Annotated in this window: 49 protein-coding genes and 1 pseudogene (1 of these 50 running past the window's edge); 37 read left to right on the top strand and 13 right to left on the bottom strand. The window is 63.6% G+C overall.

The window, feature by feature from the left end:
- Positions 1-2,913, top strand: the 3' portion of a protein-coding gene (locus tag NGM28_RS23570; protein ID WP_252091708.1) for an NAD-glutamate dehydrogenase. Its footprint begins 1,953 nt before the window's first position; 2,913 of the gene's 4,866 nt are visible here — the last part of the coding sequence; its start codon lies beyond the left edge, outside the window; the stop codon is at positions 2,911-2,913.
- 71 nt (positions 2,914-2,984) lie between these two features.
- Here NGM28_RS23570 and gltA read toward each other — a convergent pair whose 3' ends face one another.
- A complete protein-coding gene (gene gltA / locus NGM28_RS23565) occupies positions 2,985-4,274 on the bottom strand; it encodes a citrate synthase (RefSeq protein ID WP_240065197.1) in 1,290 nt (429 codons plus the stop codon).
- Between the two features lie 352 nt (positions 4,275-4,626).
- Here gltA and sdhC point away from each other — a divergent pair, with 352 nt between their 5' ends.
- The 11 genes from sdhC (at position 4,627) to NGM28_RS23510 (ending at position 18,677) form a co-directional block, all read left to right on the top strand.
- Positions 4,627-5,013: a succinate dehydrogenase, cytochrome b556 subunit gene (sdhC, locus tag NGM28_RS23560; RefSeq protein ID WP_011534755.1), complete on the top strand. Its 387-nt coding sequence runs from the start codon at positions 4,627-4,629 to the stop codon at positions 5,011-5,013.
- The gene (gene sdhD, locus NGM28_RS23555) at positions 5,007-5,375 is read left to right on the top strand and encodes a succinate dehydrogenase, hydrophobic membrane anchor protein (protein WP_011534754.1); all 369 of its coding nucleotides are present in this window, start codon (positions 5,007-5,009) and stop codon (positions 5,373-5,375) included. Before sdhC ends, sdhD begins: the two co-directional genes overlap by 7 nt.
- Positions 5,376-5,378: 3 nt before the next feature.
- Positions 5,379-7,151: a succinate dehydrogenase flavoprotein subunit gene (gene sdhA / locus NGM28_RS23550; RefSeq protein WP_011534753.1), complete on the top strand. Its 1,773-nt coding sequence runs from the start codon at positions 5,379-5,381 to the stop codon at positions 7,149-7,151.
- Between the two features lie 11 nt (positions 7,152-7,162).
- The gene (locus NGM28_RS23545) at positions 7,163-7,867 is read left to right on the top strand and encodes a succinate dehydrogenase iron-sulfur subunit (RefSeq protein WP_011534752.1); all 705 of its coding nucleotides are present in this window, start codon (positions 7,163-7,165) and stop codon (positions 7,865-7,867) included.
- Between the two features lie 243 nt (positions 7,868-8,110).
- Positions 8,111-10,942 carry a 2-oxoglutarate dehydrogenase E1 component gene (locus tag NGM28_RS23540; protein WP_011534751.1) on the top strand — a complete coding sequence of 944 codons (2,832 nt, stop codon included), beginning with the start codon at positions 8,111-8,113 and terminating at the stop codon, positions 10,940-10,942.
- Positions 10,943-10,984: 42 nt separating this feature from the next.
- Positions 10,985-12,202: a 2-oxoglutarate dehydrogenase complex dihydrolipoyllysine-residue succinyltransferase gene (odhB, locus tag NGM28_RS23535; RefSeq protein WP_252091706.1), complete on the top strand. Its 1,218-nt coding sequence runs from the start codon at positions 10,985-10,987 to the stop codon at positions 12,200-12,202.
- Positions 12,203-12,298: 96 nt separating this feature from the next.
- Positions 12,299-13,735: a dihydrolipoyl dehydrogenase gene (gene lpdA / locus NGM28_RS23530; RefSeq protein ID WP_240065199.1), complete on the top strand. Its 1,437-nt coding sequence runs from the start codon at positions 12,299-12,301 to the stop codon at positions 13,733-13,735.
- A gap of 172 nt (positions 13,736-13,907) precedes the next feature.
- Complete coding sequence (gene sucC / locus NGM28_RS23525; protein WP_011534748.1) at positions 13,908-15,074, top strand: ADP-forming succinate--CoA ligase subunit beta; 1,167 nt, start codon at positions 13,908-13,910, stop codon at positions 15,072-15,074.
- The gene (gene sucD, locus NGM28_RS23520) at positions 15,074-15,958 is read left to right on the top strand and encodes a succinate--CoA ligase subunit alpha (protein WP_004376004.1); all 885 of its coding nucleotides are present in this window, start codon (positions 15,074-15,076) and stop codon (positions 15,956-15,958) included. The genes sucC and sucD overlap by 1 nt, the downstream gene beginning before the upstream one ends.
- A gap of 460 nt (positions 15,959-16,418) precedes the next feature.
- The gene (brnQ, locus tag NGM28_RS23515) at positions 16,419-17,732 is read left to right on the top strand and encodes a branched-chain amino acid transport system II carrier protein (RefSeq protein ID WP_240065200.1); all 1,314 of its coding nucleotides are present in this window, start codon (positions 16,419-16,421) and stop codon (positions 17,730-17,732) included.
- 195 nt (positions 17,733-17,927) lie between these two features.
- Positions 17,928-18,677: a DUF599 domain-containing protein gene (locus tag NGM28_RS23510; RefSeq protein WP_252091704.1), complete on the top strand. Its 750-nt coding sequence runs from the start codon at positions 17,928-17,930 to the stop codon at positions 18,675-18,677.
- A 68-nt stretch (positions 18,678-18,745) separates the two neighbouring features.
- Here NGM28_RS23510 and NGM28_RS23505 read toward each other — a convergent pair whose 3' ends face one another.
- Entirely contained in the window at positions 18,746-19,012 is a 267-nt protein-coding gene (locus NGM28_RS23505) for a hypothetical protein (protein ID WP_011534745.1), read from the bottom strand.
- A gap of 136 nt (positions 19,013-19,148) precedes the next feature.
- Between NGM28_RS23505 and NGM28_RS23500 the strand changes: the two genes are divergently transcribed.
- The 4 genes from NGM28_RS23500 (at position 19,149) to NGM28_RS23485 (ending at position 23,009) form a co-directional block, all read left to right on the top strand.
- Positions 19,149-19,625 carry a PaaI family thioesterase gene (locus NGM28_RS23500; RefSeq protein ID WP_252091702.1) on the top strand — a complete coding sequence of 159 codons (477 nt, stop codon included), beginning with the start codon at positions 19,149-19,151 and terminating at the stop codon, positions 19,623-19,625.
- Positions 19,622-20,080 carry a PaaI family thioesterase gene (locus NGM28_RS23495; protein WP_252091700.1) on the top strand — a complete coding sequence of 153 codons (459 nt, stop codon included), beginning with the start codon at positions 19,622-19,624 and terminating at the stop codon, positions 20,078-20,080. The genes NGM28_RS23500 and NGM28_RS23495 overlap by 4 nt, the downstream gene beginning before the upstream one ends.
- Positions 20,081-20,174: 94 nt before the next feature.
- Complete coding sequence (htpG, locus tag NGM28_RS23490) at positions 20,175-22,082, top strand: molecular chaperone HtpG (RefSeq protein WP_252091699.1); 1,908 nt, start codon at positions 20,175-20,177, stop codon at positions 22,080-22,082.
- Between the two features lie 201 nt (positions 22,083-22,283).
- The gene (locus tag NGM28_RS23485) at positions 22,284-23,009 is read left to right on the top strand and encodes a dienelactone hydrolase family protein (RefSeq protein WP_240065204.1); all 726 of its coding nucleotides are present in this window, start codon (positions 22,284-22,286) and stop codon (positions 23,007-23,009) included.
- Positions 23,010-23,084: 75 nt separating this feature from the next.
- On the opposite strand, the gene NGM28_RS23480 is transcribed toward NGM28_RS23485, so the two are convergent.
- On the bottom strand, positions 23,085-23,948 hold the full coding sequence (locus NGM28_RS23480; RefSeq protein WP_252091698.1) for a pirin family protein: 864 nt from the start codon (positions 23,946-23,948) through the stop codon (positions 23,085-23,087).
- A gap of 268 nt (positions 23,949-24,216) precedes the next feature.
- Between NGM28_RS23480 and NGM28_RS29060 the strand changes: the two are divergent.
- Positions 24,217-24,984, top strand: a pseudogene (locus NGM28_RS29060) (MCP four helix bundle domain-containing protein); the annotation flags it as partial.
- Positions 24,979-25,842 carry a methyl-accepting chemotaxis protein gene (locus tag NGM28_RS29055; RefSeq protein WP_502943889.1) on the top strand — a complete coding sequence of 288 codons (864 nt, stop codon included), beginning with the start codon at positions 24,979-24,981 and terminating at the stop codon, positions 25,840-25,842. The pseudogene NGM28_RS29060 and the gene NGM28_RS29055, both read left to right, overlap by 6 nt.
- Positions 25,843-26,032: 190 nt before the next feature.
- On the opposite strand, the gene fabB is transcribed toward NGM28_RS29055, so the two are convergent.
- From fabB to NGM28_RS23450, 5 genes are all read right to left on the bottom strand, one after another.
- Complete coding sequence (gene fabB / locus NGM28_RS23470; RefSeq protein WP_011534737.1) at positions 26,033-27,250, bottom strand: beta-ketoacyl-ACP synthase I; 1,218 nt, start codon at positions 27,248-27,250, stop codon at positions 26,033-26,035.
- 11 nt (positions 27,251-27,261) lie between these two features.
- Complete coding sequence (gene fabA / locus NGM28_RS23465; protein WP_023631260.1) at positions 27,262-27,777, bottom strand: 3-hydroxyacyl-[acyl-carrier-protein] dehydratase FabA; 516 nt, start codon at positions 27,775-27,777, stop codon at positions 27,262-27,264.
- Positions 27,778-27,983: 206 nt separating this feature from the next.
- The gene (locus NGM28_RS23460; protein WP_252091695.1) at positions 27,984-29,912 is read right to left on the bottom strand and encodes a response regulator; all 1,929 of its coding nucleotides are present in this window, start codon (positions 29,910-29,912) and stop codon (positions 27,984-27,986) included.
- Positions 29,909-30,799 (bottom strand): ABC transporter substrate-binding protein, encoded by an 891-nt coding sequence (locus tag NGM28_RS23455; protein ID WP_240067161.1) that lies wholly within the window; start codon positions 30,797-30,799, stop codon positions 29,909-29,911. The genes NGM28_RS23460 and NGM28_RS23455 overlap by 4 nt, the downstream gene beginning before the upstream one ends.
- Entirely contained in the window at positions 30,799-32,946 is a 2,148-nt protein-coding gene (locus NGM28_RS23450; RefSeq protein ID WP_252091693.1) for a TonB-dependent receptor plug domain-containing protein, read from the bottom strand. The genes NGM28_RS23455 and NGM28_RS23450 overlap by 1 nt, the downstream gene beginning before the upstream one ends.
- 160 nt (positions 32,947-33,106) lie before the next feature.
- On the opposite strand from NGM28_RS23450, the gene NGM28_RS23445 reads away from it, so the two are divergent.
- The 14 genes from NGM28_RS23445 (at position 33,107) to NGM28_RS23380 (ending at position 47,270) form a co-directional block, all read left to right on the top strand.
- Complete coding sequence (locus tag NGM28_RS23445; protein ID WP_240067159.1) at positions 33,107-34,132, top strand: NAD(P)H-dependent glycerol-3-phosphate dehydrogenase; 1,026 nt, start codon at positions 33,107-33,109, stop codon at positions 34,130-34,132.
- Between the two features lie 11 nt (positions 34,133-34,143).
- Positions 34,144-34,491: a DUF4389 domain-containing protein gene (locus NGM28_RS23440; protein ID WP_252091691.1), complete on the top strand. Its 348-nt coding sequence runs from the start codon at positions 34,144-34,146 to the stop codon at positions 34,489-34,491.
- Positions 34,488-34,946 carry a phosphohistidine phosphatase SixA gene (sixA, locus tag NGM28_RS23435; RefSeq protein ID WP_240067157.1) on the top strand — a complete coding sequence of 153 codons (459 nt, stop codon included), beginning with the start codon at positions 34,488-34,490 and terminating at the stop codon, positions 34,944-34,946. Before NGM28_RS23440 ends, sixA begins: the two co-directional genes overlap by 4 nt.
- A 98-nt stretch (positions 34,947-35,044) precedes the next feature.
- Positions 35,045-35,428, top strand: coding sequence for a hypothetical protein (locus tag NGM28_RS23430; RefSeq protein WP_240067156.1), 384 nt, complete (start codon positions 35,045-35,047; stop codon positions 35,426-35,428).
- 98 nt (positions 35,429-35,526) lie between these two features.
- A complete protein-coding gene (locus tag NGM28_RS23425) occupies positions 35,527-36,318 on the top strand; it encodes an alpha/beta fold hydrolase (protein ID WP_240067155.1) in 792 nt (263 codons plus the stop codon).
- Positions 36,315-37,169 (top strand): alpha/beta fold hydrolase, encoded by an 855-nt coding sequence (locus NGM28_RS23420; RefSeq protein ID WP_252091689.1) that lies wholly within the window; start codon positions 36,315-36,317, stop codon positions 37,167-37,169. Before NGM28_RS23425 ends, NGM28_RS23420 begins: the two co-directional genes overlap by 4 nt.
- Positions 37,170-37,271: 102 nt before the next feature.
- A complete protein-coding gene (locus NGM28_RS23415; RefSeq protein WP_240067153.1) occupies positions 37,272-38,066 on the top strand; it encodes a DUF4892 domain-containing protein in 795 nt (264 codons plus the stop codon).
- Positions 38,067-38,076: 10 nt separating this feature from the next.
- Positions 38,077-39,129, top strand: coding sequence for an AI-2E family transporter (locus tag NGM28_RS23410; protein WP_240067152.1), 1,053 nt, complete (start codon positions 38,077-38,079; stop codon positions 39,127-39,129).
- 202 nt (positions 39,130-39,331) lie between these two features.
- The gene (gene kdpF / locus NGM28_RS23405) at positions 39,332-39,421 is read left to right on the top strand and encodes a K(+)-transporting ATPase subunit F (protein ID WP_011534724.1); all 90 of its coding nucleotides are present in this window, start codon (positions 39,332-39,334) and stop codon (positions 39,419-39,421) included.
- Between the two features lie 9 nt (positions 39,422-39,430).
- Positions 39,431-41,125, top strand: coding sequence for a potassium-transporting ATPase subunit KdpA (gene kdpA / locus NGM28_RS23400; RefSeq protein ID WP_252091687.1), 1,695 nt, complete (start codon positions 39,431-39,433; stop codon positions 41,123-41,125).
- A 10-nt stretch (positions 41,126-41,135) separates the two neighbouring features.
- Positions 41,136-43,190 carry a potassium-transporting ATPase subunit KdpB gene (gene kdpB / locus NGM28_RS23395; RefSeq protein ID WP_252091685.1) on the top strand — a complete coding sequence of 685 codons (2,055 nt, stop codon included), beginning with the start codon at positions 41,136-41,138 and terminating at the stop codon, positions 43,188-43,190.
- Positions 43,191-43,202: 12 nt separating this feature from the next.
- Positions 43,203-43,766, top strand: a complete 564-nt coding sequence (gene kdpC, locus NGM28_RS23390; RefSeq protein WP_240067149.1) for a potassium-transporting ATPase subunit KdpC — start codon at positions 43,203-43,205, stop codon at positions 43,764-43,766.
- Between the two features lie 154 nt (positions 43,767-43,920).
- On the top strand, positions 43,921-46,575 hold the full coding sequence (locus NGM28_RS23385) for a DUF4118 domain-containing protein (protein ID WP_252091683.1): 2,655 nt from the start codon (positions 43,921-43,923) through the stop codon (positions 46,573-46,575).
- On the top strand, positions 46,572-47,270 hold the full coding sequence (locus tag NGM28_RS23380; protein ID WP_252091681.1) for a response regulator: 699 nt from the start codon (positions 46,572-46,574) through the stop codon (positions 47,268-47,270). Before NGM28_RS23385 ends, NGM28_RS23380 begins: the two co-directional genes overlap by 4 nt.
- Before the next feature lie 111 nt (positions 47,271-47,381).
- On the opposite strand, the gene NGM28_RS23375 is transcribed toward NGM28_RS23380, so the two are convergent.
- Together NGM28_RS23375 and lysA are read right to left on the bottom strand one after the other, a co-directional pair.
- Positions 47,382-48,956, bottom strand: a complete 1,575-nt coding sequence (locus NGM28_RS23375) for a GGDEF domain-containing protein (protein ID WP_252091679.1) — start codon at positions 48,954-48,956, stop codon at positions 47,382-47,384.
- Positions 48,957-49,216: 260 nt separating this feature from the next.
- Positions 49,217-50,446: a diaminopimelate decarboxylase gene (gene lysA / locus NGM28_RS23370; RefSeq protein WP_252091677.1), complete on the bottom strand. Its 1,230-nt coding sequence runs from the start codon at positions 50,444-50,446 to the stop codon at positions 49,217-49,219.
- Positions 50,447-50,673: 227 nt separating this feature from the next.
- Here lysA and NGM28_RS23365 point away from each other — a divergent pair, with 227 nt between their 5' ends.
- Positions 50,674-51,588, top strand: a complete 915-nt coding sequence (locus NGM28_RS23365) for a LysR family transcriptional regulator (RefSeq protein ID WP_252091675.1) — start codon at positions 50,674-50,676, stop codon at positions 51,586-51,588.
- A gap of 79 nt (positions 51,589-51,667) precedes the next feature.
- On the top strand, positions 51,668-52,006 hold the full coding sequence (locus tag NGM28_RS23360) for a hypothetical protein (RefSeq protein WP_252091673.1): 339 nt from the start codon (positions 51,668-51,670) through the stop codon (positions 52,004-52,006).
- A 3-nt stretch (positions 52,007-52,009) separates the two neighbouring features.
- On the opposite strand, the gene cynR is transcribed toward NGM28_RS23360, so the two are convergent.
- Positions 52,010-52,900 (bottom strand): transcriptional regulator CynR, encoded by an 891-nt coding sequence (gene cynR / locus NGM28_RS23355; RefSeq protein WP_252091671.1) that lies wholly within the window; start codon positions 52,898-52,900, stop codon positions 52,010-52,012.
- Positions 52,901-53,010: 110 nt separating this feature from the next.
- On the opposite strand from cynR, the gene NGM28_RS23350 reads away from it, so the two are divergent.
- The 3 genes from NGM28_RS23350 (at position 53,011) to NGM28_RS23340 (ending at position 55,578) form a co-directional block, all read left to right on the top strand.
- Positions 53,011-53,670 (top strand): carbonic anhydrase, encoded by a 660-nt coding sequence (locus NGM28_RS23350; protein WP_240067142.1) that lies wholly within the window; start codon positions 53,011-53,013, stop codon positions 53,668-53,670.
- 29 nt (positions 53,671-53,699) lie between these two features.
- Positions 53,700-54,170 carry a cyanase gene (cynS, locus tag NGM28_RS23345; protein ID WP_252091669.1) on the top strand — a complete coding sequence of 157 codons (471 nt, stop codon included), beginning with the start codon at positions 53,700-53,702 and terminating at the stop codon, positions 54,168-54,170.
- A gap of 184 nt (positions 54,171-54,354) precedes the next feature.
- Positions 54,355-55,578 (top strand): amidohydrolase family protein, encoded by a 1,224-nt coding sequence (locus NGM28_RS23340; protein ID WP_252091667.1) that lies wholly within the window; start codon positions 54,355-54,357, stop codon positions 55,576-55,578.
- 7 nt (positions 55,579-55,585) lie between these two features.
- On the opposite strand, the gene NGM28_RS23335 is transcribed toward NGM28_RS23340, so the two are convergent.
- Positions 55,586-55,918, bottom strand: a complete 333-nt coding sequence (locus NGM28_RS23335) for a low molecular weight protein tyrosine phosphatase family protein (protein ID WP_252091665.1) — start codon at positions 55,916-55,918, stop codon at positions 55,586-55,588.
- Entirely contained in the window at positions 55,915-56,109 is a 195-nt protein-coding gene (locus NGM28_RS23330; RefSeq protein WP_252091664.1) for a hypothetical protein, read from the bottom strand. The genes NGM28_RS23335 and NGM28_RS23330 overlap by 4 nt, the downstream gene beginning before the upstream one ends.
- Positions 56,110-56,570 lie beyond the last annotated feature (461 nt).

Below are 56,570 nucleotides of genomic sequence, written 5' to 3'. Positions count from 1 at the left end.
TTCAACCGCCTGGTGCTGACCGCCGGCCTGCCATGGCGCGACGTGGCACTGCTGCGCGCCTACGCCCGCTACCTCAAGCAGATCCGCCTGGGCTTCGACCTAGGCTACATCGCCAGCACCCTGAACAACCACACCGACATCGCCCGCGAGCTGACCCGGTTGTTCAAGACCCGCTTCTACCTGGCGCGCAAGCTGACCCAGGACGACCTGGACGACAAGCAGCAACGCCTGGAGCAGGCGATCCTCACGGCCCTGGACGAGGTCCAGGTGCTCAACGAGGACCGCATCCTGCGCCGCTACCTGGACCTGATCAAGGCGACGCTGCGCACCAACTTCTACCAGCCGGACGCCAACGGCCAGAACAAGTCCTACTTCAGCTTCAAGTTCAACCCGAAACTGATCCCCGAGCTGCCGAAGCCGGTGCCCAAGTTCGAGATCTTCGTCTATTCGCCACGGGTCGAGGGCGTGCACCTGCGCTTCGGCAACGTCGCCCGCGGCGGCCTGCGCTGGTCGGACCGCGAAGAGGACTTCCGCACCGAAGTGCTCGGCCTGGTCAAGGCCCAGCAGGTGAAGAACTCGGTGATCGTGCCGGTGGGCGCCAAGGGCGGCTTCCTGCCGCGCCGGTTGCCGTTGGGCGGCAGCCGCGACGAGATCGCTGCCGAAGGCGTGGCGTGCTACCGCATCTTCATCTCCGGCCTGCTCGACATCACCGACAACCTCAAGGACGGTGGCGTGGTGCCGCCATTGAACGTTGTCCGTCACGATGACGACGACCCCTACCTGGTGGTGGCGGCGGACAAAGGCACCGCGACCTTCTCCGATATCGCCAACGGCATCGCCATCGACTACGGCTTCTGGCTGGGCGACGCCTTCGCCTCGGGCGGCTCGGCCGGCTACGACCACAAGAAGATGGGCATCACCGCCCGTGGCGCCTGGGTGGGCGTGCAGCGCCACTTCCGTGAGCGCGGCATCAACGTGCAGGAAGACCCGATCACCGTGGTCGGTGTCGGCGACATGGCCGGCGACGTGTTCGGCAACGGCCTGCTGATGTCCGACAAGCTGCAACTGGTGGCGGCGTTCAACCACCTGCACATCTTCATCGACCCGAACCCGGACCCGGCCACCAGCTTCGTCGAGCGCAAGCGTCTGTTCGATTTGCCGCGTTCGGCCTGGAGCGACTACGACACCAGCATCATGTCCGAAGGCGGCGGGATCTTCCCGCGCAGCGCCAAGAGCATCGCCATCAGCCCGCAGATGAAGGAACGCTTCGCCATCGAAGCCGACCGCCTGACCCCGACCGAGCTGCTGCACGCGTTGCTGCAGGCACCGGTCGACCTGCTGTGGAACGGCGGCATCGGTACTTACGTCAAGGCCAGCACTGAAAGTCACGCCGATGTCGGCGACAAGGCCAACGACGCCCTGCGCGTCAACGGTAACGAACTGCGCTGCAAGGTGGTGGGCGAGGGCGGCAACCTGGGCATGACCCAGCTCGGCCGTGTCGAGTTCGGCCTGAACGGCGGCGCCACCAACACCGACTTCATCGACAATGCCGGTGGCGTGGACTGCTCCGACCACGAGGTCAACATCAAGATCCTGCTCAACGAGGTGGTGCAGGGCGGCGACATGACCGAGAAGCAGCGTAACCAGCTGCTGGGCAGCATGACCGACGAAGTCGCCGGCCTAGTGCTGGGCAACAACTACAAGCAGACGCAAGCGCTGTCGCTGGCGGCCCGCCGTGCCCGCGAGCGGATCGCCGAGTACAAGCGCCTGATGGCCGACCTGGAGAGTCGTGGCAAGCTGGACCGCGCCATCGAGTTCCTGCCCACCGAGGAGCAGCTGGCCGAGCGCCTGGCCGCCGGCCAGGGCCTGACCCGCGCCGAGCTGTCGGTGCTGATCTCGTACAGCAAGATCGACCTCAAGGAACAGTTGCTCAAGTCGCTGGTGCCGGACGACGACTACCTCACCCGTGACATGGAGACGGCCTTCCCGCCGTCGCTGGTGAGCAAGTTCGCCGATTCGATGCGCCGTCACCGCCTGAAACGCGAGATCGTCAGCACCCAGATCGCCAACGACCTGGTCAACAACATGGGCATCACCTTCGTGCAGCGCCTGAAGGAGTCCACCGGCATGAGCCCGGCGAACGTTGCCGGCGCCTATGTGATCGTGCGCGACATCTTCCACCTGCCGCACTGGTTCCGCCAGATCGAGGCGCTGGACTACCAGGTCCCGGCCGAGATCCAGCTGACGCTGATGGACGAGCTGATGCGCCTGGGCCGTCGCGCCACCCGTTGGTTCCTGCGCAGCCGCCGTAACGAGCAGGACGCCGGTCGTGACGTCGCCCACTTCGGGCCGGTGCTCGCGCAGTTGGGGCTCAAGCTCGACGAGCTGCTGGAGGGGCCGACCCGCGAGCGCTGGATGGTTCGCTACCAGAGCTTCGTCGAAGCCGGCGTGCCGGAACTGCTGGCGCGCATGGTCGCGGGGACCACCCACCTGTACACCCTGCTGCCGATCATCGAGGCCTCGGACGTCACTGGTCATGACCCGGCGCAAGTGGCCAAGGCGTTCTTCGCCGTGGGCAGTTCGCTGGACCTGACCTGGTACCTGCAGGAAATCAGCAACCTGCCGGTGGACAACAACTGGCAGGCCCTGGCACGCGAGGCGTTCCGCGACGATATCGACCTGCAGCAGCGGGCGATCACCATCTCCGTGTTGCAGATGGCCGATGCGCCGGACGACATGGACGCCCGCGTCGCACTGTGGTGCGAGCAGCACCGGGTGATGGTGGAGCGTTGGCGCGCCATGCTCGACGACCTGCGCAATGCCACCGGTACCGACTATGCGATGTACGCGGTGGCCAACCGCGAGCTGGTCGACCTGGCGATGAGCGGGCAGGCGGTGGTGATTCCGTCCTGAGCCTTGCGTTGAAGTGAAATGAAAAAGCCCCGGCATCACTGCCGGGGCTTTTGCGTTTCAGCGACTGGCGCTTACTTACGGTCCTTCAGCTCGACGATGTCACGCTGCTCGTAACCGGTGTACAGCTGGCGCGGACGGCCGATCTTGTACGGGCCGGAGAGCATCTCTTTCCAGTGCGAGATCCAGCCCACGGTACGTGCCAGGGCGAAGATCACGGTGAACATGCTGGTCGGGATGCCGATGGCTTTGAGGATGATGCCCGAGTAGAAGTCGACGTTCGGATACAGCGAGCGCTCGATGAAGTACGGATCGGTGAGGGCGATCTCTTCCAGGCGCATCGCCAGTTCGAGCTGCGGGTCGTTCTTGATGCCCAGCTCGCCCAGGACTTCGTCGCAGGTTTGCTTCATCACGGTGGCGCGCGGGTCGCGGTTCTTGTACACGCGGTGACCGAAGCCCATGAGCTTGAACGGGTCGTTCTTGTCCTTGGCCTTGGCGATGTACTTGTCGATGTTCGAAACATCGCCAATTTCATCGAGCATGGTCAGTACGGCTTCGTTCGCACCGCCGTGGGCCGGGCCCCACAGTGCGGCGATGCCGGCGGCGATACAGGCGAACGGGTTGGCACCCGAGGAACCGGCCAGACGTACGGTGGAGGTGGAGGCGTTCTGCTCGTGGTCGGCGTGGAGGATGAAGATCCGGTCCATCGCCTTGGCCAGCACCGGGCTGATCGGTTTGATCTCGCACGGGGTGTTGAACATCATGTGCAGGAAGTTTTCCGCATACGACAGGTCGTTGCGCGGGTACATCATGGGCTGGCCCATGGAGTACTTGTAGACCATCGCCGCCAGGGTCGGCATTTTCGCGACCAGGCGCACGGCGGAGATTTCGCGGTGCTGCGCGTTATTGATGTCCAGCGAGTCGTGATAGAACGCCGACAGTGCGCCGACCACGCCGCACATCACCGCCATCGGGTGGGCGTCGCGGCGGAAGCCGTTGAAGAAGGATTTCAGCTGCTCGTGAACCATGGTGTGGTTCTTCACGGTGCTGACGAACTGAGCTTTCTGTTCAGCGTTGGGGAGTTCGCCGTTCAGCAGCAGGTAGCAGGTTTCGAGGTAGTCCGATTGTTCGGCCAACTGCTCGATGGGGTAGCCGCGATGCAGCAGGATGCCCTTGTCACCGTCGATGTAGGTGATCTTCGACTCGCACGAGGCGGTCGCCATGAAACCAGGGTCGAAGGTGAAGTGGCCGGATGCCCCCAACCCGCGGACGTCGATAACATCGGGACCAACGGTGCCGGTTAAAATGGGCAGCTCGACGGGGGCATTGCCCTCGATGACCAACTGCGCTTTTTTGTCAGCCATGTGGCCTCCTATTAATGCTTGAAATCATCAGACAGACCCCCCACGCAGGGCCCGCACCACTATAGAGGGATAAATTCGAATGTCAATTTGCCTAAAGGCTGGTTGAAACGCCCTCTGGAGCCTGGTTTTTCGCGAAATTCCCGCCCATTTACGCCTTTTGTTCATTAAAGGCAATGCGCTATTCGGGCGAGTCCCTCACGTTGTCATGAGCAGCCTAACTGTCTATACTCGGCAGCCGACTCCCAGGGGCTTTCAAGCCTGTCCTGCTGGGTGTCGTCGCTCTCCTGGGTGGTGGGTACCTGACCAGTACACTTACCAACAACTTTGCCCTGTTAGCTAGGGGCTCTTCAGTGTGAAAAAAGCCGTGAAAAGCCAACGACCTGTAAACCTAGACCTAAGGACCATCAAACTCCCGATCACCGCGTACACGTCCATTCTTCACCGTATTTCCGGCGTCATCCTGTTCCTCGGCCTTGCCATCATGCTGTACGCATTGGGCAAGTCGCTGGGCTCCGAGGAAGGCTTTGCCGAGGTGAAGGCGTGTCTGACCAGTCCGCTGGCCAAACTGGTGACCTGGGGCCTGCTGTCCGGCCTGCTGTATCACCTCGTGGCAGGTGTGCGCCACCTGATCATGGACATGGGCATCGGTGAGACGCTGGAAGGCGGCAAGCTGGGCTCGAAAATCGTGATCGTCATCTCCGTGGTGCTGATCGTTCTGGCAGGAGTTTGGGTATGGTAACTAACGTCACGAACCTCTCGCGTTCGGGCCTCTACGACTGGATGGCGCAGCGCGTCTCGGCGGTCGTTCTCGCGGCTTACTTCATTTTCCTGATTGGCTACCTCGCCGCGCACCCGGGCATCGACTACGCCCAGTGGCACGGTCTGTTCTCCAACAACGCGATGCGTATCTTCAGTCTGCTGGCCCTCGTTGCCCTGGGCGCCCACGCCTGGGTTGGCATGTGGACCATTGCCACCGACTACCTGACGCCGATGTCGTTCGGCAAGTCGGCGACTGCGATTCGTTTCCTGTTCCAGGCGGTATGCGGCGTTGCGATGTTCGCTTACTTCGTCTGGGGTGTGCAGATTCTCTGGGGTATCTGATTCATGGCTAACATTCCAACGATTTCCTTCGACGCCATCATCATCGGTGGCGGCGGGGCAGGCATGCGCGCAGCGCTGCAACTGGCTCAAGGCGGCCACAAGACCGCCGTAGTCACCAAGGTGTTCCCGACCCGTTCGCACACCGTTTCCGCCCAGGGCGGCATCACTTGCGCCATCGCTTCGGCCGACCCGAACGACGACTGGCGCTGGCACATGTACGACACCGTCAAGGGTTCCGACTACATCGGTGACCAGGACGCGATCGAATACATGTGTCAGGAAGGCCCGGCTGCGGTCTTCGAGCTGGACCACATGGGCCTGCCGTTCTCGCGTACCGAAACCGGCCGTATCTACCAGCGCCCGTTCGGTGGCCAGTCCAAGGACTTCGGTAAAGGTGGCCAGGCCGCCCGTACCTGCGCAGCCTCCGACCGCACCGGTCACGCGCTGCTGCACACCCTCTACCAGGGCAACCTGAAAGCGGGTACCACCTTCCTCAACGAGTACTACGCCGTTGACCTGGTGAAGAACCAGGATGGCGCCTTCGTCGGTGTGATCGCGATCTGCATCGAAACCGGCGAAACCATGTACATCAAGTCCAAGGCCACCGTTCTGGCCACTGGCGGTGCGGGCCGTATCTACGCTTCCACCACCAACGCCCTGATCAACACCGGCGACGGTGTCGGCATGGCCCTGCGTGCCGGCGTGCCGGTGCAGGATATCGAGATGTGGCAGTTCCACCCGACCGGTATCGCCGGCGCCGGTGTACTGGTTACCGAAGGTTGCCGCGGTGAGGGTGGCTACCTGATCAACGCCCATGGCGAGCGTTTCATGGAGCGTTATGCGCCGAACGCGAAAGACCTGGCTGGCCGCGACGTGGTTGCCCGCTCCATGGTCAAAGAGATCATCGCCGGCAACGGCGTGGGCCCGAACAAGGACCACGTCCTGCTGAAGCTGGACCACCTGGGCGAGGAAGTGCTGCACAGCCGCCTGCCAGGTATCTGCGAGCTGTCGAAGACCTTCGCCCACGTCGACCCAGTGGTCGCGCCGGTGCCGGTCATCCCGACCTGCCACTACATGATGGGCGGCGTTGCCACCAACATTCATGGCCAGGCCATCACCATGGACGCCGAAGGCAACGACCACATCATCCCGGGTCTGTTCGCTGTTGGTGAAGTGGCGTGCGTATCGGTTCACGGTGCCAACCGCCTGGGCGGCAACTCGCTGCTCGACCTGGTGGTCTTCGGCCGTGCCGCCGGCCTGCACCTGGAGAAGGCGCTGAGCGACGGCGTCGAGTACCGCGATGCCAGCGACACCGACGTCGAAGTGGCCCTGAACCGCCTGAACAAGCTCAACGAGCGCACCACCGGCGAAGACGTCGCCAGCCTCAAGCGCGAGCTGCAGAGCTGCATGCAGAACTACTTCGGTGTATTCCGTACCGGCGAATACATGCAGAAGGGTATCGAGCAACTGGCTGGCCTGCGTGACCGCATCGCCAACGTCAAGATCAACGACAAGTCCCAGGCCTTCAACACCGCGCGTATCGAAGCGCTGGAGCTGCAGAACCTGCTGGAAGTCGCCGAAGCGACCGCGATTGCCGCTGAAGCCCGTAAAGAGTCCCGCGGCGCACACGCCCGTGAAGACTTCGAAGACCGTGACGACGAGAACTGGCTGTGCCACACCCTGTACTACCCGGGTGAGAAGCGCGTCGCCAAGCGTGGCGTCAACTTTGCGCCGAAGACAGTTCCTGCCTTCGAACCAAAAGTCCGGACTTACTAAGGGTGGCCGCTATGTTGCAAGTCGAAGTTTATCGTTACAACCCGGACACCGATTCGGCCCCCAAGATGCAGACCTTCCAGGTCGATACTGGCGGCAAGGATCTGATGGTCCTGGACGTGCTGGCGCTGATCAAGGAGCAGGACGAGGGCTTCTCGTACCGTCGCTCCTGCCGTGAAGGCGTGTGCGGTTCCGACGGCATGAACATCAACGGCAAGAACGGCCTGGCGTGCATCACGCCGCTGTCTGCTGTCGTGAAAGGTAACAAGTTGATCCTGCGCCCACTGCCAGGTCTGCCGGTTATCCGTGACCTGGTCGTCGATATGAGCATCTTCTACAAGCAGTACGAGAAGGTGAAGCCGTTCCTGCAGAACGACACGCCGGCCCCGGCCATCGAGCGTCTGCAGTCGCCGGAAGATCGCGACAAGCTGGATGGTCTGTACGAGTGCATCCTGTGCGCCTGCTGCTCGACCTCCTGCCCATCGTTCTGGTGGAACCCGGACAAGTTCCTGGGCCCCGCCGCCCTGCTGCAGGCCTATCGCTTCCTGGCCGACAGCCGTGACACCAAGACCCAGGAGCGCCTGGCGTCCCTGGATGACCCGTTCAGCGTATTCCGCTGCCGCGGGATCATGAACTGCGTGAACGTCTGCCCGAAGGGTCTGAACCCGACCAAGGCAATCGGCCACGTACGTAACATGCTGCTGCAAAGCGGCACCTGATTCAAACGTTGTACCTGCAGTAAACCTCGGTGCGGGCGCTGCGCCCGCACTGAGGTAAACCCGAGCAAGGGCCCACAAAGCCCGCGCTCATTACCTATGAAGATATGAGACCAGCAGGGGCTTCCGGGCTGGTACCCGGAAAATCAGCAGGATCCAGGTGGCGTGGTTCAGTCGCTGTGTTCGGACTTTTCCAGGTTTGCTGTGGCTCTCGCCGATCAGTCCCCTAACCGAGGGTGACCAAGCATGCAAGAAAGCGTGATGCAGCGCATGTGGGATAGCGCCCACCTTTCAGGTGGTAACGCTGCATATGTGGAAGAGCTTTATGAGCTCTACCTGCACGACCCTAACGCTGTGCCAGAAGAGTGGCGCACTTACTTCCAGAAGTTGCCCGCCGACGGCAGCACCGCTACCGATGTATCGCACTCGACGATCCGCGACCATTTCGTACTGCTGGCAAAGAACCAGCGCCGCGCCCAACCGGTTTCCGCCGGGAGCGTGAGCAGTGAACACGAGAAGAAGCAGGTTGAAGTGCTGCGACTGATCCAGGCCTATCGTATGCGCGGCCATCAGGCTGCCAAGCTCGACCCGTTGGGGTTGTGGCAGCGTCCTGCGCCCGTAGACCTGTCGATCAATCACTACGGCTTGACCAATGCCGATCTTGATACGACCTTCCGTGCCGGCGACCTGTTCATCGGCAAAGAGGAAGCGAGCCTACGCGAAATCTTCGAAGCGCTGCAGAAGACATATTGTCGCACCATCGGCGCCGAGTTCACCCACATCGTCGATTCCGAGCAGCGCAGCTGGTTCCAGCAGCGCCTGGAAAGCGTGCGTGGTCGTCCGGAATTCTCCGCCGACGTGCAGACCCATCTGCTCGAGCGCGTCACGGCCGGTGAGGGCCTGGAGAAGTACCTGGGCACCAAGTACCCAGGCACCAAGCGCTTTGGTCTCGAGGGTGGCGAAAGCCTGATCCCGATGCTGGACGAAATGATCCAGCGTTCCGGCTCCTACGGCACCAAGGAAGTCGTGATCGGCATGGCCCACCGTGGCCGCCTGAACGTGCTCGTCAACACCTTCGGCAAGAACCCGCGCGAGCTGTTCGACGAGTTCGAAGGCAAGAAGATGAACGAGCTGGGCTCCGGTGACGTGAAGTATCACCAGGGCTTCTCCTCCAACGTGATGACCCCCGGTGGTGAAGTCCACCTGGCCATGGCGTTCAACCCCTCCCACCTGGAAATCGTCTCGCCGGTGGTGGAAGGTTCGGTTCGCGCCCGTCAGGACCGTCGTAACGACACCGTGGGTGACAAGGTCCTGCCGATCTCGATCCACGGTGACGCTGCGTTCGCCGGCCAGGGCGTGGTCATGGAAACCTTCCAGATGTCGCAGACCCGCGGTTTCAAGACCGGCGGTACCGTGCACATCGTGATCAACAACCAGGTCGGTTTCACCATCAGCAACCCGCTGGACGCGCGTTCCACCGAGTACGCCACCGACGTTGCCAAGATGATCCAGGCGCCGATCCTGCACGTGAACGGCGATGATCCGGAAGCGGTGCTGTTCGTCACCCAACTGGCCGTCGACTACCGCATGCAGTTCAAGCGTGACGTGGTCATCGACCTGGTCTGCTACCGCCGTCGTGGCCACAACGAGGCCGACGAGCCGAACGGCACCCAGCCGCTGATGTATCAGCAGATCAGCAAGCAGCGCACCACTCGTGAGCTGTACGCCGACGCGCTGATCCAGGCCGGCCGCATCGATGCCGAACGCGCCCAGGCCAAGATCGACGAGTACCGCAACGCGCTGGACAACGGCCTGCACGTAGTGAAGAGCCTGGTCAAGGAACCGAACCGCGAGCTGTTCGTCGACTGGCGTCCGTACCTGGGCCATGCCTGGACCGCGCGTCACGACACCCGCTTCGACCTCAAGACCCTTCAGGACCTGTCCGCCAAGCTGCTGGAACTGCCGGAAGGCTTCGTCGTCCAGCGCCAGGTGGCGAAGATCTACGAAGACCGCCAGAAGATGCAGGCCGGTGGCTTGCCGATCAACTGGGGTTACGCGGAGACCATGGCCTACGCCACTCTGCAATTCGAAGGTCACCCGATCCGCATGACCGGCCAGGACATCGGCCGTGGCACCTTCTCGCACCGTCACGCGGTGCTGCACAACCAGAAGGACGCCAGCACCTACATCCCGCTGCAGAACCTGTTCCCGGGCCAGCCACGTTTCGACCTGTACGATTCGTTCCTGTCCGAGGAAGCGGTACTGGCCTTCGAATACGGTTACTCGACCACCACGCCTAACGCGCTGGTGATCTGGGAAGCCCAGTTCGGCGACTTTGCCAACGGTGCGCAAGTGGTGATCGACCAGTTCATCACCAGTGGCGAGCACAAGTGGGGGCGCCTGTGCGGCCTGACCATGCTGCTGCCGCACGGTTATGAAGGGCAGGGCCCGGAGCACTCCTCCGCTCGCCTGGAGCGTTACCTGCAGCTGTGCGCCGAGCACAACATCCAGGTTTGCGTACCGACCACGCCGGCACAGATCTACCACCTGCTGCGTCGCCAGGTGATCCGCCCGCTGCGCAAGCCGCTGGTCGTGCTCACACCCAAGTCGCTGCTGCGCCACAAGCTGGCCATCTCGACTTTGGAAGACCTGGCCGAAGGCTCGTTCCAGACCGTGATCCCGGAAATCGACACCCTGGATCCTGCCAAGGTCGAGCGCCTGGTGCTGGCCAGCGGCAAGGTCTACTACGACCTGCTGGAAAAACGCCGTGCCGAAGGCCGCGAAGACATCGCCATCGTGCGTATCGAGCAGCTGTATCCGTTCCCTGAGGACGACCTGGTCGAAATCCTCGCCCCTTACACCAACCTCAAGCATGCGGTCTGGTGTCAGGAAGAGCCGATGAACCAGGGCGCCTGGTACAGCAGCCAGCACCACATGCGCCGTATCCTGGGCCGCCACAACAAGGCGCTGGTCCTGGAATACGCCGGCCGCGACGCTTCCGCCGCGCCAGCCTGTGGTTACGCATCGAAGCACGCCGAACAGCAGGAAAAACTGCTGCAAGACGCGTTCACTGTCTAACGCCTTCGCGCACCTGAAACCGAATTTAAGGAAACACAGATAATGGCTATCGAGATCAAAGCCCCAACCTTCCCGGAATCGGTTGCCGATGGCACCGTTGCCACCTGGCACAAGCAGCCGGGCGACGCCGTCAAGCGTGACGAGCTGATCGTCGACATCGAGACCGACAAGGTCGTCCTGGAAGTCCTGGCCACTGCCGACGGCGTGCTGGGCGCCATCGTCAAGGGCGAGGGCGACACCGTCCTGTCCGACGAAGTCCTGGGCTCGATCGTTGAAGGTGGCGCTGCCGCCGCAGCGCCTGCGGCCGCTCCGACCGCTGCTGCACCGGCTGCCGCTGTCGCCGACGCTGGCGAAGACGACCCGGTCGCCGCTCCAGCCGCGCGCAAGCTGGCTGAAGAGAACGGCATCGACCTGGCTACCGTTGCCGGCACCGGCAAAGGCGGCCGTATCACCAAGGAAGACGTCGTCGCTGCCGTCGCCAACAAAAAATCGGCACCTGCTCCGGCCGCCAAGCCTGCCGCTGCCGCCGCTGCTCCGGTTGTGGTTGCCGCTGGCGACCGCACCGAGAAGCGCGTACCGATGACCCGTCTGCGCGCCAAGATCGCCGAGCGTCTGGTCGAAGCACAGTCGAACATGGCCATGCTGACCACCTTCAACGAAGTCGACATGACCGAAGTCATGGCCCTGCGTTCGAAGTACAAGGACCTGTTCGAGAAGACCCACAACGGCGTGCGCCTGGGCTTCATGTCGTTCTTCGTCAAGGCAGCTACCGAAGCACTGAAGCGCTTCCCGGCAGTCAACGCCTCGATCGACGGCAACGACATCGTCTACCATGGTTTCGCTGACGTTGGCGTCGCAGTTTCCAGCGACCGTGGCCTGGTGGTTCCTGTCCTGCGCAACGCCGAGTCGATGTCGCTGGCCGAGATCGAGAACGGCATTGCCACCTTCGGCAAGAAAGCCCGTGACGGCAAGCTGGCCATCGAAGAGATGACTGGCGGTACCTTCACCATCACCAACGGTGGTACCTTCGGTTCGATGATGTCGACCCCGATCGTCAACCCGCCGCAGGCCGCGATCCTGGGCATGCACAACATCATCCAGCGCCCGATGGCCATCAATGGCCAAGTGGTGATCCGCCCGATCATGTACCTGGCGCTGTCCTACGACCACCGCCTGATCGACGGCAAGGAAGCGGTAACCTTCCTGGTGACCATCAAGAACCTGCTGGAAGATCCTTCTCGCCTGCTGCTGGACATCTAATCGCGCAGCTGCAAGCTGCAAGCGGCAAGCTTCAAGTTGAAGCCTGCCGGTCTTGCGGCTTGCAGCTCGCCGCTTGAAGCTTAAAAGGAATCGTTTATGACCCAGAAATTCGACGTGGTAGTGATTGGTGCAGGTCCTGGCGGCTACGTGGCCGCGATCAAGGCCGCACAGCTCGGCTTCAGCACCGCCTGCATCGAGAAATACACCGACGCCGAGGGCAAACTGGCCCTGGGCGGTACCTGCCTGAACGTGGGTTGCATTCCTTCCAAGGCTCTGCTGGACAGTTCCTGGAAGTACAAGGAAGCCAAAGAGAGCTTCAACGTTCACGGCATCTCCACTGGCGAAGTGAAGATGGACGTTGCCGCGATGGTTGGCCGCAAGGCTGGCATCGTCAAGAACCTGACCGGTGGCGTCGCCACCCTGTTCAAGGCCAACGGCGTCACTTCGATCCAGGGCCACGGCAAGCTGCTGGCCGGCAAGAAAGTCGAAGTCACCAAGGCTGACGGCACCACTGAAATCATCGAAGCCGAGAACGTGATCCTGGCCTCCGGCTCGCGTCCGATCGACATTCCGCCGGCTCCGGTCGACCAGAACGTCATCGTCGACTCCACCGGCGCCCTGGAATTCCAATCGGTTCCCAAGCGCCTGGGCGTCATCGGCGCTGGTGTGATCGGCCTGGAGCTGGGTTCGGTCTGGGCTCGCCTGGGTGCCGAAGTCACTGTCCTGGAAGCCCTGGACACCTTCCTGATGGCTGCCGACACCGCCGTGTCGAAAGAAGCCCAGAAAACCCTGACCAAGCAAGGCCTGGACATCAAGCTGGGCGCTCGCGTTACCGGCTCGAAAGTCAACGGCAACGAAGTCGAAGTCACCTACACCAACGCCGAAGGCGAGCAGAAGATCACCTTCGACAAGCTGATCGTCGCGGTCGGCCGTCGTCCGGTGACCACCGACCTGCTGGCCGCCGACAGCGGCGTGACCATCGACGAGCGCGGCTACATCTTCGTCGACGATCATTGCGCCACCAGCGTACCGGGCGTGTTCGCCATCGGTGACGTGGTGCGCGGCATGATGCTGGCGCACAAGGCCTCGGAAGAGGGCATCATGGTCGTTGAGCGCATCAAGGGCCACAAAGCCCAGATGAACTACGACCTGATCCCGTCGGTCATCTACACCCACCCGGAAATCGCGTGGGTCGGCAAGACCGAACAGGCGTTGAAAGCCGAAGGCGTTGAGGTTAACGTGGGCACCTTCCCGTTCGCGGCCAGCGGCCGTGCGATGGCAGCCAACGATACCGGCGGTTTCGTCAAGGTCATCGCCGATGCGAAGACCGACCGCGTACTGGGCGTGCACGTGATCGGCCCATCGGCCGCCGAACTGGTGCAGCAAGGCGCGATTGCAATGGAATTCGGCACCAGTGCCGAGGACCTGGGCATGATGGTCTTCAGCCATCCGACCCTGTCCGAAGCGCTGCATGAAGCAGCGCTGGCGGTGAATGGCGGTGCCATTCACGTCGCCAACCGTAAGAAGCGTTAATTATAAGAAACCACGGCGGTCTGCCCGTCGTGGGTCTTGCGTGCAAGACTCACCGCGGAACGTCCGCCGGACCGGATCACACGGGAAAACCCGGGGTCAACGGTCACAGGTGGTGCGGCGCCAGTGATGGCGCAGCGCCGAAGCGCAGTACCTAACGAAGACGGTAAAAAGCATGAATCTTCACGAGTATCAGGGTAAGCAGCTGTTCGCTGAATACGGCCTGCCAGTTTCCAAGGGTTTCGCAGTCGACACCCCTGAGCAAGCGGCAGAAGCCTGCGACAAGATCGGCGGTTCGGAGTGGGTCGTCAAAGCCCAGGTCCACGCCGGTGGTCGCGGTAAAGCGGGCGGCGTAAAGCTGGTTCGCAGCAAGGAAGACGCCAAGGCGTTCGCTGCACAGTGGTTGGGCAAGAATCTGGTCACCTACCAGACCGATGCCAACGGTCAACCCGTCTCCAAGATTCTGGTCGAATCCTGCACTGACATCGCCAAAGAGCTGTACCTGGGCGCTGTAGTCGATCGTTCGAGCCGCCGTATCGTGTTCATGGCTTCCACCGAAGGTGGCGTGGACATCGAGAAAGTCGCTCACGAAACGCCTGAGAAGATCCTCAAGGCCACCATCGATCCGCTGGTCGGCGCTCAGCCGTTCCAGGGTCGTGAACTGGCATTCCAGCTGGGTCTGGAAGGCAAGCAAGTCCAACAGTTCGCCAAGATCTTCGTAGGCCTGGCCAAGCTGTTCAAGGATCACGACCTGGCCCTGCTGGAAGTGAACCCGCTGGTGATCAAGGCCGACGGCGACCTGCACTGCCTCGATGCCAAGATCAACATCGACGCCAACGCCATGTACCGCCAGCCTAAGCTGAAAACCTTCCACGACCCGTCGCAGGACGACGCCCGTGAAGCCCACGCCGCCAAGTTCGAATTGAACTACGTGGCGCTGGAAGGCAACATCGGCTGCATGGTCAACGGTGCCGGCCTGGCCATGGGTACCATGGACATCGTCAACCTGCACGGCGGCAAGCCAGCCAACTTCCTCGACGTAGGCGGCGGCGCTACCAAAGAGCGCGTTACCGAAGCGTTCAAGATCATTCTGTCCGACAGCAATGTCGCGGCCGTCCTGGTCAACATCTTCGGCGGCATCGTTCGCTGCGACATGATTGCCGAAGGCATCATCGGCGCGGTGAAAGAAGTCGGCGTCAAGGTTCCGGTCGTCGTTCGCCTCGAAGGCAACAACGCCGAACTGGGCGCTAAAGTACTGGCAGAAAGCGGTTTGAACATCATTGCGGCAACCAGCCTGACCGACGCTGCTCAACAAGTTGTCAAAGCTGCGGAGGGCAAGTAATGAGCGTCCTGATCAATAAAGACACCAAAGTCATCTGCCAGGGCTTCACCGGCTCGCAGGGTACTTTCCACTCCGAACAAGCCATCGCCTACGGCACCAAGATGGTCGGCGGCGTGACTCCAGGCAAGGGTGGCACCACCCACCTGGGCCTGCCGGTGTTCAACACCGTGAAAGAAGCCGTAGAAGCCACCGGCGCTGACGCGTCGGTCATCTACGTACCGGCTCCTTTCTGCAAGGACTCCATCCTGGAAGCCGCCTTCGGTGGCATCAAGCTGATCGTCTGCATCACCGAGGGTATCCCTACCCTCGACATGCTGGACGCCAAGGTCAAGTGCGACGAGCTGGGCGTGACCCTGATCGGCCCTAACTGCCCAGGTGTCATCACCCCGGGCGAGTGCAAGATCGGCATCATGCCAGGCCACATCCACCTGCCAGGCAAGGTCGGTATCGTTTCGCGTTCCGGCACCCTCACTTACGAAGCTGTGAAGCAGACCACCGACGCCGGCTTCGGCCAGTCGACCTGCGTCGGCATCGGCGGTGACCCGATCCCGGGCTCCAACTTCATCGACATCCTGAAGCTGTTCCAGGAAGACCCGAAGACCGAAGCGATCGTGATGATCGGTGAGATTGGCGGTTCTGCTGAAGAAGAAGCCGCGGCCTACATCAAGGCCAACGTGACCAAGCCTGTCGTGTCTTACATCGCCGGTGTTACTGCACCTGCGGGCAAGCGCATGGGCCACGCTGGCGCCATCATCTCTGGTGGCAAGGGCACTGCGGACGAGAAGTTCGCTGCTCTGCAGGACGCTGGTGTGAAAACCGTGCGTTCCCTGGCTGACATCGGCAAGGCCCTGGCCGAGCTGACTGGCTGGGAAGTCAAGAAGTAAGTAACACGTAATACCCCCCACGCGCACAAAGGCCACCTTCGGGTGGCCTTTGTCGTTTTATGGCTATGCACATTGTCGTGTAGGAGCCGGCCTTGCCGGCGAACACCGGCGAAGCCGGTGCCTCCCTCCGCGTCGCCTGTGTTCGCCGGCAAGGCCGGCTCCTACAGAAAAATCGATCACTTCAATCAGTGTTTTCAACCAGACAATCACTCAAATACGCAATAAATTGTCGCCAGACACATTCAACAAGACGACAAACACATACGCACATCGGACAAGCAGCACTGTGCCAGTGCGTTTGTCGGGCAAAACAGGTAGGCTACGCGTTCACTCTGTGCCCGTACCCCAAAAGGGAACGACACGCTAAACGGGTCTGGCTTACCAAGCCGGGCAGCATTTCCCTTAATCCTGTGGGAAATCCCCTCCGACTCCCGATTTCAGCAGTGTGGTATTTCCTTAAATGAAAGTGTTAAAAGGCCAGGATATCCTGGCGCTTGGCTTTATGACGTTCGCGCTTTTCGTAGGCGCCGGCAACATCATCTTCCCGCCCATCGTCGGCCTGCAATCCGGTCCGCACGTGTGGATGGCTGCACTCGGCTTCCTGGTCACCGCCGTGGGCCTGCCGGTCATCACCGTGGTCGCCCTGGCCAAGGTCGGTGGCGGCATGGACGCCCTGAGCAGCCCGATCGGCAAGTTCTTCGGCGGCTTGCTGGCGGCCGTGTGCTACCTCTCGGTCGGCCCGCTGTTCGCCACCCCGCGTACCGCAACCGTCTCGTTCGAAGTGGGCGTGGCACCGCTGACGGGTGAGAGCCCGGTGGCGCTGCTCATCTACAGCGTGGTGTACTTCGCCGTGGTACTGGCCGTGTCCATGTATCCGGGCAAGTTGCTCGACACCGTGGGCCGTTTCCTCGCGCCATTGAAGATCATCGCCCTCGCGGTACTGGGTATTGCGGCGTTCGCATTGCCGGCCGGCACGATTGGCGAGGCCCAGCCTGCCTACGCCGCCGCTGCGTTCTCCAAAGGTTTCTCCGATGGTTACCTGACCATGGACACGCTGGGGGCACTGGTCTTCGGTATCGTCATCGTCAACGCCATCCGTTCACGTGGCGTCGAGTCGCCGAAGCTGATCACCCGCTATGCCATCATCGCGGGCCTGATTGCCGGTGTAGGCCTGGTGCTGGTGTATGTCAGCCTGTTCCGTCTCGGGGCGGGCAGCCATGACATCGCAGCCGACGCCACCAACGGTGCGATGGTCTTGCATGCCTATGTGCAGCACACCTTCGGTTCCCTGGGCAGCGGCTTCCTGGCCGTACTGATCGCGCTGGCCTGCCTGGTGACCGCTGTTGGCCTGACCTGCGCCTGTGCCGAATACTTCAGCCAGATCCTGCCGCTGTCGTACCGCACCCTGGTGGTGATCCTTGCCGGCTTCTCGCTGCTGATCTCCAACCTGGGCCTGACCAAGCTGATCATGTTCTCGATTCCCGTGCTGACGGCGATCTACCCGCCTTGCATCGTGGTGGTAGGTCTGAGCTTCGTGAAGGACCTGTGGAATTCGCCAGCCCGCATCCTGGCACCGGTCATGCTGGTGTCGCTGGTGTTCGGCGTTGTCGACGCGATCAAGGGCAGCAGTTTTGCCCATGTGCTGCCTGACGCCCTGGCTCACCTGCCATTCAGCAACGAAGGCATGGCCTGGCTGGTGCCTTCGGTGGTCACCCTGGGCGCTGCCGTGGTCTTCGACCGCATGCTGGGCAAGCCGCGCGAAGCGCTGGCCTGATGGATTGAAGCCTGAAGGGTAGGGCGCTGGCCACAAGCCGAAGGGCGCCCACCAACGGTGAATATCGAAACCCCGCTTCCGTAAAGGAGCGGGGTTTTTTGTTGCCTGCGCCTCGCGATTTTTACTCGATGGCGTGTCTTTTACCGCTACCAGGCGTCGAAAACCGGTCTGTTTCTCTTTCTATGGGATGCTTGCATGACCTTCATCCAAAACAACCTGGGCAACCTGCTGGCCGCGTTGTGGTTCGCCATCTGCTGGGGTGGCTACACCCGCTACGCCATCTGGAAGGGCCGCGACACGGCCTGCCTGGCCAGCGTGCTGCACCTGTACCGCGAAGACTGGATGCGACGCATGCTGCTGCGCGACAACCGCATCGCCGATGCCAGCGTGATTGGCAACCTTGAGCGCAATGCCTCGTTCTTCGCCTCCAGCACGTTGATCATCCTGGCCGGCATCCTCACCGTGCTCGGTGCGTCCGATCGCGCCTTGTCGCTGCTGGCCGACCTGCCGTTGGTGCAGCAGGCCTCCCAGGGCATGTCGGAGATCAAACTGCTATGCCTGGCGATGGTCTTCGTCTACGCCTTCTTCACCTTCAGCTGGTGCATGCGCCAATACAACTTCGCTGCGGTGCTGGTAGGGTCGGCACCGATGATCGGCGAGCGTCAGGTCAGCGAGCAGGAGCGCAGGGCATTTGCTTCGCGAGCGGCGGGGGTGCTGTCGCTGGCGGCCAACCAGTTCAACCTTGGTCTGCGTTCCTATTACTTCGGCATGGTCATGTTGTGCTGGTTCATTAGCCCCTGGTTGTTCATGGTCATGAGCGTGGCCGTGGTGTTTATCCTTTATCGCCGCGAGTTTCATTCCCGTGTGCTGGAAGTCATGGTGTTCACGCCAACGGAAAATGTCCCCACCGAGTTGCCCAGGGACACTTCGGGGGCGAGCAACTGAAACGTTTCAATCAAAAGTGACAGGCATAAAAAAACCCGACGCGAGTCGGGTTTTTTTGTTCTGGTCGATTACTGCTTGGCCGGCTCGGCTGGGGCAGTTGGCGCGGCCGGAGCAGCTTCCTCGGCGGCTTTCTGCTGCGCTTCGGCCTGATCTTTGGCGGCTTCGGCGTTTTCCTTGGCGGCTTCGTTCATCTTATCCTGAGCTTCGCCCATTTTTTCCTGGGCTTGCTCGGCGTGTTGCTGTGCGTCCTGGGCTTTGTCTTCGCTCGCTTTATCGCAAGCAGCCAGGCCCATGGCAGCGGCCAGCATCAGAGCAAAAGCAAAAGGTTTACGCATGGGGTGTTTCTCCTGGGTGGAATAACTTTACTTGTTCCTTCGAGTTCACCCCGGGTGAATAAGTTCCACAAAGGTTACAGATATATAACTGCCCGACCCATATAGACTTTTTACCGAATTTATGCAGCGGTGGACAATGAACGAGACTCCATTGGCGGCAATGGCCGAGCGTTTTCTCTCAGCCTTGAAACATTGCCAGTTACTGCAGATGCGCGTGCACCATGCCGACGCGCAGGGCATGACCCTGGTACTGCCCTGGTCGCCGGCCATTGTCGGCAACCCGCAGACCGGGGCGGTGCATGGGGGCGCCTTGACCACCTTGATGGACACCACCTGCGGCATGGCCACCCTGTGCGCGCTGCCGCGCTTCGAGGTGTGCCCGACCCTGGACCTGCGCATCGACTACATGCACCCAGCCGAAGCGGGCAAGGACATCTATGGCCACGCCCAGTGCTATCGGGTCACTCGCGATGTGATCTTTACCCGTGGCAGCGCCTATCAGGACGACCCTGATCAGCCGATCTGCCAGGTGGTCGGTACCTTCATGCGCCTGGGGGCGGAGGTCAAAGGTGGCATTCGGTTCGGCAACAGCCTGAAGGAGCCGCGCGAATGATCCCCGCAGACATCCGTCAGCAACTGAACGCCGCCCATGCACGCGGCGACTACCAGCCCTTGCTGGCGTTGATTCCTTATGCCGGGTTGATCGGTATCGAGTGCGAGCGCCAGGGCGACGACCTGTTGTTCCGCCTGCCGGCCAGCCCGGACAATATCGGCAACCCGTTGCTGCCGGCCATACATGGCGGCGTGATCGCTGGTTTCATGGAGCTGTCCGCGGCGTTGTACCTGTTGATCTACAGCGAAAGCGCGAGCATCCCCAAGATCATCGATTTCTCCATCGACTACCTGCGTGCCGGGCACTTTCGCGACACCTATGCCCAGTGCCAGTTGTGGCGCCAGGGCCGGCGCGTAACCAATGTCGCCATCACCGCCTGGCAGGGGGATCGCGAGGCGCCCATCGCCACGGCGCGAGCGCATTTCAAGATAGAACCTGAAAAGCCCTTGAAATAGTCGGCCATGCCCCCATCTGCTGGTCATCCGCCATTGAAAGCAGGCCTTTTTGTCCGCCAGGCGTCACCAACCAACAGATTGGAGTTTGAAGACCATGAGTGTGGAGACTCAAAAAGAAACCCTGGGCTTCCAGACCGAGGTGAAGCAACTGCTGCACCTCATGATCCATTCCCTGTATTCGAACAAGGAGATCTTCCTGCGCGAGCTGATCTCCAACGCCTCCGACGCCGCCGACAAGCTGCGCTTCGAGGCCCTGGCCAAGCCCGAGCTGCTCGAAGGCGACGCCGAGCTGAAGATCCGCGTGAGCTTCGACAAGGCCGCCAATACCGTCACGCTTGAAGACAACGGCATCGGCATGAGCCGCGAAGACGTCATCGCGCACCTGGGCACCATCGCCAAGTCCGGCACTGCCGACTTCATGAAGAACCTCACCGGTGACCAGAAGAAGGATTCGCACCTGATCGGCCAGTTCGGCGTGGGCTTCTACTCCGCGTTCATCGTCGCCGACAAGGTCGATGTGTTCAGCCGTCGCGCCGGGCTGCCGGCCGCCGAAGGCGTGCACTGGTCGTCGAAAGGCGAGGGCGAGTTCGAAGTTGCCACCGTCGACAAGCCAGAGCGTGGTACCCGTATCGTCTTGCACCTGAAGAAGGGCGAGGACGAGTTCGCCGATGGCTGGCGCCTGCGCAACATCGTCAAGAAGTACTCCGACCACATCGCCCTGCCGATCGAACTGCCGAAGGAACAGCCTGCGGCCGCCGAAGGCGAGGAGCAGCCAGCGCTGGAGTGGGAAACCGTCAACCGCGCCAGCGCCCTGTGGACCCGTCCGCGTACCGAAGTGAAGGACGAGGAATACCAGGAGTTCTACAAGCATATCGGCCATGACTTCGAGAACCCGCTGTCCTGGAGCCACAACAAGGTCGAAGGCAAGCTCGAGTACAGTTCGCTGCTGTATGTTCCGGCCCGCGCGCCGTTCGACCTGTACCAGCGCGAAGCGCCACGCGGCCTGAAGCTGTACGTGCAGCGTGTGTTCATCATGGACCAGGCCGAATCGTTCCTGCCGCTGTACCTGCGCTTCATCAAGGGTGTGGTCGATTCCAACGACCTGTCGCTGAACGTCTCCCGCGAAATCCTGCAGAAAGATCCGATCATCGACTCGATGAAGAATGCGCTGACCAAGCGTGTGCTGGACATGCTGGAGAAGCTGGCGAAGGACAAGCCTGAGGTGTACAAGGGCTTCTGGAAGAACTTCGGCCAGGTCATGAAAGAAGGCCCGGCCGAGGACTTCGCCAACAAGGAGAAGATCGCCGGCCTGCTGCGCTTCGCCTCCACCCATGATGACAGCGGCGAGCAGAGCGTCGCCCTGGCCGACTACCTGGCGCGTGCCAAGGAAGGCCAGGACAAGATCTACTTCCTGACCGGCGAATCCCATGCCCAGGTCAAGAACAGCCCGCATCTGGAAGTCTTCCGCAAGAAAGGCATCGAAGTGCTGCTGCTGACCGACCGCATCGACGAGTGGCTGATGAGCTACCTCAACGAGTTCGACGGCAAGGCCTTCGTCGATGTCGCCCGTGGTGACCTGGACCTGGGCAAGCTGGACTCCGAAGAGGACAAGAAAGCTCAGGAAGAAGTCGCCAAGGACAAAGAGGGCCTGGTCGAGCGCCTGAAGGGCGCGCTGGGTGACAGCGTCGCTGAAGTGCGCGTGTCGCACCGCCTGACCGACTCCCCGGCGATCCTGGCCATCGGCGAGCAGGACCTTGGCCTGCAGATGCGCCAGATCCTCGAGGCCAGCGGGCAGAAAGTGCCGGATTCCAAGCCGATCTTCGAGTTCAACCCGACCCACCCGCTGATCGAGAAACTCGATGGCGAGCAGAGCGAAGACCGCTTCGCCGAGCTGTCGCACATCCTGTTCGATCAGGCGGCGCTGGCGGCCGGTGACAGCCTGAAGGACCCGGCAGCCTACGTTCGTCGCCTGAACAAGCTGTTGGTCGAGCTGTCTGCTTGAGTTGATGCAAGCAAAGCCCGCTTCGGCGGGCTTTTTTTATTGAGGGGGTTTGCCTGTTTCCTGTGGGAGCGGGTTTACCCGCGAAGCCTGCGCTGCGGTGCATGGCACCGGCTTCGCCGGTGTTCGCGGGTGAACCCGCTCCTACAGGTCTTGTGCAAAATCAGGCCTCATGTTTTCCCGTGCAAGCCCAAGGAGAGCTGAATGAGCAAGGTCATCGTCGAGTCGCTGGTCTATCACCTGTCTGGCAAGGCTTATGAAAGCCGCCTGGTCTACGCCCCGGGCGCGCTGCCACTGCCGGGCCTGGTGATGGCGCCGAACTGGATGGGTATCGGCGAGGGCGCCGAACGTATCGCCAAGGAAGTGGCCGAGCAAGGCTATGTGGTGCTGATCGCCGACCTCTACGGGCAGTCGGTGCGCCCTTCCAATGCCGACGAAGCAGGCGCGGCGATGATGCCGCTGAAGAACGATCGCGGCGAACTGCGCAAGCGCATGCAGGAAGCGTTGGCCCAACTGGTTGGGCAGTCGAAGGCGCTGTTGGCGCCGGGCAAGGTGGCAACCTTCGGCTTCTGTTTCGGCGGCTGCTGCGCGCTTGAGTTGGCACGCACGGGTGCTGATCTCAAGGCGGCAGTGTCGTTCCATGGCACGCTGGACACCCCGAACCCAGAAGACGCCAAGCGCATCAAGGGCTCTGTTCTGGTGCTGCATGGGGCGTCCGACCCGCTGGTGCCGAAGGAGCAGTTGCCGGCTTTCGAAGACGAGATGAATGCCGCCAAGGTCGACTGGCAGTTGCTCAGCTATGGCGGGGCGGTGCATTCGTTCACCGACCCGAACGCCAATGTGCCGGGCAAGATGCAGTATGACCGGCGCACGTCTGAGCGGGCGTTCCGCTCGATGCACAACCTGCTCAGGGAAGTGTTCCAAGGCTAGCCTCTTCGCCGGCAAGCCGGCTCCTACGGTAGGTGCGCAAAACCTGTAGGGGCCGGCTTGCCGGCGAACCGCTGTCTAGCGCGGCAATTCGATCCGCTCGCGCTCACCAGGCACTGTCGGCCAATCCCCCGCCGCCCAGCGTGCCCGCGCCTGCTCGATCAATGCCGGATCGCTGGCGACGAAATTCCAGTTCATCCGCCGTGGTCCATCCAGTGGAGCGCCACCAATCAACACAAGCTGGCATTCTTGCTCGGCAAACAAGGCCATTTCTTCGCCCTCAGGCAGCACGACCAGGCTACAAGGTTCGACTTCTTGATCTTCAAGCATCAATTCGCCTTCGAGCAGGTACAGCGCGCGTTGCGCATGCTCGGTTGGCACGATCAGGGTGGTAGCCGCCTGCATGTGCACGTGGGCATAGAGGGTAGGGGAGAGCACCGGAACCGGTGATTCCAGGCAGAAGCCATTGCCGGCGATCATGCGGATGCGCACGCCAAGGCTGTCGCTGCTCGGCAGGCTGACTTGCGGGTGGTGGCTGTAACTGGCCGGCCCTTGCTCCACCTCACGGGGCGAGGCCAGCCAGACTTGCAGCCCATGCAGGCGCGAGCCCTTGCGCAGTACGTCGGCGGGCGTGCGCTCCACATGAGCCACGCCGGCGCCCGCAGTCATCCAGCTGACTTCGCCCGGCCGAACGCGCTGGTCCGACCCCAGGCTGTCCTTGTGCTGGATCTCGCCCTCGAACAGATAGGTGAGGGTCGACAGGCCGATGTGCGGGTGCTGGCGAATATCCATGCCGCTGCCGGGGGCGTATTCGGTCTCGAGCATATGGTCGAAAAATACGAACGGGCCGACGCTACGACATTGAGCCGCTGGTAACGGGCGCAGGATCGGCTGGCCCTCGACCGATTCGGCGCGTGGACGGATGACCAAGGGGCTGCTCATGAAGAAACTCCGAACGGCGAGGGGAGGGTGCTCCAAGCATAACGGTTCACAGGCAGGCACTGAACCTCTGGTGAGCGCTGTATGGCCTGCGGCACCTCTGAGTGGCAAGTTGTTGGGCAATTTCCTTGCAGTGCAGCAAAAAGTCGCAAAATAGTGCGAATGCACGTGATATGGCGCTTTGATATCGCGTTTTTGTCTTACGCAAATTCACGGCGGCCCGATACCTTCTATAAGCGACGGATCTACACACTTCGGGAAGGAGCCTGGAATGAGCCTTAGACGCTTGAACATCGCCCCCCGCGCGGGCCTGGGTTTTGGCCTGATGGCGTTGCTGGTGGTGGCGCTGGGCGGTTTCGCGCTGCAGCAAATGACCAGCATGCGCCAGCAGTCCGAGCAGGTGGACGACAACTGGCTGCCCAGCGTGATCTCGGTGGGCCGGATGACCCAGGACATGCTTCGCATACGCGCCCTGACCCTGAGGCTGCTGGTCAACACCGACCCGGTCGCGCAACAGCAGAACCGTGCCCGCATCGACGAGATCAAGACCGGCCTGGTGCAGGCCCAGGAACGCTACGATGCGTTGATTGTGCTGCCTGAAGAGCGTGCGCTGTTCGACCGCTACCAGGGCCTGGAGCGCCAATACATGACCCTGCAGGGCCAGGTGGTGCAGTTGGCCACCGAGGGCCGCATCGACGCGGCGGCTACGCTGGTTAACGGCGAGATCAACCAGATCGCCGACCAGATGACCGCGGCGCTCAACGAACTGATCGAGCTGAACAACCACCATGCCAACACCGCCACCGACCTCGCCGAGGCGGTGTACAACGGCGCGAAGGTCTGGGTCGGGGTGCTGCTGGTGATTGCCCTGACCCTCACGGTGGTGCTGGCGCTGGCCTTGACCCGCAGTATCGTGCGCCCACTGGGGCAATCGCTGCAGGTGGCCGAGACGGTCGCCACGGGTGACCTGACACCACAGATCGTCGTACAGGGAGATGACGAACCCGCACGCCTGCTTGCGGCGCTCAAGAGCATGCAGCAGAGCCTGCGAAGCACCATCGGACAGATTTCCGATTCGGCCAGCCAGTTGGCTTCGGCGTCCGAGGAGCTCAGCGCGGTAACCGAGGATGCCACCCGTGGCCTGCAGCAGCAGAGCCAGGAGATCGAGCAGGCGGCGACTGCCGTCAACCAGATGACCGCCGCAGTGGAGGAGGTGGCCAGCAATGCCGTGGCGACGTCCGAGGCGTCCCAGGCATCCGATCGCATCGCCCGGGAGGGGCGCGAGCAGGTCCAGGCCACGGTGATCGCCATCGAGACGCTGGCCAGTGGCGTGGCGGGCAATGCCGAGGAGGTCGGTCGACTGGCCCAGCAAGTGCACGACATCAGCAAGGTGCTGGATGTGATCGGTTCGATCGCCGAGCAGACCAACCTGTTGGCGCTCAATGCGGCCATCGAAGCGGCTCGGGCCGGTGAGGCCGGGCGCGGGTTTGCCGTGGTCGCCGACGAAGTGCGAGCACTGGCGCATCGCACGCAGACGTCCACCCATGAAATCGAGCAGATGATCGTCGCCATTCGCGGCGGGGCCGAGCGAGCGGTGCAGGGAATGCAACAGAGCGATGCCCAGGCCCGCTCTACCCTTGACGGCGCCCATGCGGCAGGTGCGGCGTTGGAGGCGATCGCCGGCGCCATCGGCCAGATCAACGAGCGCAACCTGGTGATCGCCAGTGCGTCGGAGCAGCAGGCCCAGGTAGCGCGGGAGGTGGACCGCAACCTGACCACCATCCGTGACCTGGCGCATCAGTCGTCGGCAGGGGCCGAGGAGACCTCGGCGGCCAGCCAGGCGCTGTCGCGGCTGGCGGTGGACCTCAATACCCTGGTGCAGCGGTTCTCGGTGTAGGAGCGGCCTTGTGCCGCGAAAGGGGCGCGAAGCGGCCCCGGGATTTTTGCCTCACCCATGATCGCCGGGGGCGCTTCGCGCCCCTTTCGCGGCACAAGGCCGCTCCTACAGAGGCAATCGCATTGTCTGATGGCAAAAACAAAAACGCCCGGACTCAAGTCCGGGCGTTTTTGTTCAGCGGATCAAGCGATCACTTGCCTTCCCAGCGCTTGAGCACCAGGGTGGCGTTGGTGCCGCCGAAGCCGAAGCTGTTGCTCATCACAGTGGTGAGCTTGGCGTCTTCGGTCTTGCGCACGATCGGCAGGTCGGCCACTTCCGGGTCCAGCTCGTCGATGTTGGCGGAGCCGGCGATGAAGTTGTTTTCCATCATCAGCAGGCAGTAGATCGCCTCGTGCACGCCTGCAGCGCCCAGCGAGTGGCCCGAGAGGCTCTTGGTCGAGCTGATCTTCGGTGCCTTGGCGCCGAACACTTCACGCACGCCCTTCATTTCGGCGACATCGCCGACCGGGGTGGAGGTGCCGTGGGTGTTCAGGTAGTCGATCGGGGTGTCGACGGTGGACAGCGCCTGCTGCATGCAGCGGATGGCGCCTTCGCCGCTTGGGGCGACCATGTCGTAGCCGTCGGAGGTCGCGCCGTAGCCGACGATCTCGGCATAGATCTTGGCACCACGGGCCAGGGCGTGCTCCAGCTCCTCGACCACCACCATGCCGCCACCGCCGGCGATGACGAAGCCATCACGGTCGGCATCATAGGCGCGCGAGGCCAGCTCCGGGGTTTCGTTGCGCTTGGTCGACAGGGCGCCCATCGCGTCGAACAGGAACGACTGGCTCCAGTGCTCTTCTTCACCGCCACCGGCGAAGACGATGTCCTGCTTGCCCCACTGGATCTGCTCCAGGGCGGTGCCGATGCAGTGTGCGGAAGTGGCGCAGGCCGACGAGATCGAGTAGTTGATGCCCTTGATCTTGAACGGGGTGGCCAGGCACGCCGACACGGTGCTGCCCATGGTGCGGGTGACGCGGTACGGGCCGACACGCTTGACGCCTTTTTCACGCAGGGTGTCCAGGGCTTCCATCTGGTTCAGCGTGGAGGCGCCACCGGAACCGGCAACCAGGCCGGTGCGCGGGTTGGAGATCTGCTCTTCGGTCAGGCCGGCGTCCTTGATCGCGTCCTGCATGGCGAGGTACGCGTAGGCGGCGGCGTGGCCGACGAAGCGATAGACCTTGCGGTCGATCAGCTCTTCCAGATTCAGGTCGATGGAACCGGAAACCTGGCTACGCAGCCCCATTTCCTTGTATTCCGGGTTGTAACGGATACCCGGACGGCTGTTGCGCAGGTTTTCGGTGACGGTAGCTTTGTCATTGCCCAGGCACGATACGATGCCCAGACCAGTGATCACGACGCGGCGCATGCGAATAACCCTTAGAAATTGTCAGTGGAGGTGAACACGCCGACCCGCAGGCCTTCGGCGGTGTAGATCTCGCGACCGTCGACGCTGACCGAGCCATCGGCGATGGCCATGTTCAGCTTGCCCTTCAGGACGCGCTTGATGTGAATGTTGTAGGTGACTTTCTTGGCAGTGGGTAGTACCTGGCCGAAGAATTTCACTTCGCCCGAACCCAGCGCCCGGCCGCGACCCGGCAGGCCTTGCCAGCCGAGGAAGAAGCCGACCAGCTGCCACATGGCGTCGAGGCCCAGGCAGCCCGGCATCACCGGGTCGCCTTCGAAGTGGCAGGCGAAGAACCACAGGTCCGGATTGATATCCAGCTCGGCGACCAATTCACCTTTGCCGAACTTGCCGCCTTCCTCGCTGATGTGAGTGATGCGATCGACCATCAGCATGTTCGGGGCGGGCAGTTGCGCGTTACCGGGGCCGAACAGCTCACCGCGACTGCAGCGCAGCAGGTCTTCCCGGGTAAAGGCGTTTTGTTTGGTCATGCGAGCTCCTCAATAACCCCCTGTGGCAGGGGATGAATCTTCCCGGCCGGCCCGAAGCGCTTTGCATTCGAGGCGGCAGCCTACAGGTAGACTATTGCGTTGTGGTGAAAGTCACAGCGCACCTGGCAAAAAGAGTACAGGTGTGCACTGAAATGTTATTTTCAGGCCCAGCGGCGGTCCTGTCCAGTCCCTAAGACTGCCGCACTTTAGCATTTATCGCCAGTCGCGGCTGTCTGACCGGGCAACCAGCGGCGCAGGATGCGCTGCAGGTCGGTGCGTTTGAATGGCTTGCTCAGGTAATCGTTCATGCCCGCGGCCAGGCAGCGCTCACGGTCGCCCTGCTGGGCGCTGGCGGTCAGGGCGATGATCGGCAGGTCGGCGTGTTGCGGTAACAGGCGGATGCGCCGGGTCGCCTCGTAGCCATCCACGTGCGGCAGGCGGCAATCCATCAGGACTGCGACAAAACGTTGCTGGCCTACCTGCTCGACCGCCTGGCTGCCATCGATGGCCAGGCTGACCTCGTAGCCCAGGCTGCGCAACATGGCTTCGATGACACTCTGATTGACCGGATTGTCCTCCACCAGCAGGATCCGCCCACCTTCACTGCCGCCAGGTGCCTCCAGCACCGTGCCGGGCGGCAGGCTGGCCGGCACGGCGGCCAGTGCCAATGGCATTTCCAGGGTGAACGTAGAGCCAAGCCCTTCGCGACTTTCGCCGCGCAACTGGCCGCCCATGCGCTCGGCCAGGGTGCGAGCGATCGACAGGCCCAGGCCGGTGCCGCCATAGCGCCGCGAGATCGAGCTGTCGGCCTGCTGGAAGGCGACGAACATCATTTCCAGGCGATTGCTGTCGATGCCGATACCGGTGTCACGCACGGTGCAGGTAAACCACAGCAGTTGGCGGTCGAGTACTTGCCAGCGTGCTTCCACCGCCACTTCGCCACGCTCCGTGAACTTCAGGGCATTGCCCACCAGGTTCAACAGGATCTGGCGAATTCGCGTCGGGTCGCCGACCACCTGCAGGTGGTCGATGCCCGGTGGCAGTTGCAGGTGAAGGTCCAGGCCGCGTTGCTGGGCGGTGTGCTGGAACGACTGGACGCTGCTGCTGATCAGTTCGCCCAGGTTGAAGTCGATATGTTCGAGCTCCAGGGTGGTGCGCTCGATCCGCGAGAAATCGAGGATGTCGTTGATCACCTTGAGCAGGTGCCCGGTGGACTCGCTGGCCACCGCGGTGTACTCGGCCTGCTCGCCGGTCAGCTCGGTAGTCTCGAGCAGTTGCAGCATGCCCAGCACGCCGTTCATAGGCGTGCGCAGTTCATGGCTCATCATGGCCAGAAAGTCAGATTTGGCGCGGTTGGCCTGTTCGGCTTCCTCGCGGGCCTGGATCAACTGGCCCATGGCTTGTTGCTGTTCGTGGGCGGCCTGGTCCAGGGCACTGGCGAGGTTGTTGATGTGCCGTGCCAGGTGTCCCAGTTCGCTGTCGTCGACCACCGGCAGCGGGGCATTGAAGTCACCTTGCTGGATTGCCCGCACCGCGTGCCCCATGTCGCTGATCGGTTTCGACAGGCTCATGGCCAGGCGCCGGGCGAGCAGGAAAGTGAACAACAGCGCGAACAGCGCCAGGATGGCGGCCTTGATCACGATTTCCTGTTGGCGCTGACTGAAGGCGTCATCGGACATGCCGACGATCACGCGTCCCAGGTAATCATCACCGATGGTCGGTGGTGGTGCCTTGCCGAGCAGGAAATCGTTGTCCAGGCGAATCTGCTGCAGGCGGATGGGGGCCTGGAACACCTCCACCCGTTGCGCGCGATTGAGGCTTTCGTCCGGCTGTTCCACGTACACCAGGATGTGATTGCGGCTGTCCTGCACTTCGAGGAAGCGCACATGGGGGATGCTCAGGGTGGCGCGCATCAGGCTGTCGAGCACTTCGTTGTTGCCCGAGATCACCCCATATTCGGAGGCTGGGGCCAACTGGTTGGCAATCAGTTGCCCGGTGTGGTTGAGCTCCTGGCGCAAATCCTGGATGCGCACGAAGGTAAAGAAGCTGATCAGCAGCAAAGTGAGCAGCAGGGCAGGGCCCAGGCTGATGATCTGGGTGCGGGTATGAATGTCCCAGCTCAGGCGTTTGCTCATGGCGTGGTTTCTCCTTCGGCCACGGCCAGGGCGGCGGCGTCCGGGTCGATCGCTTCCAGGCCAAGGGCGCGGGCGACCTGCTGGTTACCGCTGACGCCGAAGTGGGTGGGGTAGAGGCTGCGCGGCCAGCGGGCCGGCGGTTGGTCGAGCAGGTGCCCGAGCACGGTCAACCAGTCATCCTGGTCGCTGAAGGTGCTGGCCAGGGCGCCAGCGCGTACGAAGCCTACATTGGGGCCGATCAAGGCCATCTGCCGTGCATAGCTGCTGAGTAGCACGTTCTTCGCGGATTTTGAATTGTAGAGTTCAGGGTCGTCGAGCCCGAGCAGGACATCGCTGTTGCCCAGCAAGTGCTGCAGCGGGCGGCTGTCGCGCAGGTCGGGCCAGTCCTGGGCGACGATCTCCAACCCTTGCGCGGTGGCGGCCTGGCGCAGTTCATCGAGCAGGAAGCGGCTGTGTTCACCGTACAGCACGCCGATCCGCCGTGCCTGCGGCAACAGGTAGCGGGCCAGGCGCAGTTGCCGCGACAGCGGCGGATCGCTCCACAGCAGGCTGAGGAATGCCGGGCGCGAGGCCCCCAGGCGTTGTTCAGCCTGAACCCGGCTGACCCGCAGGGCCAGCGCAGGCGGCCCGGCACTTTCACCCAGGCGCCACTCCAGTGCCGGGCCGTCAAGCAGGATCAGCCGGGTGTCGCCCTTCAGTTGGCCTGGGCGTGGCATCTGTGCCACGGTCTGGAAGCGTACCTGGTCCTGCGGTCGGCGTTTTTCCAGGGCCGCAGCAAAGCTGCGGATGCCGGGCTGGTCTTCCGCGCCCACCAGCAGGATCTCGCTGGCGGACAGCGACCCCAGTGGCAGCAGGCAGAGCAGCAGCAAGCGCAGCAAGCCGATCATCAGAACTCCAGCTCCGCACTGACGCTCAGGCGGTGGCGGCTGTCGTAGCGGTTCTGCTCCAGCGTGACCGGTTCGTCGTCCAGGCGCTGTTGCCAAAGGGCGGCCAGCTCCAGGTTGCTGCCCTGGACCTTGAAACGCTTGGCCAGGCGCAGGTCGACACGCTCGTAGCGGTATTGGTTGAGTGCGTCGTCACCGTAATAGAACAGTGCGCTGGACCAACCCCGACCCCATTCGCGCAGCCAGCCGGCCGAACCGCTGTTGCGTGCGCTCAGGCGGCGGTCGTTGGGGTTGCTGGCCCAGGCATCGACGTAGGCGTAGGTGACGCGCAGGCGGTCGCGCTGGGTGGCGCGCCAGTCGAATTGCGCCTCGCTGCCGGTGAAACGTGCCTTGTTGGCATTGCTGGCGATGAACTGGTTGTTCTTCAACGGCTCGCTGATCATCCCGGTGATTTCGTCGTAGAACAGCTTAACGTCCATGCTCAGGTCGAGGTCGGTGAAGTAGCCGTTGTAGCCCAGTTCGCGCGAGCGCATGCGTTCCTGGTCGAGGTTGCCGGGGCCGCGGGTCTTGACGAAGTATTCGCCGTTCTGCAGGCCGTAGCGGTTGGGCGTGAGGTTCTTGACCGTGTAGCTCCAGTTGACGTTGTTCTCGAACATGTCCGGCGAGCGGATCGCCTCGGAGTAAACCGCGCGCAAGCCGTGGCGCGGTGTGATCAGGTAGTTCACCGCGACCCGTGGGGTAAGCGAGTTGCCCGACAGTTGGGAGTGTTCGTACATCGCCCCGCCCTGGAGGATCCAGTGTTCGTCGGCGCGCCATTCGAGCTGGCCGAACAGGCGCCAGGTCTGGTCGTCGAGGCTGCCGTTGAAGTAGGTCTGCGAGTCGGCGCGGTCGTAGCGGTAGTTCAGGCCGCTGACCAGGCGCAGGCTGTCGGTCAGGCTCAGGGTGTCCTGGACCTCCAGGTCGTAGCGGGTCTCGCGGGTGCTCTGGTCGACGTCGCCGCAGATGGTGTTGCGACCGCCGTTGGACCATTGGTCCCGCACCTGGCCCATCAGCGTGGCGAGCGTCGGGTCGCTGGTGGTGGGCAGGTTGCCGGTGTACAGGTTGCGCGCGACCTTTTCCGTGAAGTTGGGGTCCAGTCGCCACATCTGGGTCAGTTCCGGGCTGAAGGCGATGGCGGCATCGCAGGCCCCCCACACCTGTTGGCGGTCGAAGTGCTGGGCCGAGCCTTGGATGTACAGGCTGTGCTCGGGGTCAAAGTCAATGTTCCAGCGCACCGAGCCGGCATAGTCCTTGGCGTTGACATCGGCATTGTCGCCGGCCCGGTAGTTGCCGAACACCGGTTGATAGGTGTACGGCCGCTGGTTGCTGCCTTCCTTCGCCGCCAGTTGCCAATCCAGCGTCTGGTTCGGTGCCAGGCTGTGCACGGCATTGATGTTGATGCGGTTGGCCCGGCGGCTGTCGCGGTAGTCGCGGCCGAACTGATCTTCGTCGAAGCCGTCGTCCTGCTGGCCCGACAGCGACAGGCGCAGGTCACCACTGTCCCAGCCAAAGCCCTGGCTGGCGTAGTAGTCGTTGATGCCATCCTGGCCCCGGGTCATTTTCACACGGGTGCCATGGCTGTCGGCGGGGTTGCGGGTGAGGATGTTGACCACCGCCATCAGCGCGTTGGCACCGTAGCTGACGGTGTTGGGGCCACGGAACACTTCGATGCGCTCGATGTCTTCCATGGCCACGGGGATGTCGCTCCAGTCCACCGTGGCCAGGCCCGCGCGGTACACCGAGCGGCCGTCGATCAGCACCTGCATGCGCCGGGCGTCGCTGACGTTGCTGCCGTGGTAGTTGACCGTCGGCTGGTTGCCGGCGCCGTAGCCGATCATCATGCCGGGGACCAGGCGCAGCAGCTCGGGGATATCACGGGCACCGCTGGCGCGGATCAGCTCGCTGTCGAGCACGGTCATGCTGCCCGGCACCGCCGCCGGGGATTGCTTGAGGCGCGTTGCGGTCAGAACCTGGGGCAGGTCCTGGTTGTCGATGAACAGATCGTCGGCCATGGCCGGGCCGCCGAGCAGGGCGGTCAGCAGCAACAGGCGTGGGTAAGGGGGCGTGCCAGGGAACACGAAACGGCCTTGTTTCAGAGATGAATCAGGCATGTTAACCGACCGCGTGGCTTTTGCCAGTGATCGACGACTGGCGAATTGCCGCATCACGGGGCACGCCTGCTCCCACGCGTTGCGACGCGACACTGGTTCTGTCGCATGTGCCCCGTATAATGCGCAGGTCGCCACTTTTTTATTGGTTAACGGATTGGATATGACTGAACAGCAACCTGTTGCAGTTCTTGGAGGCGGCAGCTTCGGCACCGCCGTGGCGAACCTGCTGGCGGAAAACGGCCATCCGGTACGCCAGTGGATGCGCGACCCGGCCCAGGCCGAGGCGATGCGCGTCAATCGCGAGAACCCTCGCTATCTCAAGGGTATCCGCCTGCATGAAGGCGTGCAGCCGGTCAACGACCTGCTCGCCACGCTACAGGGCTGCGAGCTGATCTTCGTCGCCTTGCCTTCCAGCGCCTTGCGCAGCGTGCTGGCGCCCCATGCCGAGCTGTTGCGCGGCAAGGGCCTGGTCAGCCTCACCAAGGGTATCGAGGCGCACACCTTCAAATTGATGAGCCAGATCCTCGAGGAGATTGCCCCCGGGGCGCACATCGGCGTGCTGTCGGGCCCCAACCTGGCTCGCGAGATCGCCGAACACGCGCTGACTGCCACTGTGGTGGCCAGTGAGGACGAAGCCCTCTGCAAGCGCGTGCAGGAAGTGCTGCACGGCCGCACGTTCCGCGTCTACGCCAGCAGCGACCGTTTCGGCGTCGAGCTGGGTGGTGCGCTGAAGAACGTCTACGCCATCATCGCTGGCATGGCCGTAGCCTTGGGGATGGGCGAGAACACCAAGAGCATGCTGATCACCCGCGCCTTGGCCGAGATGACCCGTTTCGCCGTGAGCCAGGGGGCCAACCCCATGACCTTCCTGGGCCTGGCGGGTGTGGGCGACTTGATCGTCACCTGTTCCTCGCCCAAGAGCCGCAACTATCAGGTCGGCCATGCCCTGGGCCAGGGGCTGAGCCTGGAAGAGGCGGTCAGCCGCCTGGGCGAGGTGGCCGAAGGGGTCAACACGCTGAAGGTGCTCAAGGCCAAGGCCCAGGAAGTGCAGGTGTACATGCCGCTGGTAGCAGGCCTGCATGCCATCCTGTTCGAGGGCCGCACACTCAACCAGGTGATCGAGCACCTGATGCGCGCCGAGCCCAAGACCGATGTCGATTTCATTTCCACCAGTGGTTTCAATTGAAGGAGCGACCTATGAACGATACTCCGGAGCGCGCCCAGCGCGAATCGATCATCCTGCGCGTGTTGTGGATGCTGGTGTTCCTGGTGGTCTGGCAACTGGCCGAGCTGCTGCTGGGCGGCCTGGTGCTGGTCCAGCTGATCTACCGGCTGATCTACGGTTCGCCCAGTGCCAGCCTGATGAATTTCGGCGACAGCCTCAGCCAGTACCTGGCACAGATCGGTCGTTTCGGCAGCTTCCACACCGACAGCAAGCCCTGGCCGTTCGCCGACTGGCCGGCGCCGCGTGTGCCTGAAGGTGAAGCGCCCCATGCCGTGGCCCCGGCACCGCACCCGGTGCGTGACGAGGAGCCCAAGCTGTGAAGCTCTGGGTGCTGCGCCATGGCGAGGCTGAGCCGCGTGCCAACAGCGATGCCGAACGGCGCTTGACCGCCCATGGCCGCGAGCAGGCGCTGCGCAGCGCCGCCCGGTTGCTGGGCCAGCCGTTGCAGGCGATCATCGCCAGCCCCTACGTGCGGGCGCAACAGACCGCGGCCCTGGTGCATGAGGCCCTTGGTTTCGCCGAGCCGGTACGTACCGTGCCCTGGCTCACTCCGGACAGCGATGCGCAGGCGCTGATCGGTGAAATCGAGCGGCTGGGGCTTGAGCATGTCCTGCTGGTCAGCCACCAGCCGCTGGTGGGCACCCTGGTCAGTCTGCTCGAGCACGGCCATCAGCAGCAGCCTGCGCCCATGAGCACGGCCAGCCTGGCTGAGCTGGAAGGGGACTGGCCGCTGGCAGGGCTGATGACCCTTCGCGCGCTTCATCACCCTACGTGATGCCGGCAACTGGCATTTTTGCCAGTTGATGCGCGCTCCGAGCGCTTGCTAGGGTCCTCGCCAGGATGTGAACGTGCGGCAGGACCCGGGAGCGTGGGATGAAAGGCCGAAGGTTGGAGCTGGTGTGTTCGGTTGATCTTCAGCCCACACTGGAGAAGGTGCAACGGGACGCCGTGCTGGATTTTGCCGAGTACAGCCTTTTGCGTGAGTCGGCCGATGCCAAGCTCTACCAGTTGATGGGCAAGCTGCGTAAGGCGCGGGGCGTCGACAAGGATTCGATGTTCGAGGGCGAGGAAGACCTGCGGCGCCTGCAGGATGCCAGCATCCGCATGGCGCACCTGCTGCAAAGCAGCTGCCTGGCCCTGCGCAGACTGGGCGTGAGTCATCAAGACAAGCGCCTCGCGCGTGAAGCCCTGGAGCAGCAGCTGGCCTACGTGCAAGCCTGCCTGCGCCGCTCGATGCAGAGCTTCGGCGAGTTCTGAATGACCTGATCGCCCTTGGCGATGACCTTTCCGGACGTTGCCGCCAACCGGCACCTTGTCGACAATGGCACAACCTTCCCCGTGCAGAGCAGGCGGCCATGTCGCAGCAGATCTTCTTCGCCCACGCCAATGGCTTCCCATCGGCCACCTACGGCAAGCTGTTCGCCGCGCTGGCACCGGACTACGAGGTTCGGCACCTGGCGCAGCACGCCCATGATCCACGCTTTCCGGTGAACGAGAACTGGCAGAGCCTGGTCGATGAATTGCTGCATCACCTCGAGCAACAGGATGCTCCGGTCTGGGGTGTCGGGCATTCGCTGGGCGGGGTGCTGCACCTGCATGCGGCGCTGCGCCGCCCCGAGTTCTACCGGGGGGTGGTGATGCTCGATTCGCCCGTGTTGACCCGGGTGGACGAATGGTTGATCCAGGCGGCCAAGCGCATGGGCTTCATCGACCGCATCACCCCGGCCGGGCGCACCTTGGGCCGGCGCGAGGCGTTTCCCGATCGCGACAGCGCCCGCCAGTACTTCTCGGGCAAGACCCTGTTCCGCCATTTCGACCCTGAATGCCTCGAGGCGTATCTCGAGCACGGCCTGGTGAACACCGAGGGCGGCCTGCGCCTGCGCTTCGACCCCGCCACCGAGATCAGCATCTACCGCAGCATCCCCCACGTCAGCCCGGCGCCACCCCGCCAGTTGCAAGTGCCGCTGGCCATGGTGCGCGGCGCCCAGAGCCGGGTGATCCGCAAGCATCATGGGTTGGCGGTGCGCACCATGGCCAAGGGCGAATACCACAGCCTGCCGGGTGGGCATATGTTCCCTTTGGAGCGCCCTGGCGACACCGCGAACCTGATCAAGGGCCTGTTCGACCGCTGGAGCCAGCAGCCATGAGCGCTCAGGTCGAGGAAGTGCGCCTGGCGCTCGGCCATATCGAGCTGGCCGCACACCTGTTCGGGCCGGCTGATGGCTTGCCGGTGATTGCCCTGCATGGCTGGCTGGACAACGCCAACAGCTTCGCCCGCCTGGCGCCGCAACTGAAAGGGCTGCGCATCGTCGCCCTGGACTTGGCCGGGCACGGTTACTCGGAGCATCGCCCAATCGGCGCCGGCTACGCCCTGGCCGACTACGCCCATGACGTGCTGCGGGTCGCCGAACAGCTGGGCTGGCAGCGTTTCGGCCTGCTCGGCCACTCGCTGGGTGCGATCATCTCCGTGCAACTGGCCGGGGCCTTGCCCGAGCGCATCAGCCATCTTGCACTCATCGACGGTGTCATCCCGCCCACCATCGCCGAGCAGGACGCCGCCGAGCGCCTGGGTATGGCGTTGCAGGCGCAATTACGCCTGGAGGGCAAGCGCAAGACGGTGTACGTGACCCTGGAGGAGGGCGTAGAGGCGCGGATGAAAGGCATGGTCGCGGTCAGCCGCGAGGCCGCCGAGCTGCTGGCCCTGCGCGGCCTGATGCCGGTACCCGGCGGCTACAGCTGGCGCAGTGACAGCCGCCTGACACTCCCTTCACCCACACGCCTGAACCAGGCCCAGGCCATGGCCTTCGTCCAGCGCGTCGCCTGCCCGGCCTGCCTGGTGGTCGCGGCCGACGGCATGCTGGCGCGCCACACGGAACTGCTGGAGCAGCTACCCTTCGAGCAGGTGACCCTGCCAGGCGGGCATCACCTGCACCTGAACGACGCCCAGGGCGCGACCCTTGTCGCAGACTGTTTCAATCGCTTCTTTGGCATTCCTTGACTTGCACCGGGCAAGTGTCGAGGCTTGGCGGGTTGAAAGGGAGACAACCATGTACTTGCCAGACATTCACGCGCTTTGCCCCGGCCTCTGCGAGGGCTGCCGATGAGCGCACCTGTTTTCATTCGTGGCACCATCGCCGCCTGCCTCGCCGCCGTTAGTCCGCTGCTGTTTGCGGGTAGCCTGCCAGTCCCTGTCGATGCCAAGGTGGTCGACCAGCGCCCGGCCGTGGAGCAGGAGCGGGTCTACCCGATGGGCCCGCTACGCAAGATCAGCGGCCGCCTGCGGGTCGACGACAAGGTCGAAAGCCGCGGCCAGGTCAGTTCGGTCACCTATGAACTGCCGGTCGAGCGCAGCGCCCGCGAAGCCTTCACCAGTGCCCGCGAAGCGCTGCAGCACGACGGCGGCTATCCGTTGTTCTGGTGCCAGGGCCGCGACTGCGGCGAAGCCAGCTTGTGGGCCAACGACGTGTTCGCCAACGCCCGGCTCAACGGTGGCGACGAGCAGCAGGCGTTCATCCTGCTGCGTCGCTCCGCTGAAGAAGCCGATACATTGGTGGCGCTGTACAGCGTGACCCGCGGCAACCGCCGCGCCTACCTGCATGTCGAGGAATTCGTCGCCGCCAGCCCGCTGGGCGACTTGCTGCCCACCCCGGCCACGGTGCTGCGCGAACTGCGCGACACCGGCAAACTCGACTACCCTGACCTGGCCAAGCCCCAGGCCACCTGGGCCGCCTTGCTGGCCCGCAGCCTCAACCTTGACAGCACGCTGCGCGCCAGCCTCAGCGGCAGTGGCGCCGAGGCTTGGCGCGAGCAGCTGGTCCAGGCCGGTGTGCGCAGTGCCCGGCTGGAAGTGGGGGATGCGCCAACTGAAGGCCTGCATCTTGAACTGATCCGTTGAGTGAGCGCCCATGGCCAACAATGACCGCCTGCTGATCCAGATCCTGTTGCTCGCGCTGCTTGGCGCGGCGCTGTGGGTGATGGCCCCGTTCATCTCGGCATTGCTGTGGGGCGCGATTCTCGCCTTCGCCAGCTGGCCGTTGATGCGCCTGCTCACCCGCTTGCTCGGCGGGCGCGAGACGCTGGCCGCGAGCCTGCTGACCACGGTGTGGATCCTGCTGGTCGCGTTGCCGCTGGTGTGGCTGGGCTTCAACCTGGCCGATCATATCCGCGACGCCACCGCCTTTGTGCGTGACGTGCAGGTCGACGGCCTGCCTGACGCGCCGGCGTGGGTCGGCAGCATCCCCTTCGTCGGCGGGCGCCTGGTCAGCTGGTGGGAGTCCTTCGATCAGCAAGGCGCGGCCTTGCTGGCCTCCGCCAAGCCGTATCTCGGCCAGGTGGGCAACTGGTTGCTGGCGCGCAGCGCGCAGATCGGCAGTGGGGTGCTGGAGCTCACGCTCAGCCTGGTGTTCGTGTTCTTCTTCTACCGCGACGGCCCGCGCCTGGCGGCCTTTGTGCATCGGCTGCTGCACCGGCTGGTGGGCGAGCGCGCCGAATACTACGTCGACCTGGTCGCCGGCACTGTGCAGCGGGTGGTCAACGGCGTGATCGGTACCGCCGCCGCGCAAGCGCTGCTGGCACTGATCGGCTTCCTGATCGCTGGCGTGCCGGGAGCCATCGTGCTGGGCCTGGTGACCTTCATGCTCAGCCTGATCCCCATGGGGCCGCCGCTGGCCTGGATACCCGCCACCGCTTGGCTGGTGTCGAAAGGCGACTATGGCATGGCGGTGTTCCTGGGTATCTGGGGCACCTTCGTCATCAGTGGCGTGGACAACGTGCTCAAGCCGTACCTGATCAGCCGGGGCGGCAACCTGCCGCTGGTGATCGTGCTGCTGGGGGTGTTCGGTGGCCTGATCGCGTTCGGCTTCATTGGGCTGTTCATCGGGCCGACCTTGCTGGCGGTGGGTTACAGCCTGCTGCTGGACTGGAGCCGTAATTCCGGGCAGCAATCGCCTCAGCATTGAAGCCCGGTTCGCCGGCAAGCCGGCTCCTACAGAGAAGGTAGGCGCCGGCTTGCCGGCGAACAGGCCGGTACAGGCACCGCAATACCTGATCTTTACGCATTCTTTATGCCCCGGCCCCGCCCCCCATCTCGCCCCTTTACGCCCCTCCCTCGGACAATTTCCCCAAAGCGGCCCTCACGCCGCAATCAGGGGAGATTCACTCATGTACATGCTCGACGGGCTGTCACTGCTTCTGGCGGTGGCGTTGGCGGTTTACCTGCTGGTGGCGCTGCTGCGCGCCGATCGCGGCTAAGGGGCGACCATGCACAGTTACGATTACCTGCTGCTGCTGGCGTTCTTCGCCATCGTGCTGCTGCCGGCGCCCTGGCTCGGGCGCTTCTACTACAAGGTGATGGAAGGCCAGCGTACCTGGCTGTCGCCGATTCTCGGCCCGGTGGAGCGGGGCTGCTATCGCCTGTCTGGCGTGAACGCCGACCAGGAGCAGAACTGGAAGCAGTACACCCTGGCCCTGCTGGCCTTCAACCTGGCCGGGTTCCTGCTGCTGTTCGCCGTGCTGCAACTGCAAGGCTCGCTGCCGCTCAACCCGCAGCACCTGCCGGGCCAGGAGTGGTCGCTGGCGTTCAATACCGCGGTCAGCTTCATGACCAACACCAACTGGCAGTCCTACAGTGGTGAAGCCTCGGTCAGCTACCTGACCCAGATGATCGGCCTGACCGTGCAGAACTTCGTCAGCGCCGCCACCGGCCTGGCCGTGCTGGTCGCCCTGAGCCGGGGTATCGCTCGCCGTTCGGCCGGCACCCTGGGCAACTTCTGGGTCGACCTCACCCGCGCCACGCTCTACGGCCTGCTGCCGCTGTGCCTGGTGCTGGCGTTGCTGCTGGTGTGGCAGGGCGTGCCACAGACGTTCGCCGACTACGTCCACGCCGTGACCCTGCAAGGCTCCGACCAGACCATCCCGCTGGGCCCGGCCGCCAGCCAGATCGCCATCAAGCAGCTGGGCACCAACGGCGGCGGCTTCTTCGGCGTCAACTCGGCGCACCCGTTCGAGAACCCTACGGCCTGGAGCAACCTGTTCGAGGTGGCCTCGATCATCCTGATCCCGGTGGCCCTGGTGTTCACCTTCGGCCACTACGTTAAAGACCTGCGCCAGAGCCGCGCGATCATCGCCTGCATGCTGGCGCTGTTCCTGATCGGCGGCAGTACCGCGCTGTGGTCGGAGTACCAGCCCAACCCAGCCCTGGAAAGCGCCCAGGTGCAACAAAGCGCGCCGTTGGAAGGCAAGGAGAGCCGCTTCGGTACCACCGGTTCGGTGCTGTGGACGGTGACCACCACCTCGGCCTCCAACGGTTCGGTCAACGCCATGCACGACAGCCTCAACCCACTGACTGGCATGGTGGCGATGGTCAACATGATGCTGGGTGAGGTGATCTTCGGCGGTGTCGGCGCCGGCCTGTACGGCATGCTGCTGTTCGTGCTGATCGCCGTGTTCCTGGCCGGCCTGATGATCGGCCGCACCCCGGAATACCTGGGCAAGAAGCTCCAGGCCCGTGAAGTGCAGTTGCTGGTGGCCACCCTGCTGGTGATGCCGGTGGGCGTGCTGATTCTCGGTGCCATCGCCGCCAGCCTGCCCGGGCCGGCCGGCGCAGTGACCAACCCCGGCGCCCATGGCTTCAGCCAGTTGCTGTACGCCTACACCTCCGGTACCGCCAACAATGGCTCGGCCTTCGCCGGTTTCGGCGCCAACACCACGTTCCACAACGTGATGATCGGCCTGGCCATGCTCATCGGCCGCTTCGGCTACATCCTGCCGGTACTGGCCCTGGCCGGCAGCCTGGCGGCGAAGAAGAGCGCGCCGCAAGGCCTCAACAGCTTCCCCACCCACGGCCCGCTGTTCACCACGCTGCTGCTGGTGACCATCCTGCTGGTCGGTGGCCTGACCTTCCTGCCGACCCTGGCCCTTGGGCCGATCGCCGAACACCTGAGCCTGGGTTTCTGAGGAGCACACCATGAACATGCCCATCCCCGAAGTGAAGGCGCGCCATAGCGCCAAGGACCAGACACGCTTCGCCGCCCTGTGGCGCCCGGCGCTGGTGCAGGCTTTCGTCAAGCTCGACCCGCGCCAGCTCAAGCGTTCGCCAGTGATGCTGGTGGTGGCCCTCACCGCCGTGCTGACCACCGTGCTGTGCTTCGCCCCCGGCAGCGGCGTGAGCACCGGCGTGGCGGTGCAGATTGCCGTCTGGCTGTGGTTTACCGTGCTGTTCGCCAACTTCGCCGAAGCCCTGGCCGAAGGCCGTGGCAAAGCCCGCGCCGACAGCCTCAAGGCAGGTAGCCAGGGCTTGATCGCCAAACGTCGCAAGAGCGATGGCAGCTTCGAAACCGTCGCTGCCACCAAACTGCGCAAAGACGATGTGGTGCGCGTTGTGGCCGGCGAGATGATCCCCGGTGACGGCGAAGTGCTCGAGGGCATTGCCGCCGTCAACGAAGCCGCCATTACCGGTGAGTCCGCGCCGGTGATCCGCGAGTCCGGCGGCGACCGCTCGGCCGTCACTGGCAACACCCGCCTGGTCTCCGACTGGCTGCTGATCCGTATCACCAGCAACCCGGGCGAATCGACCCTGGACCGCATGATCGCCCTGGTCGAAGGCGCCAAGCGGCAGAAGACGCCCAACGAGATCGCCCTGGACATCCTGCTGATCGGCCTGACCCTGATCTTCCTGATCGTGGTGGTGACGCTGCAGCCGTTCGCCCGCTTCGCCGGTGGCGAACTGCCGCTGATCTTCCTCGCCGCGTTGCTGGTGACGCTGATCCCGACCACCATCGGTGGCCTGCTCTCAGCCATCGGTATCGCCGGCATGGACCGCTTGGTACGCCTCAATGTGATCGCGCGCTCGGGCCGTGCAGTAGAGGCGGCCGGCGACGTGCACACCTTGATGCTCGACAAGACCGGCACCATCACCTTCGGCAACCGTCGTTGCAGCGCCCTGCATGCCGCCTCGGGCGTGACCGCCAAGGAGCTGGGGGAGGGCGCCTTGCTCGCTTCGCTGGCCGACGACACCGCCGAAGGCAAGTCGATCGTCGAGTACCTGCGCCAGTTGCACGACTTCGACGAGCCGTCGAGCGCCCAGTACGAAGCCATCCCCTTCAGTGCCGAGACCCGCCTGTCGGGCATCGATTTCCAGCAGCGCCACTACCGCAAGGGTGCCGTCGATGCGGTGCTGGCATTCTGTGGCATGCAGCGCCTGGAGCTGCCCAGCGCCCTGGCCCGTGAAGTGGAGCGCATTGCCCAGAGCGGCGGCACGCCGTTGCTGGTGTGTGTCGACAAGCGTTTGCTCGGCGTGATTCACCTCAAGGACGTGGTCAAGCCCGGCATTCGCGAACGCTTCGCCGAACTGCGCAAGCTCGGTATCCGCACCGTGATGGTCACCGGCGACAACCCGCTGACCGCCGCCGCCATCGCCGCCGAGGCGGGTGTGGACGACGTGCTCGCCGAAGCCACCCCGGAGAAGAAGCTGGCGCGCATCCGCCAGGAGCAGAACGACGGCCGCCTGGTGGCCATGTGCGGCGACGGTGCCAACGACGCCCCGGCCCTGGCCCAGGCCGACGTGGGCATGGCCATGAACGATGGCACCCAGGCCGCCCGCGAGGCCGCCAACATGGTCGACCTGGACAGCGACCCGACCAAGCTGCTGGATGTGGTGCAGGTGGGCAAGGAACTGCTGGTCACCCGTGGCGCGCTGACCACCTTCTCCATCGCCAACGACGTGGCCAAGTACTTCGCCATCCTGCCGGCGTTGTTCGCGGCCATCTACCCGCAGCTGGGCGTGCTCAACCTGATGCACCTGGCCAGCCCGCAGAGCGCGATCCTTTCGGCCATCGTGTTCAACGCCCTGATCATCATCGTGCTGATCCCGTTGGCCCTGCGCGGGGTGCGGGTACAGGCGGCCAGCGCCGCCCACCTGCTGCGGCGCAACCTGCTGATCTACGGCCTGGGCGGCATCGTCGTGCCGTTCGCCGGGATCAAGCTGATCGACATGCTGCTCAACGCGCTGCACCTGGTCTGAGGAGAGACTGACATGACTGCTTATGTACGCCCGGCCCTGAGCCTGGTCCTGCTGATGACCGTGGTCACCGGCGCGCTGTACCCCCTGGCGGTGACGGGTATTGCCCAGGTCGCCTTCCCTGAACAGGCCAACGGCAGCCTGGTGCGCGATGACCGAGGCGAGGTACGTGGTTCGGCGCTGATCGCCCAGGAATTCAAGGGCGATGCGTGGTTCCAGGCGCGGCCTTCGGCGGGCGCCTATGCCACAGTGGCCAGTGGCGCGAGCAACCTGTCGCCGAGCAACCCGGCGCTGGCCGAGCGCGTGAAGGCCGATGCCGCCGCGCAGTACCAGGCGCAGTTGGGGGCGGTGCCCCAGGCCCTGCTGACCACCTCCGGCAGCGGCCTGGACCCGCACCTGCCGCCCGAGGCCATCGCCTACCAGCTGCCGCGTGTGGCAGCGGCGCGGCAGGTCCCGGAGGAGCGCTTGCAAGTGCTGGTGAATGACGCCACCCTGCGTCCACTGATCGGGCCGCCGGTGGTGAACGTGCTGGCGTTGAACCAGGCGCTTGAGCGGTTGGCGCCTGAGGCCGTGCACTGACCCCTGTAGGAGCGGCCTTGTGCCGCGAAAGGGCTGCGCAGCGGCCCCAGCGATTGTTGCCTCGCCGCAGATCACCTGGGGCTGCTATGCAGCCCTTTCGCGGCACAAGGCCGCTCCTACATCGACCGCGTATTGAGGCAAAAAAGGATCAAACATGAGTGACTCCGCCCGCGCCGACGCGCTGTTGGCCGGCCTGCCCCGTGAAGGCCGGGGCAGGCTCAAGGTGTTCCTCGGCGCCGCGCCCGGGGTCGGCAAGACCTTCTCCATGCTGCAGGCTGCCCACGCCCAGCAACGCCAGGGCGTGCGCGTGGTGGCCGGGGTGGTCGAAACCCACGGCCGCGCCGAGACCGAGGCCCTGCTCGGTGGCCTGACCCAGCAACCCCTGCTGCGCAGCGAGTACCGCGGCGTGATGCTCGAGGAAATGGACCTCGACGGCCTGCTCAAGGCCGCGCCACCGTTGGTGCTGGTCGACGAACTGGCCCACACCAACGCCCCCGGCAGCCGCCACGCCAAACGCTGGCAGGACGTGCAAGAACTGCTCGCCGCCGGCATCGACGTGTACACCACGGTCAACGTCCAGCACCTGGAAAGCCTCAACGACAAGGTCCGCGATATCACCGGCGTGCAGGTGCGCGAGACCCTGCCCGACTGGGTGTTGCAGGAAGCCTTCGAACTGGTGCTGATCGACCTGCCGCCCCGCGAGCTGCTTGAGCGCCTGCGCGAGGGCAAGGTGTACGTCCCCGAGCAGGCGCGGGCGGCCATCGAGGCCTATTTCTCCCAGACCAACCTCACCGCCCTGCGCGAACTGGCCATGCAGACCGCCGCCGCCCAGGTGGACGCGGACCTGGCCAGCGGCTACCGCCAGCGCGGCCAGGAAGCCCCGGCCCTGCGCGGCCGGTTGCTGGTGGGCATCGACGGCGACGACCAGGCCGAACGCCTGGTGCGTCACGCCAGCCGTGTCGCCCAGCGCCGCCACCTGCCGTGGAGCGTGGTGCATGTGGACAATGGCCGACTGCGCGACGAGACTGCCCGCCATCGCCTGCAGGCCGCCCAGCAACTGGCCGAGCGCTTGGGTGGCGAAGTGGTGCTGTTGCGTGCGGGCGAGGTTGCCCGCACGCTGATCCAGCACGCTGCCGAGCGCCGCGCCAGCCTGGTGCTGGTGGGGCAGTCCCGCGACCTGTTGCGCCGACGCTTCTTCGGCGCCGGTGTGGCTGCACGCCTGCTGCGCGAGAGTCATGGCCTGGAGATCAACGTGCTGGACCGCGACGCCCAGCCGCAACCGGCCCGGGCGGCGGTCCAGCGCGTGTGGGTGTGGCGTCATTACCTGCTGGCGCTGGTTGCCACGGTGCTGGCCGCCGGGCTCGCCTGGGCCGTGTCGAGTGTGCTGGCGCTGCCCAACATCTCCCTGGTGTTCCTCGCCGCGGTGCTGCTGGTGGCGGTGCGCAGCAGTCTTGGGCCAGCACTGGCTTGCGCGGCGTTGTCGTTCCTCACCTACGACTTCCTGTTCATACCGCCGAACTTCTCCTTCGCCATCCAGCGTGAAGAGGACGTGTTGACCCTGGTGTTCTTCCTGCTGATGGCCGCGCTCACCGGCAACCTCGCTGCCCGCCAACGCCGCCAGTTGCAGGCCCTGCGCGAAACCCAGGCGCAAACCAACCAACTGCTCGACCTGTCGCGCCGCCTTACCGTGGCCACCGACCGCCAGGCCGTGTTCAGCGCCGCCGGCCAGCATATGGATGGTTGGCAGGACGTGCAGGTGTGCCTGATGGAGCGCAGCGCCGACGGCCTGCTGCAAATCGCCAGCGGTGGCAGCCACGCTTTCACCGACAATGAACGCGCCGCCGCCGAGTGGGCCTGGCAGCATGGCCAGGCTGCGGGCTTCGGCAGCGACACCTTGCCCCATGGCCGCTGGTGGTGGTGGCCGCTGGCCGTTGAAGAACAGCCCCTGGCGCTGCTTGGGGTCCGCCCGCGCGACGGCGAACCGCTGACCGCCCAACGCCGCCGCCTGCTGATGGCGCTTGCCCAGCCTTTGGCCCAGGCCCTGGCCCGTGCTCGCCTCGGTGAGCAGCTGGAAGCTGCCCGTCTGCACGGCGAAACCGAGCAACTGCGCAGCGCCTTGCTCGCCTCGGTATCCCACGATCTGCGCACCCCGCTGACCTCCATGCGCGGCAGCATTGACAGCCTGCTGGCCCTGGGCGACGCCATCCCCCCGGACGACCGCCGCGAGCTGCTCGAAGGCACCCGTAACGAGGCCGAGCGCCTGGACCGCTATATCCAGAACCTGCTCGACATGACTCGCCTGGGCCACGGCACGCTCAAGCTGGCCCGCGACTGGGTGGCCCCGGCCGATATCGTCGGCAGCGCCCTCAACCGCCTGCGCGTGGTACTGGCGCCTTTGCGCGTGCATACCGAAGTCCCGCCCGAACTGCCGCTGCTGTTCGTGCACGCGGCGTTGATCGAGCAGGCGCTGATCAACGTGCTGGAGAACGCCGCCCGCTTCTCGCCACCCCAGGGCCGCCTAGAGCTGAAGGTCTCGGTGCGCGACGAGCAACTGTGCTTCGCCGTCGCCGACGAAGGTCCGGGCATCCCCCAGGACGAGCGTGAGAAGATCTTCGACATGTTCTACACCGCCGCCCGCGGTGACCGGGGCGGGCAGGGCACCGGCCTGGGCCTGGCGATCTGCCAAGGCATGATCGGCGCCCATGGCGGGCGCATCCTGGTCGGCGACGGCATCGATGGCCACGGCACCTGCATCACTCTATGCTTGCCGCTGCCCACCCAACCTGAAAACGAAAGTGAAGCCCCATGAGCCAAGCTGCCACCCTGCTGGTCATCGACGACGAGCCGCAGATCCGCAAGTTCCTGCGCATCAGCCTGGCCTCCCAGGGCTACAAGGTGATCGAGGCCGCCACCGGCGGCGAGGGCCTGGCCCAGGCCGCCTTGAACAAGCCTGACCTGGTGGTGCTCGACCTGGGCCTGCCGGACATGGACGGCCAGCAGGTGCTGCGCGAGCTGCGCGAATGGAGCGCGGTGCCGGTGATGGTGCTGTCGGTGCGCGCCAGCGAAGTGCAGAAAGTCGATGCGCTGGATGGCGGGGCCAATGACTACGTGACCAAGCCGTTTGGTATCCAGGAGTTCCTCGCCCGGGTGCGTGCGTTGCTGCGCCAGGCGCCACAGGTGGGCAGCGCGACGTCGACGGCGAGTTTCGGCCCGCTGGTGGTGGATTTCGCCTTTCGCAAGGTGACACTGGAAGGCGTCCAGGTGGCGCTGACGCGCAAGGAGTACGCGCTGCTGGCGCAGCTGGCCGGGCACCCGGGGCGGGTGATCACCCAGCAGCAGTTGCTCAAGGACATCTGGGGGCCGACCCATGTGAACGACACCCATTACCTGCGTATCGTGGTGGGGCACCTGCGGCAGAAGCTGGGGGATGACCCCACGGCACCACGGTTCATCGTCACCGAGGCGGGGGTGGGCTATCGGCTAGTGGCGCCGACCGAGCACTGAACATGCCGTTCAGGCTCTGTAGCAGGCATTGCCAGGTCATGTGGCATCGAGAACTGGCCGGCGTGTTGACGACGGGCTGTAGGGGACCGGCTCAGTAGTGGGGTCGAAACATTATCGGGTCGTGGCTGGCAGCTCTTTCTCGGACACTACCCGATTACGTCCTTGCGCCTTGGCTTGATAGAGGAGTCGGTCCGATTTTTCCAGGGTGGCCGATATTGACTCTCCCTTTCGCCACAAGGCGACACCCAGCGATATCGTGATGTGACCGACGGTATCGAAGTCGGTCGCTTCGATCCTCGTCCGAAGTCGCTCGGCAACCTCGGCAGCGGTAGAAATCGAGCTATTGGGTAGCAGAAGAAGGAACTCTTCGCCGCCTATACGGCAAGCCAAGTCATCTGGACGCGATGCTTGTCGCATCAGCCGCGCCATGGCACGTAGCGTTTCATCACCTGCACCATGGCCGTAAGTGTCATTGACTCGCTTGAAGTGGTCGATGTCCATCGAAATGGTTGCAAAGGTTTCAAGCGTCTCCTGCCACAGTTCCAGGGTTTCCTCCATTGCCCGACGATTTGCCAACCCGGTCAGCGGGTCGCTCTGAGCCTGGTGGTTGAGCCGACCGATCTTTTCCTGCAGAAGGTTGGCCCCTAACAGCAGTGCTCGACGGATCTGCCAACTTTCGAAATAGTCAGCTGGCACAGCGAGGATGCGATCGTAGCTTTCTGGGGCATCCAGGCGCTTGGCACTTTCTGCCAAGCGGGAAAGGGGTACGGAAATCTTCAAGCCCAGCCACCAGATCACCAGCAATCCGAACAGCCCGAGCGGTGCGATCCCTTTGGCAACTTTGATGGTCGTCGCCTCCAGACGTGCTTGGATATTTGAAAGAGGCCGTTGTGAAATCACGCCCCAATGACTACTGGGAATACTGGCATAGCCGGCAAGCATCTCATTGCCATTGCCGTCCGGCGCTTGCATCGAACCGTGGGACTGCTTTAACGCGGCATCGACAATAGGGCCCGTTGCCAGAACTGTTCCGATGCGCTTCGGGTCAGGGTGATACAGCACTCGGCGTTGGCTATCCACCAGGTAGACATGCGCTCCGTCATTGCGGATGTTGAGATCCATTAGCGCTTGAATCGTGTTCTTCTGTTCAAGCCGGATACTCCCGCCCACCAGTCCGAGATACTCGCCGCTTTGGCTAAACACGGGGTGGGAAACGAACACCACCAGATTCCCGGCCAGGGACTGGAATGCGTCGCTGATCATCGGTTCTCGCCTCAGCAGGGGCGAGCGACGCTGAAGCATCTGGCCGTCCAACTGCAAGCTGCTGGGGGCGGACGCAATGATTTTTCCTTCGGCGTTGGATATCAGCACCGAGTTGAAGCTGGTGTCCTGCCTCAAAAGGCGATGCGCCTCCTTTTGCAGGGTAGGTTGGTCTGTAAAGGCTTGGCTGATTGATGAGGATACGAACTGCAGACGGTCGAGGTCCGAGCGCAATACCTCCTCCACACCTGTGGCGATCCGTGAGGCATAGGCTTCGTTGGTTTGCAGCGCGTTCTCGACCAGCTCTGCTTTCTGAGTGGTGAACATTACCCAGAAGGTGTTGGCAAGGGTAGCGATAGCAGAGGTCAGCGCAAACGCCAGCAGCAGGGTGCGCAGATTGAGTCTTGGTCTTGGCCGTGTAGGCATGTGGCGTGTCCGGATGCTAAGGCATGCGATTTGCTGAGGCGGCGACGCCATGGGCTGAACACGCTTCCTTGCGCCTTGTGGCGTATCCGGTATGCCTTCTGCATCAAAACGCGGATAGTTTCGATTCGATTATCTCATATCCATTTTCGAGCCACCATTTTGATGTCGCTTCGGGAGATATCGCCGTCGGGTGACACACTGTCGCAAGATTGCGACAGTGTGTCGACGGTGATAGCTGGGCAATCCTTTAGCTGCGGCGACTAGTTCATGCGCTCAAGCTGCAACAGTTCGTCGATCGTCTGCCGCCGCCGAATCATGTGCAGTTCACCCTGTTCGATCAGAAACTCAGGCAACAGTGGACGGCTGTTGTAGTTCGAGGACATGGACGCGCCATAAGCCCCCGCATCGTGAATCACCAGCAGGTCGCCCACCTTGGCCTGGGGCAGGTCCTGAGGTGTCAGCTCCTCATCGTTCTGGGTGAAGACATCACCTGATTCGCACAGCGGCCCGGCCACCACGGTCGGTTGCAACGGGCGGCTGACAGGCCGGCCCACGGCATCGAACAGGCTCATGCGGTGATACGCCCCATACATGGCCGGGCGCATCAGGTCGTTGAAGCCCGCATCGACCAGGATGTAGTGCTTGTCGCCCATCTGCTTGACGGCGCGCACCTCGGCCACCAGGTATCCCGACTCCGCCACCAGGTAGCGCCCCGGCTCGATCTCCATGCGCACGGCATGGCCGAGCATCGCTTCGATCTCCGCCCGTGCTACTGCCCAGGTGCGGGCGTAGCGCTGCAGGTCCACCGGCTGGTCATCGCTACGGTAAGGCGTGGACAGCCCGCCACCGATAGAGAACGCTTCGATGTCCATGCCCAGCTTGGCGACCAGCCCGACCATGGCGCCGGCCACCTGTTCCAGATGCTGGTAATCCACCCCCGAGCCGATATGCATGTGCACGCCCACCAAGTGCAGGCCGAACTGTTTCACGCAGGCCAGCGCCTCGGGCAACTGCTCGTGCCAGATACCGTGCTTGCTGTTCTCGCCGCCGGTGTTGGTCTTGCGGCTGTGGCCGTGGCCGAAGCCGGGGTTGATGCGCAGCCATACGCGGTGCCCGGGGGAGCGTTCGCCCAGCTGGCGCAGCATGTCGATGGAGCCGGCGTTCACCTCGATCTTCGTGGTGACTACCCGCGCCAGGGTCGGTTGGTCCAGCACATCGCAGGTCAGCACCACGCCGGCCGGTTCGCCATCCACGGTCGCGCCAGCCGCGAAGGCCCGCTCCATCTCACCCAGCGACACGGCGTCAAGCACCAGGCCACGCTCGCGCATCAGGCGCAGAACGTGCAGGTTGGGGTTGGCCTTCTGCGCGAAACGTACTGTGTCGAAGTGCTGCAGGAGCTGGTCGATACGCTGGTGGATGGTCTGGGCGTCGTAGGCCCACAGCGGGGAGCCGTGCTGGCGGACGGCCTGGGCCAGGAGGGTGGTGGTCATGGTGGTGTTCCTTGTAATGGATACACCGATCTTGAGCGAGTTGGATGATTCATAAAAATAGCTAATTTTCAGAAGGCCATCCGTATTTGATATACATTCGACGGCTGTAGGAGCGGGCTTGTCCCGCGAACACCGGCAAAGCCGGTGCCATCCACCGCGTTGCCGGTGTTCGCGGGACAAGCCCGCTCCTACAGGGCCCTGCCAAACGTTCAGGTGTTGCATGCCCCATGAAACTCACCATCCGCCACATCGAAGTGTTCCGCGCCATCATGGCCGCCGGCAGCGTCACTGGTGCCGCCCGGCTGCTGTTCACCTCGCAGCCCACCGTCAGCCGAGAGCTGGGGCGCATGGAGCAGGTCACCGGCCTGACCCTGTTCGAGCGCGAAGGCGGGCGGCTGGTGCCCACGGCCCAGGCCTTGCTGCTGATCGAGGAAGTCGAGCGCGCCTTCGTCGGCCTGGAACGCATCGACCGCTTCGCCCAGGCCATCCGCAATTTCGAGCAAGGCCGGCTGGCCATCACCTGCCTGCCGCTGTTCTCGCAAACCCTGCTGCCCAAGGCCTGCAAGGCGTTCCACCAGCAACACCCGGGCGTCAGCGTGAGCATCACCGCGCAGGAGTCGCCACTGCTGGAAGAGTCACTGGTCGCCCAGCAGCACGACCTCGGCCTGACCGAAACCGCGCAGGTGCCAAGGGGCGCGGTCGGGGAACTGCTGTTCAGCGCCGACATGGTCTGCGTGTTGCCCGAGCATCACCCGTTGCTGGCCAAGCCGGTGCTCGAGCTGCACGACTTCCATGAGATCGACTTCATCAACCTGGCCAGCCTGGACAGCTACCGGCAACAGCTGGACCGACATTTCCGCGAGGCTGGGGTGAACCGGCGCACGGTGATCGAAACCACCAGCGCCGCCTCGGTATGCGCCATGGTCCGCCAAGGGTTGGGCGTGGCGATCATCAACCCGCTAAGCGGGTTGGAGGCAGGGCAGGGTGGGCTGCCCATGCGGCGTTTGAGTCTCTCGGTACCGTATCAGGTGATGCTGATCCGACCGGAAATGCGCCCCGCGTCAGCAGTGCTGGAACCGTTCTGCCAGGCGCTTCGGGTGCAGGCCAGGGAGATGGAGCGCGCATTGGCAAAGGGTGCTTGAGTACGCCGGGTCACCCATTGGAACGATTCGGAACGTGGCGCAGTCAACCCTTTCGACAGTGATCAAACGAGGACTCGCCATGAGTACCCTGACAATCGAAGGCTGGTGCAAAGGTAACGGCGATCGCCGGTCCACCCCGGTGGGCGACATTCACTTCGACATCCAGGGCGCGACCCACACGGCGCTGGAGCAGGCCGAAGAGCGCCTGCAGCAAAGCCACGAGCCCGAAGCGATGGTGGAGGTCGACATGGCCACGTTGAACCTGGTCTTGCCCGAAGGCTACGGCCCGCTGTCCGACTGCCGCCTGCGCGTTTACCTGAGCAACGATGAGCGTGGCCAGTTCCACCTGGTCGGGCATCGGGCCAGCGATGGCAGCCTGATCTACACCAATGCGGTGCTGATTGCGCAGTTGAGCTGAGCCTCAGCAGCGCTCCAACTGTGCGGCCACCTCTTTGGCCAGCGCTATGAAGGCCTGCGCCGCCGCCGTCTGGTAGACACCCCTGCGCTGCATGAGCACGGCCGTGCGTTGCAGGCGCAACGGGTCGAGGGCGATGGCGGCCAGGTCGTCATGCGCCAGGGCGAGGGTGGCGGGCAGCAGGGTCGACAGCGTCGTCCTGCGCACCACCTCGATCACCGCGCCGATGGCGTTGGCCTCCATCTTTACGTGCGGGCGGATACCGTGCTGCCGGCAGTAGCGCTCGATCTGTTCGCGGGTGGCGAATTCGGCGCTGAGCAGGATCATCGATTCATGGTTCAAAGCCTGCGGCCCGATGGCGCTCGCATGGGCCAACGGGTGCTGGCTGCCGACCACCAGCGCCAGGGTTTCGACCAGCAGCGGGTAGGTGTCGATGTCCTGGGCGTGAAGCTCGTCGAAGGCGATACCGACATCCAGCTCGTCCGCCAACAGCAGTTCCTCCATGCGCTCCTGGGCGATTTCGCGCAGGTTCAGGGTGATATTCGGGTATCGGCTGTGGAAGGCTTCGACCAAGGGGCCGACCAGATAGCTGGTAAAGGTGGGCGTCACCGCCACCCGCAATGAGCCGCGGCTGAGGTCGCTCACGTCATGGATCGCGCGCCTGGCCTCCTGCAGTTCCTGCGACGCCCGTTTCGCATAACGCAGATAGACCTCGCCGGCATCGGTCAGCCGTGTCGTGCGTCCCGAGCGATCGAACAACTGCGCCCCGAGGCTTTCCTCCAGTTGCCTGACCTGCTGCGAAAGCGCGGGCTGGGAGACATGCAGGGCTGCCGCCGCCCGGGTGAAGCTGTGGTGTTGCGCGACCGCGAGAAAGTACTGGATATGCCGGGCAAGCATGCTTCGCTCCATAAGATAATCTGATGCCATGCATCATAAATGAGACTTTTACCTTATGTAACGCTGCGCCTAACCTTTGCCTCACACACCGCGACACTGAGGCATCAGCCATGCAAGACATCATCGACGGCTTCCTGAAGTTCCAGCGCGATGCCTTCCCTGAACGGGTCAAGCTGTTCAAGGACCTGGCCACCCAGCAAAGCCCACGGGCGCTGTTCATCTCCTGTTCCGACAGCCGCCTGGTGCCCGAGCTGGTCACCCAGCGCGAACCGGGCGACCTGTTCGTCATCCGCAACGCCGGCAACATCGTGCCGTCCTACGGCCCTGAGCCCGGCGGGGTGTCGGCCTCGGTCGAATATGCCGTCGCCGCGCTGCAAGTGGCCGACATCGTCATCTGCGGCCACTCCGACTGCGGTGCGATGACCGCCATCGCCACCTGCAAGTGCCTGGACCATATGCCCGCCGTGGCCGGCTGGCTGCGCTACGCCGACTCGGCCCGGGTGGTGAACGAGGCTCGCCAGCACCGCAGCCCCCACGCCAAGGTCGAGGCCATGGTGCGCGAGAACGTGATCGCCCAGTTGGCCAACATTCAAACCCATCCCTCGGTGCGCCTGGCTCTGGAAGAGGGTCGCGTGGCCCTGCACGGCTGGATCTACGACATCGAGAGCGGCCGTATCGACGCCTTCGACGGACGCACCGGCCAGTTCGTATCCCTGGCGGACAACCCTGAAGTCCGCGCTGTTTCCCATGCTTCCCGGCACGTTGCCTGAACCCGATTTTCAACCCAAGGAGACACCCCATGATCCAGTCGCAAATCAGCCAGAACGCCCGCCTTGCCCTGAGCGAAGTCATCCTCCTGGCCAAGGCCCGCAAGGACCTGTCGTTCGCCCAGATCACCGAAGGCACCGGCTTGTCCGAAGCCTTCGTCACCGCCGCGCTGCTGGGCCAGCACCCGCTGCCGGCCAGCGCCGCCCAGGTGGTGGGTGACAAGCTCGGCCTCGATGCCGACGGCATCGCCCTGCTGCAGACCATCCCGCTGCGCGGCAGTATCGCGGGCGGCGTGCCGACCGACCCGACCATCTACCGCTTCTACGAGATGCTCCAGGTGTACGGCACCACGCTCAAGGCGCTGGTCCACGAGAAGTTCGGCGACGGCATCATCAGCGCCATCAACTTCAAGCTGGACGTGAAGAAGGTCGACGATCCGGAAGGCGGTTCCCGCGCGGTTATCACCCTGGATGGCAAGTACCTGCCGACCAAGCCGTTCTGATCCAGTTGTAGGGACATGGCCCGACCACCACAGGGCGGCCGGGCCATTTCCACAAACGATATGGGCCCCCTGTAGGCGCGGGCTTGCCCCGCGAACACCGGCAAGGCCGGTGCCATCCACCGCGTTGTCCCTCATCGCGGTTACAGGGTGTCGACCGTAATGACTGATTACGAGGAACGACGGCATGGACCTGATCATCAGAAATGTCCGCATCGACGATGCAAAACCCTTGATGGATGTGGCCGTGCACAACGGCAAAATCACTGAAATCGCTCCAACGATCACCGCAACGGCCACCCAGGAAATCCAAGGCAACGGCAATGTCCTGATCCCAGGCTTCGTCGAAGGCCACCTGCACCTGGAAAAAGCCAACGTCATGCAACGCAAGGCCAACCGCTCCGGCACCTTGAAGGAAGCGATCGCCGTCACCGCCGAGCTCAAGCCCACGCTCACCCGCGAAGACATTCGCGAGCGCTCGACCCAGGTGTTGCGTGCACTGGTGCAGGCTGGCACCACCCATGTGCGGGCCCACGCCGAGTTCGACCCCGCCCAGGGTTTCACCGGCCTGGATGTGGTGCTGGAGCTGCGGGAAGCATTCCGTGATGTCATCGATATCCAGGTGGTCGCCTTCCCCCAGGAAGGCATCCTCAAGTGGCCCGGCATGAAGGCGATGATGGTCGAGGCGATGGAGAAGGGCGCCGATGTGGTCGGCGGCATTCCCTACAACGACGTATCGCCCCTGGAGCACATCGATTTCGTCTTCGACCTGGCCAGGCGCTACGACAAGGACATCGACCTGCGCCAGGACTTCGCCGATGACGCCGAGCAGATGACCATCGAATACGTGGCCCGCCGGACCCTCGCCGAGGGTTACCAGGGACGGGTGTGTGTCGGCCACCTGACCAGCCTGGCGGCCGTCGAGCCCGAACGGCAGGCGCGTATCGTCGCGCTGCTGCGCGAGGCCGGTATCAGCGTGATGTGCCTGCCGGCCACCGACCTGCACCTGGGCGCCCGTGGCGACAGCCATAATGTGCGCCGCACCCTGACACCGGTGCGAGCCTTGCGCGATGGCGGGGTGAACGTGTGCCTGGCCACCAACAACATTCGCAACGCATTCACCCCCTATGGCACGGGTGACCTGCTGAATATCGCGCAACTGGCCATCCCCGCCTGCCACCTGGGCGGGGCGGATGACCAGGCCACGGTGTTGGCGATGCTCACGACGAACCCGGCCAGGGCCTTGGGCTTGCGCGACCATGGCCTGGCCGTGGGCAAGGATGCGGACCTGGTGCTGGTGGATACCCAGCGCGTCAGCGATGTGATCCTCGACCTGCCGGCGCGGTTGGCAGTGCTCAAGCGTGGGAGGGTGGTGGCGACGGCCGAGCATCGCCGGTCGGTGGTGTTCTGAGTGGTGGCTACGGTTCCTGCGCCAGGTGCGGTGCCACTGCGGCTTCCAGGACCAGCACAAGCTCAGGGTCCATGTAGTGGAAGTCGTCGGGGATGTCGAGCACATGCAGCCGTTTGTGTTCCAGCAGCCGAGCAAACTGGGCCAGCAAGCGCTGCTGGTGTTTGCGTTCCATCACGAAGATGACATCGGCCCAGCGGATGTCCGCCGGGCTGACAGGCTTGCGCGCATTCGGGCTGGTGCCCGCCGACCGGGCGTCAAAGCCCGGGCGACGGCGCCAGATCATCTCGGCGGTGGGGCTGCGCCACTGGTTGCGGCTGCAGATGAACAGGAGATTGGTCACGCTTGGTCCAACAGTTGGCGAGTGGTGCGGATGGGGTAGCTGAAGCCGAGCTGGCGTGCCCTCGCCAGTTTCGAGGCGCGGGTGTAGAGCAGCTTCCAGTTCTTTTCTGGCTTGAATGCCAGCGGCCGCACCGCGGCGTATTCAGTGTGCTTGCGGGCCTGGGCGCGTCGCCAGGCGCGTGATCTTTCCATGGGTGATTCCTCGTGGTTAACCGGGTTCAGCAGCCACGGCAATACGAGTGGGCAAGAGAGTACACGTCTATCGGGGTGGTGGCCAGATCGTCTCGGAGCAAAAGTGCCAATTGTGTTTATTGAATAGCAGTAGTGCTGGAAGTTTCCTTCATGATTTAGAGCAGTCGCCTGACTTTCCAGTTAGGTAACCATTCCCTATCGTTTTTGCGCTGAACGTCATGGCTTTTGATTTTTCAATCTAATGCACAACTTTTGAGTGATTCATCTCGCGCCAATCACTCAATTGAGTGTTGTTTAACTAACTGAATTTTAATAATAAAAATTCAGTGGCATGATGTTTGTGTTTATGGACTTCCCGGTTGGCAATATTTGCCACCGGGCGATTTTTTCAAGCAAGGAGAGCAACACATGGCAACTCCCGCCTACATGGCCGTCACCGGCGAAAAACAAGGCCTGATCAC

Origin of the sequence: Pseudomonas sp. MWU13-3659, assembly GCF_023757525.1 — a bacterium.
GTDB lineage: Bacteria > Pseudomonadota > Gammaproteobacteria > Pseudomonadales > Pseudomonadaceae > Aquipseudomonas > Aquipseudomonas entomophila_E.
This window is presented reverse-complemented; position numbering and strand designations above follow the sequence as displayed.

What these genes read in the sequence shown, in the direction of transcription:
- sucD (WP_004376004.1), top strand. Translation starts at nt 15,074, where the DNA reads ATGAGCGTCCTGATCAATAAAGACACCAAAGTCATCTGCCAGGGCTTC.
- kdpB (WP_252091685.1), top strand. Translation starts at nt 41,136, where the DNA reads ATGAACATGCCCATCCCCGAAGTGAAGGCGCGCCATAGCGCCAAGGAC.
- sdhD (WP_011534754.1), top strand. Translation starts at nt 5,007, where the DNA reads ATGGTAACTAACGTCACGAACCTCTCGCGTTCGGGCCTCTACGACTGG.
- NGM28_RS23415 (WP_240067153.1), top strand. Translation starts at nt 37,272, where the DNA reads ATGAGCGCACCTGTTTTCATTCGTGGCACCATCGCCGCCTGCCTCGCC.
- NGM28_RS23510 (WP_252091704.1), top strand. Translation starts at nt 17,928, where the DNA reads ATGACCTTCATCCAAAACAACCTGGGCAACCTGCTGGCCGCGTTGTGG.
- kdpC (WP_240067149.1), top strand. Translation starts at nt 43,203, where the DNA reads ATGACTGCTTATGTACGCCCGGCCCTGAGCCTGGTCCTGCTGATGACC.
- fabB (WP_011534737.1), bottom strand. Translation starts at nt 27,250, where the DNA reads ATGCGCCGCGTCGTGATCACTGGTCTGGGCATCGTATCGTGCCTGGGC.
- NGM28_RS23360 (WP_252091673.1), top strand. Translation starts at nt 51,668, where the DNA reads ATGAGTACCCTGACAATCGAAGGCTGGTGCAAAGGTAACGGCGATCGC.
- fabA (WP_023631260.1), bottom strand. Translation starts at nt 27,777, where the DNA reads ATGACCAAACAAAACGCCTTTACCCGGGAAGACCTGCTGCGCTGCAGT.
- htpG (WP_252091699.1), top strand. Translation starts at nt 20,175, where the DNA reads ATGAGTGTGGAGACTCAAAAAGAAACCCTGGGCTTCCAGACCGAGGTG.
- NGM28_RS23455 (WP_240067161.1), bottom strand. Translation starts at nt 30,799, where the DNA reads ATGATCGGCTTGCTGCGCTTGCTGCTGCTCTGCCTGCTGCCACTGGGG.
- NGM28_RS23440 (WP_252091691.1), top strand. Translation starts at nt 34,144, where the DNA reads ATGAACGATACTCCGGAGCGCGCCCAGCGCGAATCGATCATCCTGCGC.
- NGM28_RS23385 (WP_252091683.1), top strand. Translation starts at nt 43,921, where the DNA reads ATGAGTGACTCCGCCCGCGCCGACGCGCTGTTGGCCGGCCTGCCCCGT.
- NGM28_RS23540 (WP_011534751.1), top strand. Translation starts at nt 8,111, where the DNA reads ATGCAAGAAAGCGTGATGCAGCGCATGTGGGATAGCGCCCACCTTTCA.
- NGM28_RS23500 (WP_252091702.1), top strand. Translation starts at nt 19,149, where the DNA reads ATGAACGAGACTCCATTGGCGGCAATGGCCGAGCGTTTTCTCTCAGCC.
- NGM28_RS23375 (WP_252091679.1), bottom strand. Translation starts at nt 48,956, where the DNA reads ATGCCTACACGGCCAAGACCAAGACTCAATCTGCGCACCCTGCTGCTG.
- NGM28_RS23480 (WP_252091698.1), bottom strand. Translation starts at nt 23,948, where the DNA reads ATGAGCAGCCCCTTGGTCATCCGTCCACGCGCCGAATCGGTCGAGGGC.
- NGM28_RS29055 (WP_502943889.1), top strand. Translation starts at nt 24,979, where the DNA reads ATGCAGCAGAGCCTGCGAAGCACCATCGGACAGATTTCCGATTCGGCC.
- NGM28_RS23420 (WP_252091689.1), top strand. Translation starts at nt 36,315, where the DNA reads ATGAGCGCTCAGGTCGAGGAAGTGCGCCTGGCGCTCGGCCATATCGAG.
- NGM28_RS23350 (WP_240067142.1), top strand. Translation starts at nt 53,011, where the DNA reads ATGCAAGACATCATCGACGGCTTCCTGAAGTTCCAGCGCGATGCCTTC.
- NGM28_RS23410 (WP_240067152.1), top strand. Translation starts at nt 38,077, where the DNA reads ATGGCCAACAATGACCGCCTGCTGATCCAGATCCTGTTGCTCGCGCTG.
- NGM28_RS23340 (WP_252091667.1), top strand. Translation starts at nt 54,355, where the DNA reads ATGGACCTGATCATCAGAAATGTCCGCATCGACGATGCAAAACCCTTG.
- NGM28_RS23365 (WP_252091675.1), top strand. Translation starts at nt 50,674, where the DNA reads ATGAAACTCACCATCCGCCACATCGAAGTGTTCCGCGCCATCATGGCC.
- sdhA (WP_011534753.1), top strand. Translation starts at nt 5,379, where the DNA reads ATGGCTAACATTCCAACGATTTCCTTCGACGCCATCATCATCGGTGGC.
- kdpF (WP_011534724.1), top strand. Translation starts at nt 39,332, where the DNA reads ATGTACATGCTCGACGGGCTGTCACTGCTTCTGGCGGTGGCGTTGGCG.
- NGM28_RS23505 (WP_011534745.1), bottom strand. Translation starts at nt 19,012, where the DNA reads ATGCGTAAACCTTTTGCTTTTGCTCTGATGCTGGCCGCTGCCATGGGC.
- NGM28_RS23330 (WP_252091664.1), bottom strand. Translation starts at nt 56,109, where the DNA reads ATGGAAAGATCACGCGCCTGGCGACGCGCCCAGGCCCGCAAGCACACT.
- NGM28_RS23485 (WP_240065204.1), top strand. Translation starts at nt 22,284, where the DNA reads ATGAGCAAGGTCATCGTCGAGTCGCTGGTCTATCACCTGTCTGGCAAG.
- NGM28_RS23425 (WP_240067155.1), top strand. Translation starts at nt 35,527, where the DNA reads ATGTCGCAGCAGATCTTCTTCGCCCACGCCAATGGCTTCCCATCGGCC.
- sucC (WP_011534748.1), top strand. Translation starts at nt 13,908, where the DNA reads ATGAATCTTCACGAGTATCAGGGTAAGCAGCTGTTCGCTGAATACGGC.
- NGM28_RS23450 (WP_252091693.1), bottom strand. Translation starts at nt 32,946, where the DNA reads ATGCCTGATTCATCTCTGAAACAAGGCCGTTTCGTGTTCCCTGGCACG.
- NGM28_RS23460 (WP_252091695.1), bottom strand. Translation starts at nt 29,912, where the DNA reads ATGAGCAAACGCCTGAGCTGGGACATTCATACCCGCACCCAGATCATC.
- NGM28_RS23495 (WP_252091700.1), top strand. Translation starts at nt 19,622, where the DNA reads ATGATCCCCGCAGACATCCGTCAGCAACTGAACGCCGCCCATGCACGC.
- NGM28_RS23430 (WP_240067156.1), top strand. Translation starts at nt 35,045, where the DNA reads ATGAAAGGCCGAAGGTTGGAGCTGGTGTGTTCGGTTGATCTTCAGCCC.
- cynR (WP_252091671.1), bottom strand. Translation starts at nt 52,900, where the DNA reads ATGCTTGCCCGGCATATCCAGTACTTTCTCGCGGTCGCGCAACACCAC.
- gltA (WP_240065197.1), bottom strand. Translation starts at nt 4,274, where the DNA reads ATGGCTGACAAAAAAGCGCAGTTGGTCATCGAGGGCAATGCCCCCGTC.
- lpdA (WP_240065199.1), top strand. Translation starts at nt 12,299, where the DNA reads ATGACCCAGAAATTCGACGTGGTAGTGATTGGTGCAGGTCCTGGCGGC.
- odhB (WP_252091706.1), top strand. Translation starts at nt 10,985, where the DNA reads ATGGCTATCGAGATCAAAGCCCCAACCTTCCCGGAATCGGTTGCCGAT.
- kdpA (WP_252091687.1), top strand. Translation starts at nt 39,431, where the DNA reads ATGCACAGTTACGATTACCTGCTGCTGCTGGCGTTCTTCGCCATCGTG.
- brnQ (WP_240065200.1), top strand. Translation starts at nt 16,419, where the DNA reads ATGAAAGTGTTAAAAGGCCAGGATATCCTGGCGCTTGGCTTTATGACG.
- lysA (WP_252091677.1), bottom strand. Translation starts at nt 50,446, where the DNA reads ATGACCACCACCCTCCTGGCCCAGGCCGTCCGCCAGCACGGCTCCCCG.
- NGM28_RS23545 (WP_011534752.1), top strand. Translation starts at nt 7,163, where the DNA reads ATGTTGCAAGTCGAAGTTTATCGTTACAACCCGGACACCGATTCGGCC.
- NGM28_RS23380 (WP_252091681.1), top strand. Translation starts at nt 46,572, where the DNA reads ATGAGCCAAGCTGCCACCCTGCTGGTCATCGACGACGAGCCGCAGATC.
- NGM28_RS23445 (WP_240067159.1), top strand. Translation starts at nt 33,107, where the DNA reads ATGACTGAACAGCAACCTGTTGCAGTTCTTGGAGGCGGCAGCTTCGGC.
- cynS (WP_252091669.1), top strand. Translation starts at nt 53,700, where the DNA reads ATGATCCAGTCGCAAATCAGCCAGAACGCCCGCCTTGCCCTGAGCGAA.